This window comes from Arthrobacter sp. ISL-85 (assembly GCF_018613675.1).
GTDB lineage: Bacteria > Actinomycetota > Actinomycetes > Actinomycetales > Micrococcaceae > Arthrobacter.
This window is the reverse complement of record NZ_JAGGPQ010000005.1, coordinates 230,687-288,357: the sequence shown is the minus strand read 5'-3', so window position 1 is coordinate 288,357 and position 57,671 is coordinate 230,687. Positions and strand designations below refer to the sequence as shown.

The window sequence follows — 57,671 nt, the reverse complement described above, 5'->3', positions numbered from 1 at the left end:
CAGCTCTGGATGCCCAACTGGTCTGCCAGCCGGGCTTCCGCCGCGGTGCTGTCGCGCAGCGTGACCAGGGGAAAGCGTGAGCCCCAGGGGCGGCCGTCCGGGGCCGGCGATGAAGGGCCGGTGGACCCGTAACAGCCGCCCACGATGTTGATGGACACCACGAAGAAACGGTCCGTGTCCACGGGAGCGCCGGGGCCGGCCAGCTGTTCCCACCAGCCTTCTTCATCCGTGTCGCCCCGGGTCACGTGGGTGCTGCCGGTCAGTGCGTGCTCGATCAGGATGGCATTGCTGGCGTCCGCGTTGAGCGTCCCCCAGGTTTCGTAGGCCAGGGTGACGTCCGGCAGGTATCCCCCGGCCTCGAGTTCGAGCCCACCGATTGAGGCGTAGCGGACTATTCCGTGTTCAGGGATGGTGGTTCGGGCGACGGCGACCGTCATGGCAAGACCTCTTCTACGCGCTTGCCTGCCGTCATTTGACCGGCAGGCCAGGTCCTCACCCGGGGCACCCCACCGCGGATGGAGGGTTGCCGGCCAGCAAGCCGGGGCTGTCACTGGCACTCATGACCTGGTTCGAGTGTACGAAACACCCCCCACTCCGGGCCAAGAGTATGACTGGTTGTGACTTCCCGGCTTGCTGCGCTCCCCGCCGTTCCCGCTCAAGGGGCGGCCCGGCGTCGTACCTTCCGCTACAAAGCGCCCTTTGCTGCACGGAAGCCTGCTTCCAAGTCGGCCAGGATGTCGTCGATGTGCTCGAGGCCCACCGAAAGCCGGACCAATCCCGGGTTGACGCCGGCCACCGTCTGCTGCTCCGGCGAGAGCTGGCTGTGCGTGGTCGACGCCGGGTGGATGACCAGCGAGCGGACGTCACCGATGTTGGCCACATGGGAGTGCAGCTCCAGTGCATCGACAAAGCGCTTGCCCGCCTCCGCCCCGCCGGCCAGGTTGAAAGCAATGACGGCGCCCGTTCCCTTGGGCCCGTACTTGCGGCCACGTTCGTACCAGGGGCTGGACGGCAGCCCGGCGTAGGCGACCGATTCGACGTCGTCCCTTGCCTCCAGCCAGCGCGCCACTTCAGTGGCGTTCGCGACGTGGCGCTCCACCCGCAGGCTCAACGTTTCCAGGCCCTGCGAAATCAGGAAGGCGTTGAAGGGCGACACCGCCGAACCCAGGTCGCGGAGCAACTGCACGCGGGCCTTGAGGATGTAGGAGAGGTTGGCCCCGAGTGCGCCACCCTCGCCAAGGTCCCGTGCGTAGACCAGGCCGTTATAAGTGGGATCCGGGGTGTTGAAGCCGGGGAAGCGTTCGGGGTCCTTGCTGAAATCGAACTTGCCGGAATCGACGATGACGCCGGCGATCGCGGTACCGTGGCCGCCCAGGTACTTAGTCGCCGAGTGGATCACGATGTCCGCACCCCACTCCAAGGGGCGGATCAAGTAGGGCGTGGACAGGGTGTTGTCCACGATCAGGGGCACGCCGGCCTGGTGCGCCACCTGGGAGATGCCTTCGATGTCCAGGACGTCCTGGCGGGGGTTGGAAACCACTTCACCGAAGAAGAGTTTGGTGTTGGGCCGGACGGCGTCGCGCCACTGGTCCAGATTGTCCGGGTCCGCCACGAAAGTCACGGAGATGCCGAACTTCTTCAGGGTGTGGGCGAACAGGTTGTAGGTTCCGCCGTACAGGCTGGGGCTGGCCACGATGTGGTCGCCTGCCTCCGCGATGTTCAGGACGGCGAAGGTTTCGGCAGCCTGCCCGGAGCTCAGCAGCAGTGCGGCCAGGCCTCCTTCAAGGCTCGCAATCCGCTGTTCGACGGCGTCCTGGGTGGGGTTGCCGATGCGGGTGTAGATGGGCGCAAGTTCAGCCAGCGCAAAACGGTTGGCGGCGCTTTCGGCGCTGGGGAACACGAATGACGTCGTCTGGTAGATGGGCAGGGCGCGGGCCCCCGTGGCACTGTCCACCTCCTGCCCTGCATGGATCTGGCGGGTTTCGAAGGACCATCCGTTGGACATCCAAATCTCCTTTGACATGGGCCCGCCGTGCTCAGAGCAGTACGGGCCGCGCTTGCTCCCGGCTGTTGCCGGAGAGCCAGGTCTTCACCCGGGGCACCCCACCGCGGATGGAGGGTTGCCGGCCAGCGAGCCGGGGCTTGTCGCTGGCGCTCATGACCTGGGCCAAGTCTAGGAACCGGATGGTTGCCGTGGACAGCATTGTGACGAACATGGTCTTCCCGCGGCTGCATGTCGCCGGAACCGGGGCCCCCAGCCACGGGAAATGCCAGTAAGGGTACCCTTAGCTGAGAGCCTGATCACAAAGTGCCAAGATGATCGCATGCGCATGGATCACGTCTCTTACGCCTGTGAACACGATGGCCTCGCGGCCACTACCGAACGTATTGCAACTGCCCTCGGCGTTGAGGCAGTCAGGGGTGGCGTCCACCCCCGGTTCGGAACCCGAAATATGATCATCCCGCTCGCCGGCCACAAGTACCTCGAAGTGGTCGAGGTCCTGGACCACCCTGCATCGGACAAGGCACCGTTCGGACAGGCAGTGCGTGCCCGTTCCGCTGCTGGTGGCGGGTGGATGGGCTGGTGCGTCGAAGTGGACGACCTCGCCCCCTTCGAGGAACGCCTGGGCCGCGCTGCCGTGAACGGCAACCGCAAGTTCCCGGACGGCCGCGAACTGGTCTGGAAGCAGATCGGCATCCTGGGCCTCATCGCCGATCCCCAGGTCCCGTACATGCTCAAGTGGGAGGGTGATCCCTCACTCCACCCGTCCAACGCGTACCAGAGCAACCTCAAGATGAGCTGCCTGACCATCGCCGGCTCCGCCTCACGGGTGACCGAGTGGCTTGGTGAGCCGGTGGAGAAGCCGCTCGAGGACGTTGCAGTGGAATGGGTCGCGCCGCACGGAACGCCGGGCATCCTCTCGGTCACCTTTGAGACCGCCAACGGAGCCGTCACTCTCTGACACTCGGGTCTCCTTCCTTTCGGGCTCTTTCCGGGAAGTTCCTGGGTTGCGCCCGGGCCATCTTCGGCCGCCATGAGGTGGTGACAACGGCGTCACCACCTCATGGCGGCCGAATTCGTTTAAGCAGGAGCCGGCTTCGATCAGCGAGGGACGCTCATTCTTCTGCGCCACATATCCTCCTTTTCGAGCCGGGGATTTGGGGTGCGAAAAGGAACCTCCGCATCGAAAAGGTACGACGGCGGCATCTTGGCTGGGTGCGCTGCCTCACGCAGGCGGCGACTGACCTAGGTGTCCTGGCGGCTGGTTCAGCGGCAGATATGAATGTCAGTGCCTCGTTGGATGATTCTTTTATGGGAATCGGCAGCGGTGTTGGGGTGGTTTTGGAGGGTGTTTCTGCCTCTGTTGCTGCGCTCGATGCGCTGGACCGTGAAGATTCGCACCTAGCTTCCGGGACCCACGTTGATGCCGGGGTGGACGTGTTGCAGCGGCGGTATGAGGTCTGCCTGGAAGGCTTGGAGTTGACTGCCCGGCTGGAGGCGCAACTCGCCGCAGTAAAGTCCCGCCAGGCTGCCCGGGCCGCTGAGTTACAGCAGGCCATGACGCCGCCGGACGCGTCCGTGCAGGACCGCACCTACGCCGGGATGTCCACGGTCGAGGAAATCGCCGGGATCCTCACTGTGAGTTCCGCGGCCGCGGGCGCGTTCCTGGAACAGTCGCGGCGGGTCTGCTCGCTGCCACCCGTCCTCGAGGCCCTGTCCACCGGCGTGATGTCGTGGCAGCACGCCTGGATTGTTGCCGACGAAGCCGAAGGACTTGACCCCGCCGGTGCGGCTGCGTTGGTTGCACATTTCTTCGATCCCGATGCCCCCAACCCCGCCCGCGGCGCAGCCCCCGGCGAACTCATTCCGTCGCGGTTCCGGGCCAAGGTCCGTGGCTGGCGGGAACGGCACCACCCAGAATCCATCGAGAAACGCCACGCCAAAGGTGTGGCCGACAGGCGGATGGAATATACCCCGGACCGCGACGGCATGGCCTGGCTCTCCCTCTACCTGCCCGGCGACACCGCCTGTGCCATCTGGAACCGCACCACCGCGACCGCCCGCGGCCTTCAACGCCCCGACGAGCCCCGCACCCTCACCCAACTCCGCCCCGACATCGCCGCATCCCTGCTCCTCGGCGCAGGGAACACCGCCACAGCCGGTAGCGGAAGCAGCGAAGATATGGGGGCTGGCATCGCCACTGGCATTGGGAAGGTTCCTACGCTCAGAGCCGATGTCCTGGTCACCGTGCCGGTGTTCTCCCTCCTCGGCCTCACGGACGAGCCCGCCATGCTGGACGGTTTGGGACCGATCCCGGCCTCCATGGCACGGAAACTCGTCGCCGACGGGGCCAACTCGTTCCACCGTGTCCTTGTCGATCCCAGGGACGGTGCACCGCTGGAGATCGGCCGCACGAGCTACCGGCTCACGGAGGTCATCAAGCGCTGGATCAGGATGCGCGACCGCAAATGCACCTTCCCCGGCTGCACCAACCGCACCCCCGACAACGAAACAGACCACCTTCAAGCCTGGGAACACGGCGGCACCACCGGGACCAGCAACCTGGCACACGTCTGCCCCAAACACCACCGGCTCAAACACCACAGCCAATGGACACCAACCCTTGCGACCCAAAAAGCCCAGCCCGGCTGGACCTCGCCCACCGGACGGCACTACAAACCCGAACACCCCGACCCCGAACCACCACAGTGGCCACCGGGCATCCTGCTGACCAGTTTCGTTGGTGCGCCCACTGAGGCGACAACCCCGCCAATTACCGCAACAGCTTCAGCCGGCACATCTTCAACGGATACTGCAGCTCGATTGCATGACCCAGTACTGCTGGACGATCCCCCATGGCAACAGCTATATGCCAGGATGCCGACGTGGCCCGATCCGCCGCCGGAAGAACCGCCAGGCGACGCCATTGCGCGTGCCGACGAGCTTCCGCCCTGGGATCAAGGTTGGGACGACTTCTACGCCCTGCCATTCCTCACGCCACCAGACCCGCAGGCGGATAGACAACTGGTGTTGTTGGAAACCTGAAGGCAGCAACACGTGGCTTATAGGACGGCGCGTTCACACGGGCCGGCGCTGGCAGGCCGCAACGCTAGCCCCTACCCCAGCCCCACGGCTTTACCGAAAAGGCTGAAGCCGACGAAGGCCACGATATCCAGCAGCGCGTGGGCGATGACCAGCGGCATCACCCGCTTCGTGCGGGTGTACAGCCATGCGAACACGATCCCCATCACGGCGTTGCCGATGAACGGACCGAAGCCCTGGTACAGGTGGTAGCTGCCCCGCAGCACCGAGCTCACCCCAATGGCCAGCGGCATGCTCCAGCCGAACTTCCCGAACCGGTCCAGGAGGTAGCCCACCACGATGACTTCCTCGAGCACCGCGTGGCGTACGGCGGACAGGATGAGCACAGGCACAGTCCACCAGTAGGCATCCAACGCACTGGGGATGATTGCGGTGGTGATACCGAGGGCCCGGCCGGCAGCATAAAGTCCCAGTGAAGGTATGCCGATCAGTGCGGCAAGCCCCAGGCCCTGCAGCAGGTCCCGGCCAGGCCTGGCGAAGTTGAACCCAAGCTTCCGGAATGCGGAGCCGGAACTGCTGGCCTCACCGGGAGCAGCCTGGCGCTGGTCGGTGAGGAAGTAGAGGACCAGCAGCACCGGCACCAGCGCAAAGATGATGTCCAACAGCTGGTACGTCAGGTCGAAGTACTCCCGCGTGCTCTGCGAGCGGTTCAGGGTGGACGTCCCCTCGGCCAAAGGGGCCCGGGTCATCTTATCGAGCAGCTGCACCACGGAGTAGACAGCCGACTGGCCCAGGGACAGGCCCAGGACAATCCAGACTTCGAGCCGCAGTCGACGGCGGGAGGGAACCAGCATGTTCCCATCTTGCCTTCAGTTTCTGGATCCGGGCTGATGGAGCGGCGGATGTCCCCAGCGCTACGCCCGGACGTGCCCTGTAAAACCCGCAAGAACTGCAGATCAGGCGGGAGCGACAATCACTTCCGTGCCGTTGGCCTCGAAGGCTGCCTTGTCGCGAGGTGAGATGCCGGCATCCGTGATCAGCCGGGTGAAGTCGTAGCCGTCCATGGTCGCAAAAGCCCGCACGCCAACTTTGGAGGAGTCCGCCAGGACATAGGACACCCTGGCCCGGGAAGCCAGCAAGGCGTTGACGGAGGCTTCCCCCTCCCCCGTGTTGGTGGGCCCCACCTCGGGGTCGATGCCGTTGACGCCGATGAATGCGATGTCCAGCACCACCTTTTGCATAATGATGTCCGTATACGGTCCCACGAGCTCATACGAGCGCGGGTTGAGTATGCCCCCGGTCACCATGACCTTGATGTTGGGCCGGACCGCCAACTGCCCGGCGATGTTGATGGCGTTCGTCACCACGGTCAGGGTCGGCTGGTTGGAGGGTGCATTCAGGTCCTCCCGGGTGGCCAGGATCTGCGCCAGCGCGGTGCTGGTGGTGCCCCCACAGAGGCCGATGACCGCACCCGGCCTAATCAAGGCAGAGGCGCACTGCGCAATCTGTTCCTTGGCTGCGGCATGGTCGTCACGGTTGTATCGCCCGGGCAGGTCGTACGCCAGCGCACCGGTAGTGGCGCCGCCGCGGGTGCGCGTCAGCAGGCGGCGTTTGGCAAGGCTGTCCAGGTCGCGGCGGGCAGTGGCAGGGGAAACGCTGAGGGTGCTGACAATCTCGTCGACCTCTACCTGGCCGGTCTTGGCCAGCAGGTCAAGAATGGCCGTCAAACGGTCGGTGCGGGTCATGCAAGCGGGCCTTTCGATACAACGGCCACCGCATTGGATGACGTTTCCTGATTATAACCAGAAGGAAACGATCAGGAACAATCACCCGGGAGGGTCGGGGTCACCGCGCCCGTACTCCCGCCCGCCACACAGCGTACGTCAACGGCATCCCCGGCCGGTAGGCGAGATGCGTGGCGGACGGCGCGTTCAGTAGGTGCAGGTCGGCCCGGTGTCCGACGGCGATGGACCCGACGGCGCGTTCGCCGTCGGCATCCTGCCCGGTTTCTTTGTGCAACGCCAGCGCGCCGCCGTAGGTGGCGGCACGGACGGCCTCGTGCACGCTGAGCCGCATCTGCAGGACCGCAGTCGCCACGCAGAATGCCATGGAACTGGTGTACGACGTGCCGGGGTTGCAGTTGGAGGCCAGCGCCACCTGTACTCCCGCGTCCAGCAGCGCACGGGCGGGTGCCAACGGCTGGCGGGTGGAGAGGTCGCAGGCAGGAAGGCATGTGGCAACGGTGCCCCGGTGACCGGTTCCCGTGGCGGGATCCCAGCCGGACCAGGAGGCAGCCAAGGCCTTGACGTCCTGCGGGGCGAGGTAGTTGACGTGGTCAACGCTGGCAGCGCCCAGCTCCACGGCAAGCTGCACGCCCGGGCCCTCGCCCAATTGGTTGCCGTGCACGCGCAGGCCCAGGCCGGCGTCGCGGCATGCCATCAGCACGCGGCGGGACTGCTCGGCGTTGAACGCGCCCTCCTCGCAAAAGACGTCAGCCCACTGGACGTAGGGGCGGACGGCGGCGAGCATCGGCCCGCAGACCAGGTCCGTGTACGTTTCCGGGTCCTGGCCGGCGGGCACCAGATGGGCGCCAAGGTAGGTCACCTGGTCCGCGATGGTGGAGGCAATGCGGGCGCTCCGGGCCTCGTGTTCCACGTCCAGGCCATAGCCGGTCTTGGTTTCGAGGTAAGTGGTTCCCTGCGAGACGGCCTCGGCCACCCGGCCCATCGCCAACCGGGTGAGGTCGAAATCGGACGTGGCGCGCGTGGCGTTCATGGTGACGGCGATGCCCCCGGCGGCGTAGGCCTCCCCCGCCATCCGGGCCTCGAATTCGGCGGTCCGGTCCCCAGCGAACAGGAGATGGCTGTGGGAGTCCACCCACCCCGGCAGCATGGCGCGGCCGCCGGCGTCCACTGCGCCATCGGCTGCCGGGGCATCTGCGGCGGCGCCGATCCAGGCAATCCGCTCCCCTTCGATCACCATGGCGGCATCCTTCAGGACCCGGTGCTCCAGGTCCTGCGTCATCAGCTCGGCGATGTTGGTGATCAGGGTGCTCATGGAACCATTCTTCAGCGTCGGATGGACCAGCGCGTCGCTGCCAGCGCCTGCGCTGTCCGGGATTCCGGACCGTCCGCACCGGCCCCACTGGCCGCCGCCGGGCCGGCGAGAATCTGGTCGGCTGCCAGCTCCGCCATGGCGGCAGAGGTCTGGAAGCCGTAGCCACCCTGCCCCGCCAGCCAGTAGAACCCGGCTGCCTCGGCGTCAAACCCGGCTACCGGAACGCCATCCGCCGCCTCGGTGCGCAGGCCCGTCCAGGCCCGGCGGATTCCGGTAATCCCCAAGCTGGTGAACGAGTTCAGCTTCTCCACCAGGCGTTCCACATCTCCGGGACGGGGACGCGCGTCCTCGGGCCCGCTGGGCACCGTCTCCGAGGGGGAAATCAGGACATCCTGCCCGTCAGGACGGAAATAGAACGTGTTGTCCGCGGCAGCCACCATGGGAGTGGCGGCAGGAAGGGGACGTTCGACGGCGGCAATCGCCGCAGTGCGCCGGTACGGCTGCAGGCCCAGCTTCTCCACGCCGCTGAGCACCGCCAGCTCGTCCGCCCACGCCCCTGCAGCGTTGACCAGCACCGCAGCCTCAAAACCCTCAGCACCGGCACCTACCTGCCATCCGGAACCCTGCCTCTGCGCGGAGTGGACGCGGGCGCCAGTGATGATGTCGGCACCGGCGGCGAGCGCACGCTTTCGGTGCTCAGCAAGGAGCAGGGGTGCGTTGCAGCCGAAGGAGCCGGTATCCAGCCCGGCGGCGGCAAAGGTTCCCGGGACCAGCGCAGGGCAAAGCTCAAGGGCACGGTCCACCGTAATGGGCTGCATGTACCCGCTGGCTTCCGCGGCGACATCCTCCGCAGAGCCCACCAGCATGAAACTGCGCGGCGTCAGGACCGGTTCCGGCAGTTCCCTGTCACGGGCCGCGAGCAGCTCAAGGGTGCGGACGGTGAGCTCCTGCACTACGGGAGGCCCGTAGCTGGGGATCAGCTGGCGGGCGGAGCGGGAGGACGTGTGGTACGCCAGCTCCTGTTCCGCCTCCACCAGCGCAACGCTGCAGCGGCCGGCGAGCGCGGAGGCCAGGGACAGGCCGGCGATGCCGCCGCCTACAATCAGGACATCGTAGTGTGCTGCCATTGGTTTGCTCCTGTCAGGGTCTGGTCATGACAAAGCCTATTCTCGGCCGGCCCTGCCTGCTGGAACCCCTGCCCCCGGAACTCCCGTCAGGCCGCTGCCTCGGCGCGGCTGGCGACGAACGCACCCACGCACGCTTCGACGTCGTCCGCTGAATGCGCAGCCGAAAGCTGCACCCGGATCCTGGCGGCACCGCGCGGGACCACGGGGAAGCTGAAGGCGGTGACAAAGACGCCGTGCTGCAGCATCCGGTCCGCTACTTTGGCCGCCATGACGGCGTCGCCGAACATGACCGGCACGATGGCATGTTCGCCGGGAAGCAGGTCGAAGCCTTCCTCGGTCATGCGGCGGCGGAACAGTGCAGCGTTCTCGAACAGGCGGCGCCGAAGGTCAGCCGAGTTCTGCACCAGGTCCAGCGCCTTGAGCGTGGCGGCCACAATGGCCGGCGCCAGGGAGTTGGAGAACAGGTATGGCCGCGCTTTTTGGCGCAGCATGGCCACGATCTCACCGCGGCCCGAAACGTAGCCGCCGGATGCCCCGCCCAGGGCCTTGCCGAACGTGCCCGTGTAGATGTCCACCCGGTCCGAAACGCCTGCGTGTTCCGGCGTGCCCGCACCGGTGGCGCCCATGAAACCCACCGCGTGCGAATCATCCACCATCACCAGGGCTCCGTACTTTTCGGCGAGGTCGCAGATGGCCTCAAGCGGGGCCAGGAACCCGTCCATGGAGAACACGCCATCGGTAACGATCAATTTCCGACGCGCGTCCTGTGCCTCCTGCAGGCGGGCTTCGAGTTCGGCCATGTCCTGGTTGGCGTAGCGGTAGCGGCGGGCCTTGCAGAGGCGGATGCCGTCGATGATGGACGCGTGGTTCAGGGCATCCGAAATGACGGCGTCGTCCGGGCCGAGCAAAGACTCGAACACGCCGCCGTTGGCGTCGAAGCAGCTGGAGAACAGGATGGTGTCCTCGGTGCCCAGGAACGCGGAGACTTTGGCCTCCAGTTCCAGGTGCAGGTCCTGGGTGCCGCAGATGAAGCGGACGCTGGCCATGCCGAAGCCCCGCTCATCCATGGCGGCCTTTGCGGTGCTGATGATGTCCGGGTGGTCGGCCAGGCCCAGGTAGTTGTTGGCGCAGAAGTTGAGCACGTCGGCTCCGGCGCCGCCGATCTGCCCGGCGGTGATGTGGCTGGACTGCGGCGAGCTGATGCTGCGTTCGGTCTTGTACAGTCCGGCGGTGCGGATCCCGTCCAGTTCTTCGCGCAGCTGGTCCTTGATGGAGGTATACATGGGATTCCTTACAGTCGGGTCCAGTCGAGGACAACTTTTCCGCCCACACCGCTGCGGGCAATGTCGAAGCCTTTTTCCCAGTCCGTGGCCGGCAGCGTGTCCGTCACCACGGCGGAGATTCCGGCGTGCAGCACCGGGTTGGAGGAGAGCATGGCGCTCATGGCGTACCAGGTTTCGTACATTTCGCGGCCGTAGATCCCCTTGAGCGTGAGCATGTGGGTGACCACCTTGCCCCAGTCGATGGTGATCTCCTGGCTGGGCAGGCCCAGCATGGCGATGCGGCCGCCGTGGTTCATGTTGTCGATCATCTCAGGCAGGGCGGAAGGGTGGCCGGACATTTCCATTCCGACGTCGAAACCTTCGCGCATGCCCAGCTCACGCTGGGCGTCGCGCACCCGGGTGGTGGAGACGTCGATGGCAAGGTCGGCTCCGAGCTGCCGGGCCAGGTCGAGCCGCGGCCGCGAGACATCCGTGATGACCACCTTGCGGGCGCCGGCATGCCGGGCCACGGCGATGGCCATGAGTCCGATGGGGCCCGCGCCGGTGATGAGCACGTCCTCGCCCACCAGCGGGAAGCTCAGCGCGGTGTGGACGGCGTTTCCGAAGGGGTCGAAGATCGCACCGAGTTCGGGCGTGACGGAAGGGTCGTGGTGGACCCAGACGTTGGTTTCGGGAATGACGACGTACTCGGCGAAGGCGCCGTCGCGCTGGACCCCCACGCTGACCGTGTGGATGCACATCTGGCGGCGTCCTGCCCGGCAGTTCCGGCAGATGCCACACACCACGTGGCCCTCGCCGGAAACCCTGTCCCCCACCTTGACCTCGCGGACGTCCTCGCCCACTTCCACCACTTCGCCGTAGAACTCGTGGCCGGCGATCAAGGGGGCTTCGATGATCCCCTGCGCCCACGCATCCCAGGACTGGATATGCAGGTCCGTGCCGCAGATCCCGGTGGTCATGACCCGGATCTTCACGTCCGCCGGGCCGGCCACGGGTTCGGGCCGGTCGACGAGCTCGAAACCGGCGTGCGGGCCGGGCTTATACAGGGCCTTCATTGGCGTCCTTACTGCTTGGCGTTCAATCTGCGGGGTACGTCTTCACCAATTGAAGCCTTGCGGATGCTTTAGCACAACAGGAATCTTCTCAATCGACGATGTAGCAGAAGCTAACGAATAGACTGGAGCGCATGGAGGTTCATCAGCTTGAGATCCTGCGGGAACTGGGCGCCCTGGGCAGTGTGAAAGCAGTGGCCGATACGCTCATGGTCACCCCGTCGGCCGTGTCGCAGCAACTGGCGCACCTGCAGCGCACGGTGGAGGTTCCACTTACGCGCAAGGAGGGCCGGAACCTGGTGCTGACGGAGGCGGGCCAGGTCCTCGCTGACGCGGGCGCCGCCGTCGTCAGCGCCATGGCCGACGCCCGGGGAGCCCTCGGCACCTATCACGGCTCGCCCACCGGAAGGGTGACCCTCAGCGGATTCCACAGCGCGGGGCAGGCCTTGTTCGCGCCGCTGGCCCGCATCTGGACCGGCCGGAGCACCCGCGGATCGAACTGTCTGACGAGGACGTTGCCCAGCAGGACTTCCCGGCACTTACCGCCCGGTACGACCTGGTCCTGGCACACCGCATGGACCATAGTCCGCGCTGGCCGGCGGAACGGGTGGCCGTGATCCCACTGGCGCATGAGCCCCTGGACGTTGCGCTGCCCGTGGGCCACCCTTTGGCCAAAAAAGAGACGGTCACCGCGGACGACGTCGGCGGCGAGGCCTGGGTGACCAGCCACCCCGGCTACTCCCCCGCCGATGTCCTGTCCGCCGTCGCTGCCGTTTCCAGCCGGGAGCCGAACATCATCCACCGGATCAACGACTACTCCACGGTGGCCGCGCTCGTGGCTGCCGGCGGCGTGGTGGGGCTGCTGCCCAGGTACACGGCGGGCCCCGTCATGAACCCGGACATCGTGCTGCGGCCGCTGGAGGGCATCAGTACGCGCCGCAGGATCGACCTGCTGGCCAGGCCGGAAAACCTGAAGCGGCGGGCCGTGGTGATGGTCTGCGAGGCGCTGGAGGACATTATGGCAGGGCTGGTGCAGCAGGGCTGAGTAGGACAACTCCTTCAGGGCTTGCGCAGCAGGGCTGAGTTACGCGCCCTCGTCGTCGGCGCCCAGGCGGTCCTGGCGGTTGCCGTTGCCGTTGCCGTTCATGTGCCCAAGTCCGTGGCTACGTCCCTGCCCGCGTCCCAGCCCCAGTCCGGGTCCGTCGCCGAAGCCCTTCACGATCAGGGTGGCAGAAGCCTTGTCCCCGTCCTTGACGCCTGCAATACGGACGGTATCTCCCGCGGCGACGTCCGCGATGGTTCCGTGTGTCGGCCTAAGGCGTTTGCCGTCGTCGCCCGTTGCGCCGGGGCTTGCCGTCGCGCCGGGGCTTGCAGTTCCGGAGCCGCCCGCCGCCGGAGCCGGAAACGTGGTGATTTTCGTGTCGCCGTTGACGGCATACGTCTGGGAGAAGCCGTCCTCACTCTTGACGGTGATGGCCGAGTCGCTGACCGATTCCACGGCCCCGCGCTGCTCCAGGACAGTCTGGAAGGTCCCGTCGGCCTTCTTGACCACGCCTTCGCCATGCAGTGCCTGCCCGCGCTGGGCCTTCTTGTCCTGCTTGTTGCGCTGGCCCGGCGCGGAGTCCTTCCCGGGGGCTCCCTGTTGACCGGGGGAAGATTGGGAAGGCGAAGGTGACGGCGCCGGCGTCCCGGTTGCCGACCACGCCAGGGCAGCTCCCGTCCCGGTCAGCGCCAGGGCCACCGCCCCGGCGAGCATGGCCTTACGCATCCTCATAGGTTCCCGGACCACCATGGTTCTTCCTCCCGCACGCTGCCAGGGCGGGGGCGCCCTGTGCGCTCCAGTGTAAGTCCGGCATGCACGCCCGGCCACGGGTACTTTCGCATTCCGTCGCCTGAGTACCCGGCACGTAGTTAAAGCGAAACCGGGCCGCAGTTGGCGTTGTCATGAGGGTTCACAACCACGCCAACCGCAGCCCGGCTGCGAGAAAAAGCCGGGAGAAGCCTTAGACGCTGACGCCCAGCTTCTCCAGGATCAGCTCCTTGACGCGGCCGGCGTCCGCCTGCCCGCGGGTGGCCTTCATGACCCCGCCCACGATCGCGCCGATGGCCTGCATCTTGCCGCCGCGGATCTTCTCCGCGACGTCGGGCTGCGCGGCGAGGGCAGCGTCGATGGCTTCCAGGAGGGGTCCGTCGTCGGACACGACGGCAAGGCCGCGCTTCTCGACGATCTCCTCCGGGGTGCCTTCACCGGCCAGCACGCCGTCCAGCACCTGTGAGGCCATTTTGTTGTTGATCTTGCCCGCTTCAACCATGCGGCTCAGCTCCACAACCGTGGCAGCCTCCACGCCCAGCTGGCCGGGATCCACGTCGGCAGCCTTGGCACGGCCCACGATCTCACCCATCCACCACTTGCGGGCCACCGAAGCGGTGGCACCGGCGGCGATGGTTTCCTCAATCTCGTCCAGGACCCCGGCGTTCACCACGTCGCGGAATTCGAGGTCGGAGTATCCCCAGTCAGCTTTCAGGCGCTTGCGGCGCTCGGCCGGCGGCTCGGGGAGGGTGGCGCGGATTTGCTCCACCCATTCGCGGGAGGCCACCACGGGAACCAGGTCCGGCTCCGGGAAGTAGCGGTAGTCATCGGCGTCGGACTTGGCCCGGCCTGAGGTGGTGGTGCGGGTGTCCTCGTGCCAGTGGCGGGTCTCCTGGATGACCGGCTCACCCGAGTCCAGGACGGCGGCGTGCCGCTGGATCTCGTAGCGGACCGCGTGTTCCACGGCCCGCAGCGAGTTCACGTTCTTGGTCTCGGAACGGATGCCGAACCGTTCGCGGCCGTGCGGCCGGAGCGAGACGTTGGCGTCGCAGCGGACGTTGCCGCGTTCCATCTTTGCGTCGGACACGCCCAGGTTCTTGACGATCTCGCGGACGGCCGCGACGTACGCCTTGGCCAGTTCCGGCGCGCGGGATCCGGCGCCCTCGATGGGCTTGGTCACGATTTCCACCAGCGGAACACCGGCCCGGTTATAGTCCACCAGCGAGAAGTCGGCACCCTGGATCCGGCCGGTGGCGCCGCCCATGTGGGTCAGCTTGCCGGCGTCCTCCTCCATGTGGGCGCGCTCGATCTCCACGCGGAACACAGTGCCGTCCTCGAGTTCGACGTCCAGGTAGCCGTCGTACGCGATGGGCTCGTCGTACTGGGACGTCTGGAAGTTCTTGGGGGTGTCCGGGTAGAAGTACTGCTTCCGGGCGAAGCGGCAGGATTCGGCGATCTTGCAATTCAGCGCCAGCCCGATCTTGATGGAGGACTCGATGGCCGTCCGGTTCACCACGGGCAGGACGCCGGGCATGCCCAGGTCCACCTCGTTGACGTTGGTGTTGGGCTCGTCGCCGAAGACGTTGGGGGCGGAGGAGAACATCTTGGTCTTGGTGTTCAGCTCCACGTGGACCTCGAACCCCAGGACGGGATCGTACTTCTCCATGGCCTCGTCGAAGCTCAGGACTGCGTCCGTGTTCATTATTTTGCCTCCTGGGTTTCGAGGGTTTCGGCGGCCGCAGCAGCAAGGTCAGGCGCCTGGGCCAGCAGCGGGCCGCCCCACTTCGCCTCGAGCAGGGACTCCAGGACCGCACCCACCCGGTACAGGCGGGCGTCCTCGCGGGCCGGGGCCAGCAGCTGGATGCCGACGGGCAGCCCGTCCTCGTCCGCGAGGCCACCGGGCAGGGAGAGTCCCGGCACGCCGGCAAGGTTGGCGGGGATGGTGGCGACGTCGTTGAGGTACATGGCCAGCGGATCGTCCAGCTTCTCGCCGAGCGGGAAAGCCGTGGTGGGGGCGGTGGGCGAAATCAGGACGTCAGCCTGTGCGAAAGCTGCCTCGAAGTCCCGCTGGACCAGCGTGCGGACTTTTTGCGCCGAACCGTAGTAGGCGTCGTAGTAGCCGGCGGAGAGTGCGTAGGTGCCCAGGATGATGCGGCGCTTGACCTCGTCGCCGAAACCGGCGGCGCGGGTGGCACCCATGACGCGTTCGATGGTCATGGGGCCGTCTTCGGGGAGCACGCGCAGGCCGTACCGGACGCCGTCGAACTTGGCCAGGTTGGAAGAGGCCTCGGACGGCATGATCAGGTAGTAGGCCCCCAGGGCGTACTGGAAGTTGGGGCAGGAAACCTCCACGATTTCCGCGCCCGCTTCCTTGAGCAGCTCAAGGGCGTCGTTGAAGCGGTTTTCGACGCCGGCCTGGTAGCCCTCGCCGTGCAGTTCCTTGATGATGCCGATCCGGAGGCCCTCGACGTTGCCGGTCTTCGCGGCGGCGACCAGGTCTTCCAGCGGCTCCGGCAGGGAGGTGGAGTCGCGCGGATCGTGGCCGCCGATGACCTGGTGCAGGAGGGCGGAGTCCAGCACGGTCCGGGTGACGGGGCCGATCTGGTCCAGGGAGGACGCCATGGCGATGGCGCCATAGCGGGAGACGCTGCCGTAGGTGGGCTTCACGCCCACCGTTCCGGTGACGGCGCCGGGCTGGCGGATGGAGCCGCCGGTGTCCGTGCCCAGGGCCAGTGGCGCCTCGAAGGCAGCGACGGCCGCGGCGGAGCCACCGCCGGACCCGCCGGGGATCCGGTCCAGGTCCCAGGGGTTGCGGGTGGGCCCGTAGGCCGAGTGCTCGGTGGAGGAGCCCATGGCGAACTCGTCCAGGTTGGTCTTGCCCAGGATCGGCATTTTGGCGGCGCGCAGGCGTTCCACCACGGTGGCGTCGTACGGGCTGTGCCAGCCCTCGAGGATCTTCGATCCGGCCGTGGTGGGCTGGCCGATGGTGACGATGAGGTCCTTGACAGCGATGGGAACGCCGGCCAGCTGGTGCAGTGCCTCGGCTTCGGCTCCGCCGGCGGCGCGGATGGCGTCCACCTCTGCGGCGACGGCGAGCGCTTCCCCGGCGTTGACGTGCAGGAATGCGTTAACCTGGCCGTCGACGGCGGCGATGCGGTCCAGGTAGGCCTGGGTGACTTCGACGGCGGTGACCTCGCCGGCGCGGAGTTTCTCCGAAAGCTGCGCGGCGGACAGGCGGATCAGGGTGTCAGCGCTGGTGTTCTGTTCAGTCATGGTTATGCCTCATCCAGGATCGCCGGGACCTTGAAACGGTTCTCATCGGAGTCCGGGGCGCCGGAGAGTGCCTGTTTCGCCGTGAAGGTGTGTCCCACCACGTCGTCGCGGAACACGTTCGTGAGCGGAATGGGGTGTGAGGTGGCCGGGACGTCGTCTCCCGCGGCCTCGCTGACGGACTTGACCGAATCCACGATGACGGCGAGTTCGCCGGCCATCCTGTCCAGCTCTTCGGCACTCATCTCGATGTGAGCGAGCCGCGCGAGATGCGCGACGTCGTCACGGTTGATCGCAGCCATGGATCTCCCCTGCAAAGTTCGAATTGTTTTCCGATCCAGTCTAGTGCGGAAACGCAGATGCCCGTCTGACATCCCCCAGCGGGCGTCAGACGGGCACCTTCGATACCCGGTCCGGTCACGGGGACAGGAGCGCGGGCAGCTTCAGACTAGCCGATTCCAATGGCTCCGGTCAGCATGCCGGCGCCGAGCATCACCAGGGAGATGACGGCGGTGCGCCAGAGGACCTTTTTGTGGTGGTCGCCCAGGTCCACCTTGGCCAGCGAGACCAGCAGCAGGATGGCCGGAACCAGCGGGCTCTGCAGGTGGAAGGGCTGGCCGGTGATCGAGGCACGGGCCATGTCAGCGGCGCCAACCCCGTAGTGGGCTGCGGTTTCGCTCAGGACCGGCAGGACGCCGAAGTAGAAGGCGTCGTTGCTCATGAAGAACGTCATGGGGATGCTGAGTACGCCGGTGATGACGGCCATGAACGGGCCCATGGAGGTGGGGATGATCTGGACCAGCCACGCGGACATTGCTTCCACCATGCCGGTGCCCTTGAGGACGCCGGTGAGGACGGCGGCGGCCATGACCATGCTGACCACGGCAACGATGGATGGTGCGTGTGCAATCAGCTGGGCGCCCTGGTCCTTTACCTTGGGGAAGTTGACCAGCAGGGCGATGGCGGCGCCCACCATGAATACGAACGGCAGCGGGACCACGTTGGCTACGAGTACCACCATGACGGCGACGGTCAGGGCCAGGTTGAACCAGAACAGCTTGGGACGGAGGGTGCTGCGGTTCGGATCCAGGGCCGTGTCGGTGAGTCCGGCGCCGCTGTCTTCAATGAAGGTGCCGGCGCGGTCCAGCACGGCCACGGAGCCTGCCGGGGAGCCCCCGACGGCGGGGGCTGCTCCGCCGGGGTTGCCGCCCTTGCGGCCGCGGCCCGTTGCAGAGGCACCGATTCCTGAGGCATCGGTTCCTGAGGCACCCGCGGAGGTGCCGGCGTCGAACTCTTCTGCAGTGTCCGGCACGGCCCAGATCTCGGGGGCGGTGGCACGGAGGCGGTTGCGCTCCTGCAGGCCCAGCAGCCAGGAGAAGGCGAGCACCACGACCAGGCCGGCCACGAGGGACGGGATCATGGGGACGAAGACGTCGTTGACGTCGATCTTCAGGGCGGTGGCGGCGCGGGCCGTGGGGCCGCCCCAGGGGAGAATGTTCATGGTGCCGTTGGCCAGGCCGGCCACGCAGGTGAGGACCACAGGGCTCATCTTGAGGCGCAGGTAGACCGGCAGCATGGCGGCAGTGGTGAGGATGAACGTAGTGGATCCGTCGCCGTCCAGGGACACGGCGGCGGCCAGGATGGCGGTGCCCAGGACAACCTTGGCGGGGTCGTTGCCCAGCTTGCGGAGGATGAACTTCACCAGTGGGTCAAAGAGCCCGACGTCGATCATCAGGCCGAAGTAGATGATGGCGAACATCAGCAGGGCCGCGGTGGAGGTCATGGACTTCATGGAGTCCATCACCATGTCGCCGATGCCCAGGCCGGCACCGGCGAACAGGCCAAAAACAGTAGGGACGATGATCAACGCCAGCACCGGCGTCAACTTCTTCGTCATGATCAGCACCATGAATACCGCGATCATGGCGAATCCAAGTATTACCAGCACAGCCGGCTCCTTCTTGTGAACAGCGGCACAGCGGTGTGACGCGTGCTACAGACTGTAGGGTGGCGGCCGTCACGGCAGTGCCTTTGGCTCAATTGATTGGCATACTGCTTATTGGGAGCATTTTGCTCATTGTGCTCACAGGGCTTTTCGCGCTGAACCCGTGCCCACGAAGCGCACCGCACGTACCCGTCAAGGAGGATGAATGCAGCGATCCGTGCCCCGGCAGCCGCTGCGGTTCTCCACCCAGACGCTGCTGCTGCAGCTGGCCGTGGTGTTGCTGGTGGTGCTGCTGAGCGCCGCAGTGCATGCCTGGCTGACGTACGACCGGGTGGGAAGCGATGCGGAGAATCAGGCCCTGACGCTGGCGCGGACCGTTGCCTCCGATCCGGAAGTCCGCGCCGATGTGCTGGCCATCAGCGACCAGCCCGGCGCTCCCCCGGCCTCCGAACTCCTGGCCGGCCCCCTGCAGGCATCGGCGGAGGCAGCGCGGACCCGGACGGGGGCGCTGTTCGTGGTCATCACAGACGAAACGGGGATCAGGCTGGCCCACCCGGACCCGCAGCGGCTGGGCGAGAAGGTAAGCACGGACCCGTCCGAGGCGCTGTCCGGGCAGGAGATCACCACCCGGAACACCGGGACGCTGGGCCCCTCCGCCGGCGCGAAGGTTCCGGTGTACGCGCCCGGTACCGGCACGGTGGTGGGCGAAGTGAGCGTGGGCTACTCCATGGAAACAGTGGCGCAGAGCGTGGCCCGCGACATCGGCCCCGTGGCGTTGACGGCCGCCGGGGCCCTGCTGGCCGGGGTCCTGGGGTCCTTCCTGCTGCGGCGCCGCCTCCAGCGCCTCACCCTGGGCCTGGAGCCGGAGGAAATCAGCACGCTGGTGCACGACCAGGTGGCAGTGCTGCAGGGCGTGGACGACGGCGTTATCGGCGTAAGTGCCGACGGCCGGGTCAGCGTCTTCAACACCGCCGCACAGCGGCTGCTGGATCTGCCGGATTTGTCCGGCTCCCGCTGGGAGGACGCCCCGGTACCCGGGCAGCTCAAGTCGCTGACCCGGCCAGGCCCCGGCCCTGTTGTTGCAGGAGCTGCGGGTCCGCCGATGAACGCCCTGGAACTGGTGGCCGCCGGCCGGGTCCTGGTGGTGAATGCGCGGAAGGCACTGCACCGCCGGGAGGACCTGGGCTGGGTCATCATGCTGCGCGACCGCACGGAACTGCAGGAGCTCACCCGGCAACTCGACGCCGTCGGCACCATGTCCACCGCCCTGCGGGCCCAGCGGCACGAGTTCGCCAACCAGTTGCATACCCTTGCCGGCTTCCTTGGCATCGGGCAGCACCAGGAGGCGCGCCGTTACCTTGCCGGGCTGGCGGCCACGGGCCCGCTGAAGTTCCCGGTGGACCAGGCCGAGCTGCTCCAGGACCCGTACCTGCAGGCATTCGTGGGCGCCAAGGGCGTGGAGGCTGACGAGCGGGGCGTCGCGCTGCGCATCGGGCCGGAGACTCTGGTCCGCGGGCAGGTTACGGAGGCCCAGGACGTGACAACGGTGCTGGGGAACCTGATCGACAACGCCGTCAACGCCGCCGTGGCTGGTTCGTCGGCGGACCGCTGGGTTGAGCTTGAGGTGCTGGATGAGCCGGGCGACGACGGCGGCACGCTGCATGTGGTGGTGGCGGACTCGGGCGACGGGCTGGCAGAAGGTGCGGACGCTGAGGGCGTGTTTGCCGAAGGTTTCACCACCGCCTCCGGCCCGGTCCGCGCAGGCGGCGGGCAGGGCTTCGGGCTGGCGCTGGCACGCCAGCTGGCGCGGCGCCGCGGCGGCGACGTGAAGGTGCTGGACCGCGGAGGCAGGGGTGGGCCGGGTGCCGTGTTCATGGCCACGCTTCCGCGCACGACGGCGGGGAACCCTGCCGCCAATGATCTGGGGGCAGCCGGAAAGGATGGAAATGGCTGACGATTTTCGGGTCCTGATCGTGGACGATGACTTCCACGTGGCCAAGCTGCACGCGGCCTATGTTGACTCGGTGGCCGGGTTCCTGGCGCTGGCTCCGGTTGGGACGACGTCGCTGGCGCTGCAGGCCATCCACAGCCTGCGGCCGGACGTGGTGCTGCTGGACGTGTACCTTCCGGACGCGTCCGGCCTGGACCTGCTGCAGCAGCTGGATGTGGACGCCATCATCCTCAGCGCCGCGTCCGATCCCGCATCGGTCAGGGTGGCGTTCCGCCGCGGCGCGCTGGGCTACCTGCTCAAGCCCTTCACCTCGGAGTCACTGTCCCAGCAGCTGCGCTCCTATGCCCGGTACCGGCGCCTGCTGGGCCAGCCGGGAGCGCTGGACCAGGAGGCGGTGGAACGCGCCAAACGGGCGCTGATCCCCGGGGACGTCGCGGCGTCGTCGAAACCCCGCTCGGCTACCGAAGCTGCGGTGCTGGAGTCCCTGGCCCCCGGCGAGCAGTACTCCGCCGCCGAGGTGGCCGCCCGCGTGGGGGTCTCCCGCGCCACCGCCCAGCGGTACCTGTCCTCGCTGGCCGACGACGGGGCGGTGGACATCCAGCTCCGCTACGGCACCACCGGCAGGCCCGAGCACCGCTACGGCCTGCCGGTACGGTAACACCAGAGACGTCAGGCGCTCTTCTGGGCGACCAGTTCGATCTCGACGAGCATCTTCGGGTCCAGGAACGGCAGCACATGGACCAGGGAGAGCGTGGGGCGGATCTCGCCGAACACTTCGCCGTGGGCCCGGCCCGCCTCTTCCCATTTGCTGATGTCCGTCAGGTACAGCTTGGACTGCACCACGTCCTCGTAGGCGAAGCCGGCCTCGGCCAGGACCTTGCCGAGCTTCTGCAGGATGTACTGGGTCTGGCTGTAGAAGTCATCTCCTACGATTCCGTCGTCACCGCTGGCCGCGGTGGCAGAGATGTAGAGGGTGTTGTCCACCTGGACGGCACGGGAGTAGCCGAGGGTCTGTTCCCAGACGGATCCGCTGCCGAAGGTTTTGCGCATGGGTGGGCCTTTCAAAGCTGGAATGGGTCGCCACCACTGTAGGGCTGCTACAGGTCGCGCCGATAAACCAGCAGTTTTATGTCGGTTCCGGGCACCAGCCAGTCCCGTTCGGGCACGCGCTGGAAGCCGGTTTTACGGTACAGCCCATGGGCGCTTTCCCAGGTTTGGCCGGTGGTGAGGGACACTCCCTTGATGTTGGGCAGGGACTTCGCGTGGCTAATGATGGCGTCCACCATGGCCTTGCCGGCGCCGCTGCGCTGCACGGCCGGGTCCACCACCAGCATGCGGAATTCCAACTCGTCCTGCAGCGCGATGTCTGCATACGGTTCCCCGGCCAGTGCCAGTGTGACCGAGCCGATGACCGTTCCTTCCCGTTCGGCCACCCAGATGGTGGGCTGCTCGGCGCGCGCTGCTACGTCCATGATCTTGACCATGTACGGGTGCGCGGCGTCGTCGAAATAGCCTGCGGACAGGTAGGAGTCGCCCGTGATGCGGGCAACGGCTGGGAAGTCGGCCTTGACGGCGGGACGGATGGTTAACTGCGGGTGCACCGGTTAATGGTAGTGGCGGCCCGGCCCGGAAAATGGGTAGAAGGCGCTTTCCGTGACCGAACTATCAGAACAGGTGGCACTACCGGAACGGAGGGTCCCGCGCGTGGGTCAGTCGGCCGGCACCCGGACCCCTACAGCGGAAACTTGCCGGACAGCTCCAGGCTGGCGGCACACGTCCAGGCGTCCAGGCGCTCAGCATCGGTGGGTCCGCCGTCGAGCGGGCTGGTGAGGCGCGGCCTGCGCACCCAACAGCCGGCTTCCTCCGCAATCAGGGCACCGGCCGAAAAATCGTGCTCATTCAGCCCGCGTTCACCGTACGCGTCATGGGTTCCGTCGGCCACCATGCACAGGTCAAGGGCAGCGGAACCAAGCCGGCGGACATCGGCGAACCCGTCCATCAGCGTGCCGAACGCCGCAGCCTGCTGGGACCGGATTTCGGGCTCGTAGCTGAACCCGGTGGCCAGGATCTGGCCGGCGCGGCCGGAGATCGGTCCTTCCAGCCTGGTGACCCTGCCGCGCTCCTCCAGCCACGCTCCCTGGCCGCGGGCAGCGTAGTACACCCGGCCCAGGGCAGGGGCGTTGACGACGCCGGCCAGCCAACCGCCGTCGTCATCGGCCACAGCCACGGAGGTGGCGTAGTAGACGATGTTGCGGATGAAGTTGGTGGTGCCGTCCAGGGGGTCGATGGACCAGCGGTAACCCCTTGGGGTTGGCGGGGCGGGTGGTTCCTTGTTCCTCGCCGGTGATGCTGTCGCCCGGGCGGGCCGCGCTGATGACGTCGCGCACCGCATTCTCGGCCGCCAGGTCGAAGGCCGTGACCCAGTCCCCTGCCGCCCCCTTGTTGCTGGCGTCCAGGGCGTTGCCGTCCCGGCCGGAAAGGACGTTGGCGCCTGCCGCGGCGGCCAGTTTGGCCAGCTCCAGTAGTTCCGTAGCGGAAGTCATGCGTTCTCCTCAACCGTGTTTTCCTCGACAGTGGCCGGTACGGACGCTTCCTCTGCACCGTCCTGGGCCGGTTCGCTTGCCGCGCCATCCCCCAAAGCTGCCGGGCCGCCGTCGAGCAGTTGCCGGAACCCGTCCTCGTCCAGGACGCGGACACCCAGCTGCTCTGCCTTGTCCAGCTTGCTGCCGGCGCTTTCGCCCGCCACCACGTAACTGGTGTTCTTGGAAACGGAGCCGGCTGCCTTGCCGCCCCGGAGCAGGATGGCTTCCTTGGCCTCGTCCCGGCTGAAGTTGGGCAGGGAGCCCGTGACCACCACCGTCAGGCCCTCAAGGGTGCGCGGCATGGACTCGTCGCGCTCGTCCTCCATCCGGACCCCTGCGGCGGCCCAGCGGTCGATGATCTCCACGTGCCAGTCTTCGGCGAACCATTCCTTCAGTGCAGCGGCGATGGTGGGGCCAACCCCGTCCACGTGGGCAAGTTCCTCCTCAGACGCCGCCCGGATGCGGTCCATGCTGCCAAACGCCTGCGCCAGGGCGCGTGATGCGCGTGGGCCTACGTGGCGGATGGACAGGGCAACCAGGACGCGCCACAAGGGCTGGGCCTTGGCCTTCTCAAGTTCCTTGAACAGTTTCTGCGTGGTGGCGGTGGGTTTGGACGGCGATTTGGCCGTGCCCTTGCTGAAGAAGTACGGCACCAGCTCGTACTCGCCGGTGGGGACGCCCTTGGCCCTCTTCTCGCGCCGGATCCGGACGCCTGCCAGATCCTCCGGAGTGAGGTCGAACAGCCGGGCTTCGGAGGCCAGCGGAGGCGTGTCCGGTTCGGCGGGCTGGGTCAGCGCGATGGCCGCCTCCCACCCCAGGGCCTCGATGTCGAAGGCACCACGGCCGGCAACGTGGAACACCCGCTCCCGCAGCTGGGATGGGCAGGACCTGGCGTTGGGGCAGCGCACGTCAACGTCCCCCTCCTTCGCAGGCGCCAGCGGGGTGCCGCAGGAAGGGCACTCGGTGGGCATCACGAAGTCGCGCACGGGCGGGTCCTGCTGGTCCCGCAGGTTCAGGACCGGTCCCACGATCTCGGGGATGACGTCCCCTGCCTTCCGCAGGATGACGATGTCGCCGATCTTGACGCCCTTGGCCTTGACCACGTCCTGGTTGTGCAGGGTGGCCATTTCCACGGTGGACCCAGCCACCTTGACCGGCTCCATGACGCCGTAAGGCGTGACGCGGCCGGTGCGGCCAACGTTGACCTGGATGTCCAGCAGCTTGGTGTGGACTTCCTCCGGCGGGTACTTGTACGCCACCGCCCAGCGGGGAACGCGGGTGGTGTTGCCCAGGGCCCGCTGGGTGGCGAAATCGTCCACCTTGATCACGATGCCGTCGATTTCGTGAAGCAGCTTGTGGCGCTGGTCCCCGTACCGCTTGATGAACCCCAGGACGTCGTCCCGCGTCTCCAGCACCTCGAAGTACGGGCTCACCGGCAGGCCCCACTCCTTCAGCAGCCCGTAAGTTTCCGACTGGCTGCCGGCCGCAAGCCCCTCCCGGGCGCCGATGCCGTGGACAAACATCTTCAGCGGCCGCTTGGCCGTCTCGGCCGGGTCCTTCTGCCGCAGCGAGCCGGCCGCGGCGTTGCGGGGGTTGGCCAGCGGCGCCTTGCCGGCTTCGATCAGGGCCTCATTGAACTCGGCGAAGGCCTTGGACGGGATGAAAACTTCGCCGCGCACTTCCATTTCGGCCGGGAAGCCGCTGCCGCGCAGTTCCTGCGGGATTTCCTTGATCGTGAGCAGGTTGTGGGTGATGTCCTCGCCGGTGGTCCCGTCGCCCCGGGTTGCAGCGCGGACCAGCTTGCCGTCGCGGTACAGGAGGTTCACCGCCAGGCCGTCGATCTTCAGTTCGGTCAGCCAAGCCGCTTTTGCGCCGCCGTCGCCGATTTTCTCGATGCTGGCCTCGGCCCGGTTAAGCCATGCCTCAAGCTCCTCCAGGGAGAACACGTCCTCCAGGCTGTACATCCGCTGCAGGTGTTCCACCGGGGCAAATGCTGCCGAGACCTCGCCGCCCACTTCCTGCGTTGGCGAATCGTTGGCCACCAGTTCGGGGTGCAGCGCCTCAATCTCCTCGAGGCGCCGGAAAAGTGAATCGAACTCGGCGTCCGACACCAGCGGCGCGTCTTCCTGGTAGTACGCGAACCGGTATTTCCGGACCAGGTCCGCGAGGTTGTCGTATTCCTCGCGGATGGCTTCGGTGGGGATCGCTTCGGGCTCGTGCGGTGCCGTGGTCCGGGTGGCGGTCTGTTCTGCGGGTCCTGGTCCTGTGCTCACAGACCTATCTTGCCTTACGCCCCGGACAGTCAATGGGCGGGACGGCCGGGCAGGAACCCAAGCTCAGTGCGACCGGAGCCGGTTCCGGTTGCGGTTCCACCAGGCGAAGGCACCGCCGGACACAGCAAGCAGCACCGTTCCGAGGGTGATCGGCAGGAGGGCGGGTCCGCCGGAGTCCTGGCCGCCGGCGGGGGCAACAGCAGCCAATTGAGCTGGCGCTGCGGACCGGGTGACGGGGCTGTTCCAGTCCTGTCCGCTGGAGGGGCCCGTGGGCGGCAGGTAACCGGCAGCGGCCGAGGATCTCCCAGGGGCAGGTTCATCCGGGACTGCTGCCTCGGGGACAGGGACCGCGGCCGGGTCGGGTGCCTGTGTGTCGGACGGCGGCTGGAGACCTGCCTGCGGTGGTTGTACCGGCTGAACCTGTTGGGCCGGAGGTTGCGCAGTGGGTGCCGGCTGGGCGGGCGGCGGCGCGGGGTCCTTGGACTTCCGGGGCCTCCCGTTTTGGCCGGCGTCCGGGCTGCTGGCGAGGATGGGGAGGCAGAGCAGCCCGCAGTCTGGTGCTGCCTGGGTAGCCGACGCCGGAGCGGGCGACGGTTCTGCCGTGGCAGCGAGTGCCGGGCCAGCCGGAAAGAAGCCGAAGGCGAGGGCCAGGACGGCGGTAGGTGCCGCCGTCGAAACAGCGTGGCGAACCGGTGCGGACGGGGTCATTGCTACCTTTCGATGCGCGCAGCCCCCCACCGCGGCTTTCTGGTGTCCCCGGTAGTCTTCTACAGCGCCCGGCGGGGCCGCAAATCCGCCGCGGCAGCGGCCCCGCCGTCATCGGGCCTGTTCAGTCCCGGTTTTCAGGTGGAAGGGCCACCTGGATTTTCCGCGCCTTACCGCGTCCCACCACGTATCCACGGCCCGGAATGAAGTCGGGGCTCACCCGGCCAAGGGAGGTGTTGAGCAGGCTGTCCCCTTCGACGTCCCCCGGGTTGAGCAGCAGGCCCCGGCGCCCCGATTTGAAGGGCTGGGCAAGTTGCCAGGCGCTGGACCAGGTGGAGGACTCGGACTCGCCCACCACCCATTGATCGGCCTTGAGCGACGCCGTGACCAGCTGCGCCATTCCGGATTCGGCGATGGTGTCGGTGAACTCCGTGAGGCCCTCGATGAAGAAGGCCACGGTTCCCGGGTTGCCGGTGGAGTGCTCCACCAGGTCCTCCACCACGTCGGCGAGATCGTCCGGCCCCACCACGGCGCGGTTCCAGATGGGGAGGGAGGCGACGGCGGACCGGCGCGATCCGAGGTAGATCAGCTCGGTGGCGGGGTTGGACCGGCGCAGTGCGTAGGCAAGGGTCACCAGGGCCACGGTGCGTCCGGAACCAGGCGGGCCGGCCAGCAGCAGCGGACCCCGCGCCATGATCTCCGCGGGCTGCAGGGACTCGTCGTCCACCCCGACCACCGGCAGGTCCGGGCTGCCGGCGGGCAGGACATCCAGGTCCACCTGCTCGGGCAGCCGTTCGATGCCGGGCGCGGTATCCAGGCCCTGGCGCAGCATGGCTTCGCTGAGCTTGTGGACTTCGCGGGCCTGAAGGGCCAGGTTGGAGTTGCCGCCCAGGACTGCCAGCTGCACTTCCAGTCCGTCGAGCAGGCCGCGGCCCGGGGGCGACGTGGCGGTGAGGACATCCCTGGGCACGTCCATCGAGATGTAGTCGTCCTCGTTGGAGAGCCTCAGCACCAGCCGGCGCTGGATGGATGCGAGCAGCGACGCGGGGACGGCGTTGGGCCGGTCCCCCGTCACCACCAGGTGGATGCCCAGGGTGCGGCCGTCGGTGGCGAGCTGCAGGAAGATGTCCCAGAGCCCGGAGAGCTTACTGTGCTCGTACGCCTCCCGGAATGCGGACATGCCGTCGACCAGCACGAAGATCCGCTTTTCGTCCGGCCGGTTGGCCAGCTTCCGGTACTCCACGATCGTGGACGCCCGCACCTCTGCGAACTGTGCCGACCGCAGCTCGGCGATGTCCCGCAGGAGGCGCAGCAGCCGTCCGACGCGTTCCACGTCGTCGCCGTTGATGACCTCCCCCACGTGCGGAAGCTCTTCCAGCATCCGCAGCCCGGCGGAGCCGCAGTCGATGCCGTACACGTGGACCGGCCCGCCGCGTGGCGTGACCGCAGCAGCGATCGCGATGCCGCGCAGGGCTGCGGACTTGCCGGATCCGCCCGTTCCATAGATGGCCATGTTGCCGTCGCGGTCCGGTTCATAGAACACGGTGGGCTGGTCCTGGTGCACGGGGTCGTCGGCGACGCCCAGCAGCAGCTGTTCGTCGGTGCGGGGGTTGGGCAGCTTGGAGAAGTCGTAGGTCGTGGCCAGTTCGTCCAGCCATGGCTTGCGTGGCGGCGAGATGGCCAGGGTGTCCGCGGCGTGCACGATGGTGGAGGTCATCCGGGCGATGTCGTTGGGTCCGGCCGGTTCCTGGGCAACTGGCTTGTCGGGCGCCGGCGGTTCCCAGCTGGGTCCGGAGCCGAAGGCCATTTCCACGATGTCGATCTGGGGCCGCTGTGGCTTGTCCGTGGTCCAGCCGCCGGCGTAGCCGGTCTGGAACCCCTGGATGCGGCCCGGTCCGGTCTTGGCGGCGCCGCGCCCCGGAATTGCGGGGTCGAAGTAGGCGGCGTCCGGGACGCCCAGGATGTCGGTGGCGTCGTCCTCGTCCGCCATGCGGAGGGCAACGCGAAGGTTGGTGTTGGCGCGGAGGTTGTCCTTGATGACGCCGGCCGGCCGCTGGGTGGCCAGGATGAGGTGCAGGCCCAGGGAGCGCCCACGCGCGGCCACGTCCACCACGCCGTCCACGAACTCGGGAACATCGTTGGCCAGGGCGGCGAACTCGTCCACGATGATGACCAGGTACGGCGGGGCCTCGGGGTCTGCCTCGCGCTGCAGGGCCAGCAGGTCCTTGGCCTTCTTCCGGTTCAGCAGCTGCTCGCGGTAGTGCAGCTCCGCGCGCAGGGACGTCAGGGCGCGGCGAACCAGGTGTGGGGAAAGGTCGGTGACAAGGCCCACGGTGTGCGGAAGGTTGATGCAGTCGGCGAACGCGGCGCCGCCCTTGTAGTCCACGAACAGGAAGCTGACACGGTCCGGGCTGTAGGCCGCGGCCATGCCCATGACCCAGGACTGCAGGAACTCGGACTTGCCGGCGCCGGTGGTGCCGCCCACCAGGGCGTGGGGCCCCTCGTTCTTCAGGTCCAGGTACAGCGGCTCGATGCCCTTGGACCCTACCAGGGCCCGAAGCGTGCCGTTGTCCTTGCGGTTGGCCACGGCGGTTGCGCGGACAGAGTTGTTTTCGGTCCAGCGCTCGGCCACTGCCTGGGGGTTGTCCAGGAAGTCCTTGCCGATCAAGGTTGCGTAGGATACCGCGCGCGGCAGGTCGGAATCGTCGCTGACGGGCTTGCCCACGTCCACCAGGGGTGCCAGCATCCGGGCGAGCTGGGCCGCCAGTTCCGCGTCCACGCTCTCGCAGCTGACCGGGTAGGTGTGGCGGCCCAGGCGCACCTGGCCCGTGGTGGTGCCGTGCTCGCCGTCCACCACCATGAAGTCGCGGCAGGCGGCCGGCAGCGCCTGGATGTCCGTAGCCACCCAGAGGACGTGGATGCCGCAGTCGGGACCCCGTTCGGCCAGCCGGGTCAGGCGGCCGCGGTCCACGGGGGCGTCGTCCTCCACGATGACCAGCACGGACGGGAGGACCGGCGCTTCCAGCTCATGTTTGGCGGCGTCGATGCCGGGGCGCAGGTCCGGGCCGGACCGCTTGGCAGCTGCCTCGCGTGCATCCACCAGGTCCTCAAGCCTTGCCAACAGGGAGGAGCCGCCGGCGGAACCGGCGGCAAGGTGGTCTCCGCCCAGCGGGCTGTGGCCCGAGCCCACGTGCGGCAGCCACTGCAGCCAGTTCCACCGTTCCCGGGACTGGGCGGACGTGATGGCGGTGAGGACAACCTCGGCCGGGGAATGCAGGCCGGCCAGCTGCAGCACCATGCCGCGGGCAACGTCGTCCACCAGGCCGCGGGGACCGGCAATGCCCAATGCGCCGGAGGTGCGCAGCTGGGAGACCACGGGGACGCCTTCGATTTCACTGAACTGCTTGATGCAGTCCTGGATTTCGCGGGCGTACTGGACCTCGGTGTCGTTGTTGGAAGGTTCCTCCAGCGGGATGCGGGACGGACCCGTTCCCAAGCCGAACCGCAGGCCAAGGAAGGACGAGTGCTCCGGCCGGTGCGTCCACAGCAGTGGTCCGAGCTTGTAGATGGCGTCCACCGTATCGCTGACGGAGGGCGCTTCCTGGAGCCGGACCGCCCGCTCCACTTGCTGCAGTTCGGTGAGGTCCTGCCGGAAGGCGGCCATGGAGGCGCGGAACTGCTTGAGCTGTTCCTTCTGCTGCTTCCGGGTCCGCATCTTCTGGTCCACGTAATGGCCCACGATGAACAGTGGCATCATCAGCATGAACACCATGGAGAGCACGTTCTGCGTGACCGCGAAAATGACGGCCCCCATCATCAGGGGTGCCACCAGCATGATGTAGGGGAAGGGCTGGTCTTCGGGACGCTTGGGCCCGGCGGGCAGGATCCGCTTGGGCACGTCGAACCGGGGCACCACGCGCGGGGAGCGGTTGAAGTCCACCAGGGGCGACGACGGCGCTGCCGCATGGTTGTGCCCCAGCGGCACCACCGTGACCGTGGTGTCCCCCAGGGTGACCGTGTCGGAGGAATTCAGGGTGGCGCGCGTGACGGGCAGGCCATCCATCAGGAGGCCGTTGGCAGAGTTGGTGTCAACGATCTCGATGCCGTCGCCCACGGTGATCCGGGCGTGCCGTTTGGAGGTCAGCGGGTCCGTCAGCCGGATGTCCACGTTGCGGTCCCGGCCGATATAGCTGGTGCCGGTGGGCAGCGAAAATTCGCGCCCGACGTCGGGCCCGGACAGAACGCGCAGGGTAGCCGCTGCCGGCCCCCGGTTCGCCCCGGGTTCGTGGAACTGTTCGCTTACCTGTGCCAGCGACACCACCGAACCCGGGCGCAGGCCCGATTCGAGGAGGTTGTCCTCCCTGGCCAGGATGTTTCCGCTGATGCTGGCGCCCACGAAGGCTTCATCGATCCGCAGGGACAGGTTGTCCGGGGCAGGGGTGCCTTTCCGGTCCGGGTCCGCTGCCCAGAGCACGGTGGCGATATCGGCCACCGTGGCCATGCCGTCCACCGTGACGGCCAGGTCCTTGGCGCCGGCAGGTTCGCGGCGGAGTGTCAGGCGGATCCTCATCCCTCGTCCACGCCCCTCATCTTTTCGAGCAGGTACAGGTCATCGGGCGTCACCAGGTGGGTGGTGACGGCGTGTTCCACCAACCGGGCGCGGCGGTTGGTGGCGAGCTTCCCGCCGCCTCCGCGCAGCCCCGCCACCCCAACGCGGTCCAGCTTGTCGCAGACGTTGTCCAGTTTGCGGTTGAACCGGGTCAGCGCCCAGCCCAGGGTCTTGGCGGCAGCCGCCGAGGACGGGATGGTGCTGAAGCCGGTCCCCTCGCGCCGGAGCACCGGCTCGGCGAGGGCCACTATCAGCGCCTTCTGCGCGTCCGTGAAGACCACGGGACCGATGGTGGTGTCACCGCTGCTGGCGCCTTCCCGGGCCTCCTGCCGGAAGGACGGCGTCTTCAGGTGCACGGCGAACTCGTAGGTGGTGGGCCCGGCCGTAAAGATCACATTGGTGTGGCTGAACACCAGCGGAATCCGGGCGCCGGGCGACAGCCACGCCTGCACGCCGCCGGAGGCGTCGGCCACGGTGGCGGAGAGCATGCTGCCCACATTGCTGAGCCACCAGATGCTGTCATAGCGGGCCACCTGCAGGAACTGCCGGTGCAGGTACGGATTGTCGTCCACCTCGAGGTCGCCTTCGCGGCCGATATTGAAGATGTCCTCATCCGATGGCTCATACCATTCGCCACAGAAATCGATTGCTAGATCCCCCATGATCCGTGCCTCCTCAAGGCAGAAGTGTTCCGGTGACCGGAGTGTTGATGCTGTGCTGTTGCGGGACTTGCCGGCAAGGATGTCACTGGCCCACGCATGCGATGGAGCCTGGTTCCATGGGTGAGAAGGCGCCGTCGGTGCGCACGATCATCACCTGGATGCAGGTCTGCCCGGTGGGATTGGGCCGGACCCGGACGGGCGGCTGCGCGATGGCCTGGAATCCGCCGTCGCCGCCGCCAATCGTGTACACCTTCCACTTGTAGGTGTCGCCGTCCTTGGGCTGCGGGTTGGTCCAGGTGAAGGTGGCTTCCCCGTCGCCGGCGATGGCGCCCTTGAGGCCTGCCACATCGGGGACGGTGCCGTTGTCCAGGGCGTCCGCGGGCGGCTTGCTGACCTGCTGGGTGGTCACTGGCTTCGGCGTCCCGGGGGCAGCGTTGGCCACCACGATGCCCACCACCGCTGCCAGCGCCAGCAGGGTGCCGCCGGAGATCGCCAGCCACAGGTTGCGTTTGCCATGGTCCGCTGCCGGCGCCCCTTCGGGCTGGTCCACCATGGCGGCCCGCTGCACGGTTGCGTCGGCGGTGTACGCGTCCTGTCCGGCGTCCGTTACCGGCGCGCCGTAGTTCGCCGCACCTGTGCTGCCCCGCAGGACGGTGGACTGGGCCCACTCCCCCTGCCCGCCGCCGTCGGCCGCGTCTGCTGCGATGGCGCCCGCTCCGGCGGGGCTTGCCGGGATGGAGGGCACTGCCGGGCCCGCCCGCCACTGGCTGGGGCCGGCAGGGGCAAAGGCCGACGGCGGTACGGCGCCACCCCGGGGTCCCGTGGCGCCTGTCCCGGCGCCGGGTGAGCTGGGGCGGGTCCTGGCCGGGAAGGTGGGCGCGCTCCCGGTTCGTTCCGGATCGATGGCGGCGATGCTGCGGACGCGCGTTTCCTCGGCGCCGTCGTCCGGGTCGCTTTCCTCCTGCTGGGGTTCCTCCAGGACCTCGAAAGGCGTGACCGAAAGGTTGAGTTCGGCCTGGATGCGCTGGAGCGCCAGGGCGAAGGCGTGCGCGGAGGAGTACCGGGACTGCGGCGATTTCGCCATGGCCGTCGCCAGCGCCAACTCCAGCGACTCCGGCACATCCGCACGGCCCAGCCGCGGCAGCGGCGTGTTGCTGATCCGGTTGATCAGCTCGCGCTGGGAGTTGTCCGCCCCGGGCAGGACAAAGGGCGATCGGCCCGCCAGCAAGGTGTACAGCGTAGCGCCGAGGGCCCACACGTCCACCATGACGCCGTCAACACTGCCGTCCCGGAACTGCTCGGGCGGGGACCACGGAATGGACATGCCCGAGTCGTCGTCAGAGTCCCCGGCAAGGGTGCCGGAAATCCCGAAGTCGGTCAGGGCTGGCCGGTTGTAGTCGGTCACCAGGATGTTGGCGGGCTTGATGTCGCGGTGGGCGATGCCGGCGCGGTGGGCGGTTTCGACGGCGGAGGCCACCTGGATGCCGACGGCCAGGACCTCATCGACGCTGAAGCGCTGCCGCCGGTACCGCACGTCCAGGCTGGGCCGGGAGCAGTACTCCATGGCCAGGTAGGAGTGCCCGTCATCCGTCACTTCAGCTTCGAAAATGGTGACGATGTACGGGTGCGAGGACAGCTGGGCCATGAGGTTGGCCTCGGACTCGAACCGCCGCCGGGCGCCTTCGGTCTTCAGGTCCGAGAGCAGGACCTTGACGGCCACCTTCCGGCGGGGCCTGTCCTGTTCGTACAGGTACACGTCCGAAAACCCGCCCGAGCCGAGCAGGCTGACGTAGGTGAACCCTGAAATGCGGGGCGGCGGCGCAACCGGCCGTTTGGAACTCAAGGAATCTCCTCAAAACGCAATGAGATGTTGTCGCCCAGCTCCGCGATGTCGCCGTCGAGCAGGATAGCCATTTCGTTCTGGGCGAGGCGGCGCGGCGGTTGGCCTTCGCGGACCAGGACAGTGCCGTTGGTGGCCTTGAGGTCGCAGAGCATGACGTGCCAGCCCTCGAGGCGCACCTCCACATGGGACCTGGAGATGTCGCCGCCGGGGCTTGCCACCTGGACCAGCCGCGGCATGATGCCGCCCTGGACCCGGGACACCGACGGCTGCCGGCCAATGACCATTGATTGGTCGAGGTCCAGCAGCTCTCCGGTGGACAGCCGCATTCGGCCGAGCCGGGGGCGCGCCACCTGCACGGCATCCGGTAACAAGGCGGCTCCGCAGATGTTGCACTGGCCACGTGTGGGCGGGTTGGCGTGGCCCTGGGCGCAGACGCGGGCCAGCACCAAGGGGCCGCCGGCGGCGTCCTGCTGTACGGCAGGTGTTGTAGCTGCCGTTCCCGCGAGGCTGCTCTTCATGACCGTCTGGCCGTCGTGGTCGGGATCGAAACCCGGTTCGGGTTCTTGCGCCGGGGCAGGCGCCGGACCGTGGGACGGGGCCAGCTGTTGCGCGGCGGCGTGCTGTTGGGCGGGGGCGTGCTGTTGGGCGGGGGCGTGGTTGCCGATGCCGGGTGCCGGCGAGCCGCTGCCTGATGCCGGGCTGGTTGCCGCTGCCCCGGTGCGCCACGGCACGGAATCGATGAGGACTCCAGGGGACGCAGGACGGGGCGGGGCGGCAGCCGCGTCATTCGACCCGGAACCAAGTCCGCCCGGGCCGGCTGCTCCGGCATCCGCCGCCGCCCCCGAACCGGCAGCCGGGCTTCCCGCAGCCGCGTCCTCCGCGGTACCAAGCGCAGGCAGTGGTTCGGCTGCAGGGAGTGCCGGCTGTTGCTGCGGCATCACGTGTCCGGAATCGGCGTCGGGGTCCTCGCGCATGGCCGCGTCTTCGATGTTCCGCATCACAGTCCGGTCCCACAAGTGGTCGTAGGACGTGGTCATCTCCACGCCGGGAGCTTCATGGCTTTGGTTCACGGCAGCGGCGGTCGCTTCCACGCCCGCTGCCTCCGGTCCCCGTGCGCCTGCGTCCAGAGGTTCTGTGCCTGGTGCCTCCGGACCGGGCGCTTCCACGCCGGTTTCCTCAGCCAGCTCTCCGTCAGCGTCGATGATCGCTCCGGGGGCGATAGTGGCTTCCGGGTCAAGGTCATGAACGGCGGGGAGCAGTTCCGGCCCGCTGTGGTCCAGGGGTTCATCATCCGGGTGGTGCTCAGACTTCCCGTGAGAGGCGCCGCCAATGACTCCTGCCGCTGCCCCGGCATCCACCCGCGCCCTTCCGGCGGCAATGGCCTGATCGGTGTCGGCGGCCCCGTCCACCTCACCGGAAGAATTCACGGTAAACGGGCCGTCGGCGGCCACAGGAGCACCGCTGGATACTGAGCGGTCCGCTGCGGCCGGACCAGCGACTGCGGCAGGATCAGCGACGGCGGCAGGACCAGCGACGGCGGCCGGGCCGGCCGGTGCGCCGAGCGTCAGGGACTGCAGCAGCACCACGCCCTCCCCCAGCGGCAGTTCAACCAGCGGCAGTTCCATCAGCGGCACACCGGGTCGTCCCGCAGCCTGCCCTGCCGTGCCCGTGCCACCGCCGGCGATCCCCAGCCGGCACCTCCCGGGCACCACGAACCTGCGCTCGTTCCAGGTGGTCACGTCGCGGCCGTCGAGATCCACCGGGCCGCCGGGCTGCTCCACCGTAAGGTCGAGCTCGCCGCGCAGGAAGACCCGCAGGGACCCATTGAAGTCCAGGATCCCGAACGACGGTATGCGTGCCAGTGATCCGCCGGAGCTGCTGGTAACTGCCGCCAGGACCTCGTGCGGTTCGGGTTGTGTGCCCAGGAGCTCCCAGATGGCGCCCGCGAGTCCGGCGGGCGTCTCCGGGCCCAGGATGACAGCGGTCCCCGAACGGACAATGCCCAACCAGGTGCCGGGAATGTAGCTGGCGCCGGTCACCGTCCGGGTTCCCCGTCCTGGTCGGCGCTGTCTTCAACCGGTGCCGGCAGGGGCTGCGTTACGGCTTCGGACGCAGGTGGCCGCGGCAGCGTCACTTCGTCCCCGTCCGCCGGGGCAGGCCGAGGCGCGGTGGTGCCCGCGCCGTCGTCGTTCGCTACGTTCCGCGCATCCACCACGATGGCCGTCACGTTGTCCCGGCCACCACTGCGCAGGGCAGCCTGGATCAGGGCGTCCACTGCGTCCTGCGGCTCTGCCACGGTGCTGAGGATCCGGAGAATGTCGTCGTCCGACAGTTCCCCCGTGAGGCCGTCGGAACAGACAAGCACGCGGTCGCCTTCCTCGACGGGGAGGAGCCAGTAGTCAGCCTCCGTTTCGTCACCCGTGCCAAGGGCCCGGGTGACCACATGCCTGCGTGGGTGCACGGTGGCTTCCTGGGCAGTGATCTCGCCCGCGTCCACGAGCTCCTGGACCTCGGAGTGGTCCACGCTGATCTGCTCGAACCGGCCCTGGCTGAGCCGGTAGGTGCGCGAATCGCCGATGTTGAGGACCAGCCAGTACGGCGTGCCCATCTGCTCCACCACCACGGCGCCGGTGAGGGTGGTGCCGGCACGGGCGCCCGTGGCTTCGCGGATGGAGTTGTCTGCACGCACCAGGTACTGCTGGAGGACGGACGCGGTGATGGTCCGCTCCCCGGTGGTGACCTGGGGCATTTCGGCCAGGGCACGCACGCACAGGCCGCTGGCAATCTCCCCGGCCTCGTGCCCGCCCATGCCGTCTGCCACAGCGAAGACGGGATCGGCGGCGATGTAGGAATCCTCGTTCAGCTCCCGCCGGAGTCCCCGGTCCGTCCCATAGCCGTAGGTGAGGCTGAGGCCGGGCCCCGGCTGGATGGTGGAGGAAACGCTGGCGGGGTGCTGGTTCATGCCTGTCCTAGGTAAAAGGTACGGTCTCCAAAGTGCACGCTGGATCCCGGGGTAACAAACGTGGGGACGCCCGGCACCAGGGGGGTGCGCAGGCCGTCCGGGGTGGTGACGGCGCTTCCGTTGGTGGACTGCCGGTCCGTCACCCAGATGCCTGCGCCGTCAGTGAGCAGGTGCAGGTGTGTCTTGGAGATGGAGCGGCCGGGGTCGTCCACGGCCAGCAACTGGGCATGCTGTTCCCCGGTTTGTCCCACGGGATTGCGGCCCACCAGGACGTTGCGGTCCAGTTGGAAGTCGCGGCCGTCGTCCAGGCGGATGCGGAGGACGGCTACCTGGGCGGGGCCGCCGGTGCCCGGCCGCACCTGGGTTCGTTCCACGTCGTCATCCGCATGCGGCGCAGGCACCCGGTGTCCGGGCGCGGCAGCAGCCGGCGGCGCGAAGGACGCCGGCGAGGTGTAGGGCCTGGTCTGAGACGGCATGGCGGCCGACGGCGACGGTACCTGGGGTGCCGGGACGTAGGGCGCCGGAGTTTGGGAAGCTGCAGCCTGTGGGGCGGGGGCCTGCGCCAACTGGACCTGTGGTGCCTGGGCCGGAGGCAGTGGACTTTGGGGGCCCGCAGGGCGCGGTGCTTTGGCGCCGGCCACCGGGGAAAGCACCTGCTGGACGGGTGGAAGGTCCAGGGGCGCGAAGCTGTAGGGTCCCTGGATGCCGCCGGTGGTGAGGGGGTCCCTGCCGGCCTTGATGTCGAACACCAGGGTCTTGGCAGCGGTGTCGTTCCAGGCCCGCAGCCCGCCGTTCTTGTCCCACCGGTTGGAAACCACCACCAGCACAGCCCAGGCTGCACCGATCAAGAGCAGCGGGCCAAGAATGAACAGGGCGGCGTCAAACCACTTGAACACCACGACCAGCACCGCCGCCAGCAAAGCCAGCAGGATGCCGGCCCCGGTGATGAGGCCGCGCAGGAAGACCGCGCCCGCGCCCGGAGCGTAGCCGTCCTGGTCCGCGCTGCGGATCCCCATGGCCAGGCTGCCGGGCGTTTTGCCGGTACGGGCTTCGAGGCCGAGCACCACGAACAGGTAGGCCAGGGTGAGGCCAAGTCCAATGCCCCCGAACAGCACCAGGGAGGACGTGTCGTAGACGATGAAGCCGCCGCTTCTGGTCCGGGTGATTCCCGCGAAACCCATGGCAAACGTCACCACCAGCACCGCCACACCGGGCAGCCAGTCGATCACGGCAGCGCCAAGCCGCTTGCCCGCTGCAGCCGGAGCAAGCTGAAGGATCACTGCCATTCCCGTTCCTCCCCCTGGAGCGGTCTCCACCCAGGTGGAACCGCCGGTCACGCCCGGCCCGGTGCCCGCGTGCATGGTGCTCCTGCGCGCGGTGCCCGTTGATGCTGTGCCCGCCGGCTGACCTGCCGCGGGCCTTCCTACTACCGGGATAGTACCGGGAATCCCCGGCGCATGCGCGGGGCGCGCTTGCTGGGCATCGCCCCTGCCGAGGTCCGCCAGCGGGTCCGGGGTGGGGGTGCGGCGCGCCGCCCGGTTGGGCAGCGGCGCGCCGCAGGCAGTGCAGAAAGTGGCTCCCGCGCGGATCTGCTGTTGGCAGCGCGGGCAGCGTTCGGCGTCGGGCATCACTGCTGGTTGGGTCCTTGCTGGTGTGACTCGTGCGGGTCGCGCGGCGGGGATTCCGGTGGGGACGCTGCGGGTGTGCCGGGCGTTCCGGGCCGGTCCCCTGGAACGGTGCCGTTGGCAGCACGACGGCGGCGGGCGGCGAGGATCCCGCCCACCACCGGCAGGGTCCCCCGGCCGCCGCGGGGCTTGAGCCCGTTGCCGGAGTTCATCGCGGTCCGGGCGTCGGCAAGCAGCGACCGGGGCGAGAACCGTGCCTGCTGCCGCCGCCAGAATCCCATGGAGGAGGTCATCTCCTTAAGCGACCCATCGACGATGGTCCAGTACTCGCGGACTTCCTCCTCGGTGGGCTGCCCTGCTCCGAAAATAGAGGCGTCCGCACGCCGCGCCAGCATAGTGGTGGTTCCCTGGCTGGCAGGGAATGCTTCGGCCAGCACGGCTGCGCTTTCCCGCCGCGTCGAGCGGGTGTCGACGGCGGCGCCCAGGTCTGTCGCCAGGCTCACCACCTCGTTCCATCCTCCGCCCACACGCTGGGCGGGGTGCCCGTCGCGGAACCGCGACTTCCGCCGTCGTGTCTTCAACAGGGCGATGAGCAACAGCGGCACGGCCAGGACCACCAGTGGGATCGCGACGACGCCCAAAGCGCCAAGGAGGGCACCCCAGAACAGCCAGGGGTTGTCCTTCTTCTGGTCCGCGTCCAGCGCGTCCGGTGAGGAATCCGGCGGCAGGTCTGCCGGCTCCTGCGGCGGGGGCGGCGGCTGCAGCACCTGCGGCTTGGGCTTGGACTTGTTCTCGGGGTCCGGCGGAATGGGAATGTTGTCCTTGGGCGGGGTGGGATCAAAGCTGACCCAGCCCACCCGATCAAACGCCACCTCCACCCAGGCGTGGACGTCCTTTCCGGTGATCTTCACCTCCCCTGCGCCGTTCTCCGGGCTGGTCGGCTCAGGATAGAAACCCATCACCACGCGGGACGGGATGCCCAGGTGCCGGAGCATCAGGGACATGGCCACCGCGTACTGCTCGTCGTCGCCGAGCATCTGCTTGGCCGTGAGCAGACTGCGGATCCGGGCTGAACCGTGGCCCGAGACGCTGGGCAGCTGGCCCTCGCTGACCAGGCCGTTGCTGAACGCCCCCGTCTTTTGGAAATGGGCTTCGATCTGGCGCACCCGGTCGATGGCGGTGGGCGCATCGGCGGACAGGTCGTTGGCCTGCGATCCCACCACCGGCGGGACCTCCAGGGCGTCCGGGAGCGAAACCTTGGCGAAGTCGTACTGCGTCAGCTGCCCGTGCTCGAGCTTGACGGGGTCGGAGACCTGGACGCTGTAGGAGTCTCCGCGGGACAGCCCGCTGGTGGTCACTGCGGTGTCGGATCCCGGGTTGAAGTAGAGGCCCGCAGCGGCGGCGGAGCCGGATTGGTCAAAGCTGATGCCGGTGGTTTTACGGCCCCCCGGGACAAAGTAGCCCTGGTAGTCCTCAATGTTGATGCTGATCGAGTAGTCGTTGGTGGGCACTACCCCGGAAGAATCGGCGAGGGTGTTGATGGACTTCGCATCGCCCACCTTGCTGAAGTTGCCTGAGCCGTTGGGATCCATGTTGTAGTTGGTGCCGTTGAACGCATCCAGGGCGCCGAGCCGGACCCTGCCGTCCCACGGGAGGCCTTTGACCACGAACAGGGTGTCGTCCTTCTTGTCCTTGACGTACGTCCGGAAGCTCGCCAGGGGCGTGATGTAGTCCTTGGGGTCGAACGGCGGCACCACCACGTTACGGAGCACTTTCCGGTCTTCCCCTGCGCTGACCAGCGGGGCGGCCACCGCGGTGACCCCCACGCTGATGGCGATGACTCCCGCCGCCATTCCCAGCCTTCGGATCCTCGCACGCCGTGCGGCGGCGGTGTCCGTCTGCGGGTTGTTGACGGACACGCGGCGGGTGTTGCTCCGCCGCAGGGCGTCGCGGCGGAAGGTTGCCCAGGCGATGCCGAGCACGGTCAGGCCAATGCCGCGTTCCAGGGTCAGGAACGCGGCATTGGTGCTGAAGGCGATGCCCGTGACGAACAGGATCAGTACCGGCAGGAGGGGCAGGTAGGGGCTCTTGGCGCGCCATGTCAGCACTGCGGCGACGAGCGCCGTGATCAGTGAGCTCAGGAAGGGCACAATGAGCACGCCGCCGGCAGTTCCCACGGGCACGCCCACCGTGAGCATGTCCTTCCAGGCGAAGACGACGCCAAGGAGCAGGGTCCGCAGCGAGTCCAGGGAGGGGACCACGCCGGCGATGGCGGAATCCGGCACCGCGAGCCAGGTGCCCAGGACCAGGTATGCGGCAAGGGCCAGGGCGGTGGTGATCAGCAGGCCCAGGCGCAGGTGCGCGTTTGCCGCGCCGATGGCCAGGCCCAGGATGATGCCGCCAAACCCGGACAACAGGTAGTAGGGGTCCCCGCCGAAGCTCAGGCCGAAGCCGAGCAGGCCCAGGCCCAGCAGGACCACCAGGGCTCCGGCGTCGAGCAGGAAGTGCCGCAGCGGCTGGCCGTCCGCGAACGCCGACTCCTGGTTGGCGGCTTTGCGGGGGGTACGCATCTGCGGGATACGGGTTTGCGGTAGACGGGTTTGCGGGGAACGGCCCGGTGCGGTGCTCATGCGGCCGCCTTTCTCAGCACGATGGCAAGGTCGGCCAGGTCGCCGAGCGTCAGGACAGTGAGGTCTGCGATGTTGGCCCGGGTGGGGGCCGCGCCGGCTTCCACCCTGACCGCCAGGCTGCGCACGCCGGGCGGCACGGAGGCGGAGGCGGTACGGAGCTGGGTCGCCGTCACGTTGCTGCCCACCACGAAGAAGACCACGGAGGCGTTGGGGACGGTGTCCGCCAGGGTCCGGGCGAGGTCGACGGCGGTGCGGCGCATGGGAGCCCCGACGATCCGGGTCATGTCATCGAGCATGTCGCGGCCGGTTTCGCAGCGCAGGGGGCCCTTTTGAGTCAGGACATCCAGTTCACGCTGTTCGCGGATGGCCTGCCGGCCGATGGAGGCGGCCACCGAGATGGCCATCTCGAACTCGGTTTCAGAGGCGTATTCCTCGGTGTTAATGGACAGCGAAATGGCGAGGTGGGCGCGGCGGGTTTCCTCGAACTGGCGGACCATGAGTTTGTTGGTGCGGGCCGTGGTCTTCCAGTGGATGTGCCTGCGGTCATCGCCCGGCACGTAGTCGCGCAGGGCGTGGAAGGAGACGTCGGCGCTGGAGAGGTCCGTGGTGGGCATGCCCTCAAGGTCGCGGATGAAACCTGCGGCGGAGCCGGCCAGGGCCACGGTGCGGGGGTGGACGAAGAGGTCCTCCGGCTCGGTCCAGAGGACCTGGCGGCGCAGCAGGTGCAGCGGGTCTGCCCGGACGGAGCGGACCGGTCCCACCACGATGACGGCGCGCCGGGCGGTGGGGATGGTGAACAGGTCTTCGTGGACCTGCCCGGGTTTCATCCGCGGCAGGTGGAAGACGGCGGTGGTGCTGCCCACCGGCAGTTCCAGCGCGGCCGGCAGCAGGGGCCGGGCCGAGGTGTTGGAGACGGCAATGCTTCCGACGGCGCTGTCCCCCACCGCCACCCGGGTGCGGGCCAGGTCCAGGACCACTCCGTACGAGGACCGGCCCAGGATGAAGGCAATAGCGATCACGAACATTGCGAACGCGGCAATGGACGCTGCCGTGGCCTCCTGCCAGCCGAATGCCTGCCCCGTGATCCAGAGCAGGACGGCGGCGGCCAGGACGGACCAGCCCAGGACGCTGACCACGGAAAGCACCGGCCACACGTATTTCAGCCAGTTGTCCCGGACGGCCCGCCAGGCCGGTGTCAGGGCCTGGAGGGCGGTGCTGCTGGCTTCGGACCATACCGCTGCAGGATGCAGCCGGGTGGGGCGGCCGTTCCGGTGGAAGAGCTGCTGGAATCGCTCCGCGAACCGGGTCAACAGGGTGCCGCTGGACGTGCCGTCGGACATAGGGGGGTGCCTTCGTTGTTGCGCTGGAATGGAGGGGTGGTGCTGCGGCTTTCGATTGCAGCCGGGCGGCTCAGGCGTTGGTGCGCTGTTGCGGGGCGGCGACGTCCGCCAGGATCCTGGTCAGCACAGCCTCCGGGGTGGCGCCGGAGAACTCTGCTTCGGGGTCCATCACGAACCGGTGCGTCCACACCACGGGGGCCAGTTCCTTGATGTCATCCGGCAGGACGAAGTTCCGGCCCTGCGAGGCAGCCCAGACCTTGGCCGCCCGCACCATGGCCAGCGCACCACGCACCGAAACGCCCAGCCGGGTCTCCGGGGCGTTGCGGGTCTCCTCGCACAGCCTGGAGATGTATTCCAGTACGGCGGTGTCCACGTGGGCTGTTGCCGCGAGGTCAGCCATGTCCGCCACCGCCTGGGTGGTAATGACGGCGGACAGTTCCTGGGAGCGGTCCTTCAAATTGCTGCCACCGAGGAGCCGGACCGTGGACGCGTGGTCCGGATACCCGATGGAGGTCTTGATCAGGAAGCGGTCCAGCTGCGCCTCAGGCAGGCGGTAGGTGCCTGCCTGCTCAATCGGGTTCTGCGTGGCCATCACCATGAACGGCCGGCCCGCGGAGTAAGTGACGCCGTCCACAGTCACGCGGGATTCCTCCATGACCTCCAGCAGCGCTGACTGGGTTTTGGGCGAGGCGCGGTTTATTTCGTCGGCCAGGACGATGTTGTTGAAGATCGGGCCCTTGTGGAACTCGAACTTCTGCGTCTTCTGGTCGTAGATGGTCACACCGGTCACGTCGGAGGGCAGCAGGTCCGGGGTGAACTGGATGCGGTTGTTGGAGCCCTGCACGGTGGCGGCAAGCGCCCGGGCCAGGGAGGTCTTGCCCGTGCCGGGGGCGTCCTCGAACAGGACGTGCCCCTCGGCCAGCATGGCGGTGAAGGTCAGCCGGATGACGTGTTCCTTGCCCAGCACCGCCTGCCCCACATTGGCAACCAGCTTTTCGAACGTACCGGCAAACCATTCGGCCTGCTCAATGGTCATGGTCATGAAAGTGTCCTTTTCGAGGTAGTGGAGCATGTCCGGACGGTGCCCGGGTTATCTAGTGCTTGGGCATCCCGGCGGGCGGGTTCCCGGAATGGTTCGTCGTGTCGCTGCGAACGTAGTTCCCGGCCGCAGCACCACTGGTGAGGTGGTACCAAATGCCTGACGGGTTCTCGTTCGTCTTGTACCAGACCACGTAGAAGTCCGAATTGGCGGGCTGGTTGGCCGGCATCCATTTGCCACCGCCCACACAGTCAGACGGGTTGCCGGCGCGGAAACTGTCCGTGCCGTAGCCGGGCTCCGTGCAGCTTCGAACCGGGGTCGCGGTAATGCTCCAGGACGTGGGCACCGGAGGCGGCGGTTCCGCCCCGCTGCGGGACGTGTCGCTGCCAATCCGCCCAGGCTGCCCCGCGCTGATGGCACGTACCTCAAGCTTGTGGGTCTCGCTATAGCCCACACTCTTGGAGAAGCTCCGCTGCTGGGTGTCCTGCCAGGGGCCGTTGTCCAGGCTGTACTGGTAACCCGTCACTGCCCGGCCGTTGCCGCTGGGCTGGTTCCACGTCCACGACACCGTCTTGTCGCCAACACCGCTGCTGCTGCTGCCGTTGACGGTCGGGGCAAAAGCAACGCCGTAAGGGTTCACGGCGTTGGACGGTGCGCTTGCGTCGCCGGCCGTTGTACTGCGGGACGACACTGCCCACACCACCACCGCTGTCTGGGTTCCGTTGGGCGCGGCAACCGCGCCTCCCCCGGCGGCAATGCTGCCCGAGCCGTCGCCTGAGGTGAGGCTGTACCGGTAGGTGATTTCGCTGGGCGCTGAGCCGTTCCGTTGGGCGTCCGTCAAGACCGGGAACCGCACGTCGATCTTGCCGCCGTTGGCGTTGGTGTCTACCAGGGCGGCCGTTGGCGCTCCCACTGTTCCGGGCTTACCCACGGCACGCGTGGCTGATGACGGCGCGCTGGTGGCGCTGGTCCCAGCCTTGTTCGTGGCCGACACTGTGAACGTATAGCTGGACTCGGAGTTGTCCACCGTAACGTTCTGCGACGTCCCCGCTACCTGCTGGGTGGAAACGGCAGCACCGCCGCGGAGGGTGGTCAGCGTGTAGGACGAAACAGCGTCACCGTTGTTGTTGGGTGCCGTCCACACAACGCGCAGCTGGCTCTGCGAACCCACCGGCGTTGCTTGCGACACGCTCGGCGCGGCAGGTGTGGCGGGAACCCCGGCCGGCACCTCGGCGGCCGAATAAGGACTCCACTCGGAGGGGTCTTGGGCGTCATTACGGGCCAGGACGCGGACCTTGTAGGAGACGCCGTTCTGCAGGCCCTTCCACACATAGTTGACGGATGTCAGGCCCTGGATCTGGGCGTTCTGGCCGGCGGGTGCCGGTGAGATTTCCAGGTCATAGGACTTGACCGGGGAGCCTTTGCTGGCCGGAGCGGTCCAGTTCACCGCCAGTTGCCTGTCGCCGAATTTCAGCGACGGCGCCAGCGGAGTATCCGGCTTGACGTCCGGGCGGACATCGGCGGACGCCGGTGACCGCTCGGACTCACCGAATTCGTTGGTGGCCGTCACCTGGAAGTGGTACGTGGTGTTGTTGGTCAGCCCGTTCAGGGTGCAGGTGTTGGCCGGGCAGTCCTGCCGGAAACCGCCCTCCCCATAGACGGTGTACTTGGTGATGGCTGAGCCTTTGTCGGCTGGCGCAGACCAGCTAAGCAACGCCGTTTGGTCGCCCACGCTCTGCGCCTGCGGCGTAGTCGGGGACGCAGGCTTGTCCTTGACGGTGAGCCGGACCCGCGCGGTGGCATGCCTGGAGTTGTCCTGCGTCTTGTCCTCCACGGTGTAGGCCACCACCACGGTTCCGGTGAAACCAGGTGCCGGTGTGACGGTCACCGAGTCACCATTGACGCCCACATTGCCGCTGCCCGTTTCCGTGTTGGCGGCGATGATCTTCAGCGGTGTTTCCGGGAACGGGTTGGCGTCGTTGGCCAGGACGTTCACGGTGACCGGCTTACCGGCAGCGGCGTTGGGTTCAACGTCGTCATTGGCAACCGGCTTGGGCCGGTTGGAGGCGGTCACGGACAGCTGGTAGGTGGCCGTGGCTTCAAGTCCGCGCGGATCAGTTGCCTTGACCTGCACCGCCGCACGGGTTCCGGTGGCAGTGGAATCTGCCGCCGAAACCTTCAGCGTCCTGCCTTCGATGCGTGCATTGAAACCGCCGGGAGAATCGCCCACCATCTCGTACTTCATCTTCTCGACGTCGTCCTGGTCGGGATCGGACGTGAGCTTGCCAAGGTCGGTGCCGGCGGAGTCGCCCTTGGGAACATCCACGTTGGCACCGAGCAGTTCGGGCGGGTTGTTCTTGTTGGGGTCCGGGAGGACCTTGGTGCGGATGCTGAGGGTTGACTTCAGGCCGGCAGGATCGTCCGGTCCGGTGCCGTCGGTCACCTCGAAGGTCAGCGATCCGGGGCCTACGTAGTCGGCGCCAGCCGTGTACTTCAGGCCGGTCCCGTCGTTGGTGACAGGGTTCGCTCCGCCGGCACCGATGAGCTTGATCCGGTCCGCCTGGGTCAGCCGGGGCGACCGGCCTTCCCGTACCTTGACCCACTCCTTCAGGTTGACGTCCACAGACTGCCCCGCGTTCACCTCAAGGACCTCGTCCTTTGCGAGCGTGGGAACCTGCTGGCCCAGCCCCGGTACCCAGATGATGGCGGTGGACTGCTGGCCGTCCACGTCCTCCACGGTGTACGGGATGAGCTGAGGCTGCGCGGTGAGGTCCACCAGCACGTTGCCGTTGCTGCCGGGGCGGGCCGTGGTGGATTCCGTGCTGATCTTCAGGTTCTCGCCCACACCGTCGGGGTCCTCGTCGTTCTTGAGGACGGGAACGTCCACGGCGGTCTTGCCCATGGCCTGGGCGGACGTCACCCTGTCGTCGCGTGCGATCGGCGCCTTCAGCGGCACGTCGTTGTCAACCACCAGGCGGATGGTGGCCTGGGCCGTCGCGTCCCGGTCGTCGGCGATGGTGTAGCGGACGTTGACGGTTCCGGCCTCGTTCGGGGCCAGCAGGATGATGCGGCCGCTGTTCTTGCTGACGGTGGCCTGCAGCGCGGGGTCTGCCTCGATTCCGTCGGTCAGGATCCGGATGCGGTCCCCGTCGGGATCGGTGTCGTTAGCGGTCGCGTCGACGGCGATCTGCCGGCCCGGACGCACGCGGACCTCGTCGTCCACCGGGGTGGGCTTCTGGTTCGTCTCACCACGGGGCGCGATGCCCACCGTCACGGTGCCCGTGTTGACGGCGCCTTGGCGGTCCACCACTTTGTAGCGGAAGGTGTCGGTACCGGCGCCGTCCCCGGCCGCGGTGAAGTCGATGAAGTTGCTGCCCACCGTGGCGGTTCCCATGGCAGGTGTGCTGTCGATGCCGGTCAGCTGCACGGAGTCACCGTCGGGATCGATGCCGTCCAAGGGCACCGGGATCCGGACGGTGCCCGCCGCCACGACGCGCGCGGTCAGGTTGCGCGGCTGCGGCCGGGAGTTCTCGGCGCCCTCCAGCGGAAGGATGTGGATGGTCACGGCGGCGGCGCTCTTCTGGCCTTGCGGATCGACGGCGTTGTAGATGGCGCGGACGGTCTTGGGCTGGCTTCCGGCGATGAATCGAAGTGTGTTCTCGGAGACGAAGCTCTTGCCGTCGGCGGGATCAACGGACTGCGGCAGGACGGGGTCCACGGTCAGCTCCTGCCCCTGCGGGTGGGTGTCGTTGTCCAGGACGGGAATGGTGACCACGTCATTGACGCGGACATTCACTTCGTCCGGTTTGGGCTGCGGGGCTTCCACGACGGCAGGCGCCGGGACGGGCACCACGGAAACGCTGCCGGTGGCCGACTTCTTTCCGTTGGACATGGTGTATTCGAACAGGATGGGATCCTTGGTCCCCAGGATGTCCGTGATCCGCAGGACGCTGTGGTTGATGACGCTGACGGATACCGTGGCGTTGTCCGGAAGTTTCACGGACTGCAGCACCAGGACACCGCCGGAGGGGTCGGAGTCGTTGGCCAGTGGGTCCAGCAGCACGCTTCCGCCGGTGGGCATCAGGGCGACGTCATGGACTGCCACGGGATCACCGCCGTCGTTGCCGGATTCCACGTCCACCCGGATGAGGCCCTGGCTGCTTTGCGGTCCGTTGCTGGCGATGTAGGTGAGGTAGACCGGGCCGGGGGTGCTGCTGCGGAAGGTGAAGGTGCCGCCGTCGGTGACGGGCCCAAGTTCGGCGGGACCGTTGGCCTCCACCTGTGCCAGCCGGAGGGCACCACCGTTGGGGTCGACGTCGTTCTTCAATGGGGAGATGACCAGGTCCTGGCCCACCACAGCCGTAACGTGGTCGGCATTGACCACGGGCGCCAGTGCACCGGGCGGCTTGACGTTGACCACAACCTTGCCCGTGACGGTGGCACGGCCGTCCCAGATGGTCACCTGGACATTCTTCTTCCCGGCGGTGGCGCCGGAATCCTGGAAGGTCAGCAGCCCGTCGCGCCGGACCTTGACCTGGTCCTGGTCGTTGTCAGCCTTCGCGTCCAGCAGGACCAGGTCGTCGCCGTCGGGATCGAGCCAGTCGGTGAGGATGTTCTGGCTGACGGTCTTGCCCTGTTCCACCAGCATGGTGGTGTCCTCGCCGCGCTTGAACTTGGGCGGCTTGTTTTCGTCCGGTCCCACCACGCTGAGCGTGACCTGGCCAGTTGCGGACAGGCCGCGGCCGTCCGAGGCGCTGTAGTTGAACGTCTCCGTGCCCGGCTTGGCGTCTGCGGGGACGGTGATCTGGAAGGCGGTGCCGCCGTAGATGCTTTCCAGCGTTCCCGCTTTGGGCCCGGCGTCCCCCACGGCTGCCGTGAGCACGTCGCCGTCGGGGTCGGAGTCGTTATCCAGCACGCTGAGGACGGTGGTACGGCCCGGGCGGACGCCGACGGCGTCGGGCTTGGTTTCCGGCGGACGGTTCGGTTTGGTGCGGTCCGGCAGGACGTTGACGGTGTTATTGTCCGCGGACTCCTGGTCCTGGTCATCGGATTGGTTCTTGGGTGGGATGACGTCGTCCCAGTTGTTGACCAGTTGCATGTTCTGGTTCACCAACCACACGTTGCCCGAGTTCACATCGTTGAGGACCACCAGGTCCCGGTTCACCCGGAAAACATACGACGGCGACGCACTCGCCTTGGGCACGTCCGCCTTCTTATCGTCCCCATCATTGACACAATCGCGGACATACTTATTCGCACCCGACCACGCCGCATGCACACACCCACCCAACTGCACCGGAGCAGCAGGCACACCCTCACCATCAAACGCCACCGTCCTGGCCGTCCCACCATCCAGCGGCTGCTCCACCAACGCCTTCCGCGTCGCCACCGCAACAACATCACCGCCCGGCCCGGCCTGCTGCAACTTCGCATCCCGCGCGTTCTCCAACGCCAACCGCTTACCACCAGGCAAAAACAGGTTCCCCGCCGCAGCATCCAACACCACCGGCCGGTCCCCCACCACCGTCAACTGCAAATCCCCGGCACCCTTAAGCCCATCCCAAATGCTGGATTCCGACGACGTCTTCTCCCCATTGGCATCAACCCCCGTCACCGTCACCGCCCCGGTCTTCGGATCCGCCGAATAAATCCGGTCATCAGAACCCACCACAGAGACAATGCCCGCCGAACCCACCAACACCGGCTCCGAGGCTTCCTTGTCGAAGCCATTGACCGTGGACGGCGACACCGCCCACACCTTCCCCGAAGCAGCATCCGTCACCGAAATCGTCCGGGCCCCGAAACTCACATCAGCCGCCCCCGGCAACTGCTTATCCCCGCCAAGGCGCATATTCGCCGGCGACACCTGGTTCAACGTCGAACCAGTCTCATCATCAACAAACACCTCACCGGCATGCTGCAACACATCAAACGTCGCCGACGCCGGCGTCACCGCCCCATCCAACACCCGCGACGGATAATTCAACCGCCCCACAGCATTCTTCGACTTCGACACCACCCAGACACCGCCGTCATTCAACTCCACCTCGGTGGTCTTAAACCCCGGATACAACACAGCACCCGTCACCACCACCGCCACCACAGCACCAAACGCCGTACCCGAGGCGAGTTTCCTATGTCGCTTCTTCAGCCCAAGCTTCCCCAGCAGAGTTGTCACAGCGTTACTTTTCCCCCAGATTGTGTAGCCAGATGGCGGCCATATCGCAGGACAGGCAGCAGGCTTTCTTTCCCCGGGGCAAGCGTACCGAACCGCTGCAACCCCCGCGATGGGGACAACTTCCCCCATGCCGGGCCCGTTCGCGTCAGCAATGTGGTGCTCCGGTGCGCGCCAGGCGGCGCCACCGGGGCGCGCCGGGAGCAGTGCTTTGGGCGCGTGTATGTCCGCGACGTTTCATGAATGGAAATCCCCCGGGTAGTTCTAGGCTTTCTGCCTGCATCCGGCGTCACAGGACCCCGGGCACCACAACGATACCGCTATACGCCAACAAATGGACAAATTCTTTGAGACCGGCTTCGGTAACAGCGGCAGGAGCCGGGTTCCTAGTCCAGGACCAATCCCTTACCCCGGCCGCGGGTGAGGCGGACGGGGTGGATCTCGCCGAAACCGCGCACGTTTTCCGGGTCCTGCGGAAGCATGACGAACCGCTCGTCATGCTCCAGGGCGGAGGCGGTCATGGAGTCAACCAGCACGGTGCCCGGATCTGCCAGGGTGGTCAGGCGCGCCGCGAGATTGACCGTAGGACCGTAGATATCGCCAAGGCGGGACAGGATCCGGCCCCACACCATGGCCACCCGGGCTTCGGGGAGGATCTCGTCTTCGGTGAACGCCTCGGCAAGTGCCAGCGAGATCTCAGCGCCCGCGGCCGGGGTTTCCGCGATGTAGAGGACTTCATCGCCAACCGTCTTGACCAGCCTGCCGCCGCCCACGGAGATGATCTCGGCACACTTGTTTTCGAAGCGCTGGACCAGCCGGGCGAGCGTTTTTTCGTTCATCCGGCGGGACAGGCTGGTGTAGGAGACCAGGTCCGCGAACCCAACCGCGCGCGCCAGGGGAAGCGGAGCGTCATCCTCGTCGCCTTCACGCCCTTCTTCGCTGGCCTGCAGCCCTGCCTCGGCCCGGACGGCGAGCCGCTGGACGCCGGCGTTGAGCTGGCGGCGCCAGGAGTACACCAGCACTTCCTCGAGTGCGTCCACCAGCGCGGGAAGTTCGTTGACCAGGCGCTTGCGGGCCACAGCATCCGTGACGCCCTGCTCATGGACCATGTCCTCCACCAGCGCCTCGATCTGCCAGACCACCATACGGTCCGTCATTTGACCGATGGAGCGCGTCACGGAGATCGCTGCTTCCTCCGTGAGCTTGCCCGTGCGGACCAGATCCACCACGGTGGACAGGGCTGCCTGGTCGCGTTCGGTGAATGCGACGTCCTCGTCGCCGAAGTTGGGGAACCCCAGGGCGCGCCACAGTTTGCGGGCCGAAAGCAGTGAGAGGCCGGCCCCGGCGGCAACTTCGCGACGGCGAAGCTTGCGTTCCCCGCCCAGGAGGCGGGCTTCGAGCGCCTTCATGGCCAGGCGTTCGGCGGACATGGTGGCTGTTGGCGGATGGCGGTCCACGGCGGGCATGTCCGCAGCGCGTGCGGGTCCAGACCCGGACGAGTCGCTGGAGGAGCCGGCGGGATCAAAGACGGCGAAGCCGGGTGCGATGCTCTCGACGCGTTCCTGCTGGTCCTCATCGGTCATCCCGTCCACCTTCTCTCATTTCCTCCGGAAAAGCACCGGTGGGGTAATACGTCGCTTCGCCCGGTTGGGCCCCGCTGTCATCCGGCAGTTCCCCGATGGCGTCGAGGATAAAGTCGCGGAACCTGGCAACCTCCGGCACGTCGCGAAAGGTCACCACGCCCTGGTACCCGGTTTCCAAGGATATATTCCCCGAGCGCACCAGTCGCTGCAGCAGCGATTCATGGACTGTCAGGTTACGCACGGACCCCAGGTTCACCTGCTGGTCCCGCCGGTTCACCAGGCCATACCGGGCCACCATCCGCTGGCTCGTCAAGGTGTAGCGGGTGCCCTGCCAGCGCAGCAGGCGCGGCAGGCAGTAGCCCAGCCACACCGCTGCCGCCGCGGCGACGCAGGCTGTCACGAGCCAGGGCGTCCACTGGCGGCCGAAGGCAGGCGCCACGCGGACTGCTCCGCCGCGGATGATCCATGCGCTGGCGAAGGCGGCAAGCGCCGGCGCCAGGACAAAGGCCACGGCGGCCCCGGCGAGCTTCCGCGGCTGCGGACGGGTAGTGACGATGACCTGCTCCCCTGGTAGGAGGGTTTTACGCATAACCGCCCTGGTCCGGTGCGTCCGGCGATGACCATGGCCGCAGGTGCACAACATCCCCGGCCGTCACCACATGCTCGTGCGAGTCGCGGTCAACCACCAGCAGGGAGCCGTAGTCATCCAACCGGGATGCGTGTCCGATGATTTCGTGGTCGCCGGGCAGTTGCGCGCGCACCTGCTTTCCCAAGGTGACCATCACGGCCTCCACCCTTTTGTGCAGCGACGGGCCGCCGGCCATCCCTGCCGTGGGGTCGCCGTCGGCATTGCAGAAACTGCGGTACAGGACTGCGAAACGGGACAGGTAGCTTTTCAGCAGGGCGGTGCGGTCCGTGGTAGTGGCACGTTCGATGGCCACGGAGGTGGCAGTGGGGACCGGAAGTTCGCTTTCCTGCAGCGTGACGTTGAGGCCGGTCCCCAGGATGATGGGGGGCACGTTGCCGTCCACCATGGGGCCCAGCTGGGCGAGGATGCCGGCAATCTTCCTGCCGCGCACCAGGACGTCGTTGGGCCATTTGAGCTCGGCCGGAAGGCCTGCCGTTTCCAGGAGGGTTTCACGCAGCGCCAGGGCTGCGATGAGGGAGAGCCAGGAGTAGCTCTGGGTAGGAAGGGGCCTGCCGTCCGCGTTGACCGGACGCAGTACCACGGAGACGGACACCGAGCTCAGCGGCGGCGCCTCCCAGCGCCTGTCCAGCCTTCCCCTTGCAGCAGTCTGGTACTCCGCGGTCAGGACGGAGAGGTCCGGCCATGCGGCAGGTTCCACGGTGACACCGCGCAGGAGGTCGGCATTGGTGGAGCCGGTGGAGTCCACGACGTCGATCCGGGGTATCCCCGCGGCGGAGAGGAACCGCTGGTCGGCCAGGTCCCCTCGGTTCAGGGGCGTTCCCGGTGCGTGTGCGTCATCCATAGGTAGATCCTACCGAGCCGGGCCGGGTCCCACCCAGACAACTGCCGTCCCGGAAGGGACCGTCCAGGGACGGCAGGAAGGCAGGCTAAAGGAAGATGTCCGGGACCAGCCGGTCTTCCGGTGCGCCCAGGCTGTAGGGGCGGAAGTCCGTCACGCCGGCGGCTGCGAGGACCTGCTCATCCGTGTAGAAGTTGCCCGACGGCGGCCCACCGGCACCAAGGTTGCTTCCGGTCAGGACGGCGTGGGCGGCATCGGCCATGATCTGGGGGCCGCGCGCGGCCAGGACCATGGTTTCGCCGTGGGGCATGTTGCGGATGGCCGCGGTGTCGATCAGGGTGCAGGGCCACAGGGAGTTGACCCTGATCCCGTCCGCCTTCAGTTCCTCCGCCAGGCCCAGGGTGGTCAGGCTCATCCCGTATTTGGCCATGGTGTAGGCCAGGTGCTTTCCCGCCCAGGAGGGGTGGAGGTTCAGCGGCGGCGAGAGAGTGAGGATCTGTCCCTGTCCGGAGGCGCGGAGTGCCGGGAGCGCCAACTTGGACAGCAGGAAGGTGCCGCGGACGTTGATGTCCTGCATGAGGTCGTACTTCTTCATGTCCACCGCGTCCGTCGTGGAGAGGTCGATGGCGGAGGCGTTGTTGATGACGACGTCGATGCCGCCGAACCGGTCCACGGCTGCGGCCACGGCGCCGGCCACGTCCCCGTCCCTGCGCACGTCGCCCACCAGGGGCAGCGCCTGGCCGCCGGCCGCCACCAACTCCTCCGCTGCCGTGTAGACCGTGCCGGCCAGCTTGGCGTGCGGCTCCCCCGTCTTGGCAAGGAGCACGATGTTGGCGCCGTCCCGGGCCGCCCTCCGCGCAATGGCCAGGCCGATCCCCCGGCTGCCGCCGGACAGCAGGATGGTGCGTCCCGCCAGGGAACCTGCCGCCTGGTATGGGCTTTCGGGGGCATGCAAAGCCTTGTCGCTTGAAGTCATGGGAACACTGTAGCCCAACTAAGTTACCGGCGAGTAACATTGTGGAGAGGTTGCTGGAGCGGCAGAAAATTGTAGGTTCCCTACAGCTGTTGAGGCCCAAACCGTCACTAGACTTGCCAGCAGGGTTGGTCTTTTGTGTGGAAGCTACTTAATGCTCCGGACAGAATGGGCCGCCAGCCAACAGAACTGACCTGCTACAGAGCCGGAGACACTTGATGAGCCACGATCTGACAACGACAGCGGGAAAGATTGCCGATTTCCGCGACCGCCAGGCGCGCGCCGAACAGCCCTCCGGCCCTGAAGCCATCGAAAAGCAGCATGCCCGCGGCAAGAACACTGCCCGCGAGCGCATTGGCCTGCTGCTGGACGAGGACTCCTTTGTGGAGTTCGATGCCCTGGCCGTGCACCGCTCCACCGCCTTTGGCATGGAAAACAAGAAGCCGCTGGGCGACGGGCTGGTCTCCGGCTACGGAACGGTGGACGGCCGGCTGGTGGCGGTCTACAGCCAGGACTTCACCGTCTACGGCGGATCGCTGAGCCAGGTCAATGGCGAAAAAATTGTCAAGGTCCAGGAGTTCGCGCTCCGCAACGGCTGCCCCGTCGTCGGAATCCTTGACGGCGGCGGCGCCCGCATCCAGGAAGGCGTGGCCTCCCTGGCCATGTTCGCGGATATCTTCCGGAACAATGTCCACGCCAGCGGCGTGGTGCCCCAGATCTCGCTCATCATGGGCCCGTCCGCAGGCGGTGCGGCCTACTCCCCCGCACTCACCGACTACGTGGTGATGGTGGACAAGACCTCCCACATGTTCATCACCGGCCCGGACGTCATCAAGACCGTCACCGGCGAGGATGTGGACATGGAAACCCTGGGCGGTGCCCGGCAGCACAACGCCACCACCGGGACGTCCACCTACCTGGCATCGGATGAAGGCGACGCCATCGAATTCGTGCGTGAACTGCTGGACTTCCTGCCGTCCAACAACCTGTCCGAGGCTCCCGTCCTGGGTCACCAGCAGGAGTTGGAGATCGACGACGACGATCTCGCCCTGGACACGCTGGTTCCGGATTCGGCCAACCAGCCCTACGACATGCGCACCGTAGTGGAGCAGATCGTGGACGACGGGCACTTCCTGGAGATGCAGGCCCTGTACGCTCCCAACGTCATGATCGGGTACGGCCGGGTGGAGGGCCACACTGTAGGCATCGTGGCCAACCAGCCGCTGCAGTTCGCCGGCACCCTGGACATCGCGGCTTCCGAGAAGGCCGCCCGGTTCGTGCGCCACTGCGACGCCTTCAACATCCCCATCATCACCCTGGTGGATGTACCCGGCTTCCTGCCCGGCAAGGACCAGGAGTTCCAGGGCATCATCCGCCGCGGCGCCAAGCTCCTCTACGCCTACGCCGAAGCCACCGTCCCCAAGCTCACCGTCATCACCCGCAAGGCCTACGGCGGCGCCTACATCGTCATGGGCTCCAAGAAGCTCGGCGCCGATTTGAACCTGGCGTGGCCCACAGCCCAGATCGGCGTGATGGGCGCGCAGGGGGCGGTGAACATCCTCTACCGCCGCGACCTCGCAGCCGTCGCCGAGGACGGCGGCGACGTCGAGGCCCGCCGCGCCCAAGTGATCCAGCAATACGAGGAAGAACTCCTCAACCCCTACCAGGCCGCCCAGCTGGGCTACGTGGACGCCGTCATCGCCCCCTCGGACACCCGCCTCCAGATCATCAAGGGACTGCGGGCCCTGCGGGACAAGCGCGCCAGCCTCCCCGCCAAGAAGCATGGGAACATCCCGCTGTGATCAGCACCCCAGGGGCGCCTGAGCCCGCCGAACCCCCGGACGCGGCAGCCGCCGCACCCCTGCTCTCTGTGGTCAAGGGGCAGCCGAGCGCCGAGGAGCTGGCCGCACTGACCGCCGTCGTCCTGTCCCTCAGCGGGGAGAGCCCGGCGCCGGCCAGGACCGCCAGCGTGCGGCACTGGGTGCGGAGGCAGCAGCTGCGGCTTGCTCCCACGCCCGGGCCGGGAGCCTGGAAGCGCAGCCAGGGCTGACGGCTTCCACATCCTGCCCGCGTGGCCGGGTAGTCTCGGGGTGTGACTACCGACACTGCACCCGCCGCGCGCCCGCACACCCGGATCGACACCGTCGCGGACAACTACACCGACACCCTGATCAGGCTCAACCCGACCTTCGCCACCACCCTTGGCCTGCCGGGACATGAGACGGAGTACCAGGACTTCTCCCCCGCCGGCATCGCCGGATTCGCAGAGGCAGCACGGGAAGCCCTCGTGGCCCTCGAGGCCCTCGAGCCGGAGGACGACGTGGACGCCGTCACCCTGGACGCCATGCGGGAGCGGCTGGGCCTGCAACTGCTGATCCACGCCTCCGGCTGGGAGTACGCGGACCTGAACAACATCGCCTCCCCGGCCCAGGACATCCGCGCCATCTTCGACCTCATGCCCACCGGAACCGAACAGGACTGGGAGCACATCGCGGGGCGTGCGCACAACGTGCCGGCTGCCATCAGCGGCTACACCGAGTCCCTGCGCCTGGCCAGGGACGCCGGCAAGGTGGCGGCCGCCCGCCAGGTGCGCATCGTCATAGACCAGGTGACCAAGTACGCCGCCGGGGACGGCTTCTTCGCGAAGCTGGCCGCGGGTGCCGCCACGGACGCGGGCCCCCTGCCTGCAGCCATGCAGGAGAAGCTCGACGCCGGTGCTGACGCTGCCCGCGGCGCCTACACCGGGCTGGCAGAATTCCTGCGCACCGAACTGCTCCCCGCCGCGCCCGAGAAGGACGCCGTGGGCAGGGCACGCTATGCCCTGGCTTCCCGTTCCTTCCTGGGCGCTGAGGTGGACCTGGAGGAAACGTACGCGTGGGGCGTGGAGGAACTTGACCGCCTCATCGCCGAGCAGGAAAAGGTTGCAGCCACCATCAAGACAGGCGCCACCATTGCCGAAGCGAAGGAAGTCCTCAACAACGACCCCGCCCGTCAGCTGAAAGGCACGGCGGCCCTGCGGGAGTGGATGCAGGACCTCTCCGACAAGGCCGTGGCCGAACTCGCCGGCGTGCACTTCGACATCCCCGACGTGATGAAGAAGCTCGAGTGCCGGATCGCCCCCACGGACGAAGGCGGCATCTATTACACCGGCCCCTCGGACGACTTCAGCCGCCCCGGCCGCATGTGGTGGTCAGTGCCCGCCGGCGAGGACACGTTCACCACTTGGGCCGAGACCACCACCGTCTACCATGAGGGCGTTCCCGGCCACCACCTCCAGGTGGCCACCGCAACCTACCGGCGCGAGCTGCTCAACAAGTGGCGCCGGAACGTCTGCTGGACCTCCGGCCACGGCGAAGGCTGGGCCCTTTACGCCGAGAAACTCATGCAGGAACTGGGCTATCTGAACGATCCCGGCGACCACATGGGCATGCTGGACATGCAGCGCATGCGGGCGGCCCGTGTGGTTTTCGATATCGGCGTGCACCTGGAACTCGAGATGCCCGAACGCTGGGGGTCCGGCACCTGGACCGCCGACAAGGGCTACGGATTCCTCAAGGAGAACCTCCCCATCAGCGAAGGCCAGCTCAACTTCGAGTTCACCCGCTACCTCGGCTGGCCCGGCCAGGCCCCCTCCTACAAGGTGGGCCAGCGCCTCTGGGAACAGATCCGGGCGGAACTTGAAGCACGGCCCGGGTTCGACCTCAAGGAGTTCCACATCAAGGCGCTCAACATCGGCTCTGTTGGACTGGACACCCTCCGCCGGGCGCTGCTCACCTAGGGCGCCCACTTTCCGGCCGGGGTCCTGGCCGCATGCGGTGGACAGTGCGCCCAGCAATCAATAAGCTTGCTTACTATTGCGAATGTGCTGCGCATTGCCAAACAGACAGGGAGACCGCATTGACTGACCTCCAAGGGACGCCGGCCGGAACGGGAGTGCGGGGTGAACTGCGCCAGGACACTACTGTAGGGGGCAAGGACCTCACCCGATGGGACAGTCGAACAGGCCGGAGCCTGGTAGGGGTGGTCCACCGCATCAGCCAGGTGCTGGGCCCGCACGGCGCACTGCTCCTGACCCTGCTGGTGGGAGCGCTCATTTCCGCTGCCTTGACCGCCGCCTTCAGCGAGGTCTACGAATCGGTGGTGGCGGCCGACGGGGTGGCGGGACTGGACCACCCGGTACTGGCGGCCAGCAAGGACCTCCGCACCCCCACGCTGGACGTGGTCGTCACGGCGTTCACGGATGTTGGCGGAACCATCGGCATGCCGGTCCTGGCCATGATCATCATGGTGGTCCTCGCTTTGCGCCGCCGCTCCTGGACGCCTGTCATCCTGATCGCCACCGCAGGCGCGGGGTCCCTGCTGATGACCATCGCCGGCAAGCGCCTCGTGGGACGCGCCCGTCCGGACCTCAGCGACGCCGTCCCACCCTACGAACATTCACCATCCTTCCCCAGCGGACACTCGCTGAACGCGGTGGTGATTGCCGGCATCGTTGCCTACCTGATCATCCTGCGGCTTCATTCCAAACGGGCCCGGATCCTTACGGCCGCAGCCGCTGCCCTGTTCGCTGTTGCCATCGGCCTGAGCAGGGTCTTCCTGGGACATCACTGGCTCACCGACGTCCTGGCTGCATGGGCGCTGGGT

Annotated in this window: 39 protein-coding genes, 2 pseudogenes and 2 riboswitches (2 of these 43 running past the window's edge); of the genes and pseudogenes, 9 read left to right on the top strand and 32 right to left on the bottom strand. The window is 67.5% G+C overall.

Features of this window, described 5'->3' with window-relative positions; genetic code table 11:
* Together J7I84_RS04105 and J7I84_RS04100 are read right to left on the bottom strand one after the other, a co-directional pair.
* Positions 1–437: the 5' portion of a homoserine O-acetyltransferase gene (locus J7I84_RS04105; protein ID WP_214940922.1), read on the bottom strand. It extends 679 nt beyond the left edge of the window; only the first 437 of its 1,116 coding nucleotides appear in the window; it begins with the start codon at positions 435–437; its stop codon lies off the left edge, out of view.
* A gap of 12 nt (positions 438–449) precedes the next feature.
* Positions 450–565, bottom strand: a riboswitch (SAM riboswitch).
* A gap of 120 nt (positions 566–685) precedes the next feature.
* Positions 686–2,005, bottom strand: a complete 1,320-nt coding sequence (locus tag J7I84_RS04100; RefSeq protein ID WP_214940919.1) for a bifunctional o-acetylhomoserine/o-acetylserine sulfhydrylase — start codon at positions 2,003–2,005, stop codon at positions 686–688.
* A 43-nt stretch (positions 2,006–2,048) separates the two neighbouring features.
* Positions 2,049–2,163: riboswitch (SAM riboswitch) on the bottom strand.
* Between the two features lie 161 nt (positions 2,164–2,324).
* On the opposite strand from J7I84_RS04100, the gene J7I84_RS04095 reads away from it, so the two are divergent.
* Both J7I84_RS04095 and J7I84_RS04090 read left to right on the top strand, forming a co-directional pair.
* Complete coding sequence (locus tag J7I84_RS04095; RefSeq protein WP_214940916.1) at positions 2,325–2,963, top strand: VOC family protein; 639 nt, start codon at positions 2,325–2,327, stop codon at positions 2,961–2,963.
* 350 nt (positions 2,964–3,313) lie between these two features.
* Entirely contained in the window at positions 3,314–5,047 is a 1,734-nt protein-coding gene (locus tag J7I84_RS04090) for an HNH endonuclease signature motif containing protein (protein ID WP_214940914.1), read from the top strand.
* 71 nt (positions 5,048–5,118) lie between these two features.
* Here the strand turns inward: J7I84_RS04090 and J7I84_RS04085 are convergent, their stop codons facing one another.
* The 6 genes from J7I84_RS04085 to tdh form a co-directional block, all read right to left on the bottom strand.
* Entirely contained in the window at positions 5,119–5,898 is a 780-nt protein-coding gene (locus J7I84_RS04085; RefSeq protein ID WP_214940912.1) for a CPBP family intramembrane glutamic endopeptidase, read from the bottom strand.
* Positions 5,899–6,000: 102 nt separating this feature from the next.
* The gene (locus tag J7I84_RS04080; RefSeq protein ID WP_214940909.1) at positions 6,001–6,789 is read right to left on the bottom strand and encodes a DeoR/GlpR family DNA-binding transcription regulator; all 789 of its coding nucleotides are present in this window, start codon (positions 6,787–6,789) and stop codon (positions 6,001–6,003) included.
* A gap of 100 nt (positions 6,790–6,889) precedes the next feature.
* Positions 6,890–8,101 carry an imidazolonepropionase gene (hutI, locus tag J7I84_RS04075; RefSeq protein ID WP_214940908.1) on the bottom strand — a complete coding sequence of 404 codons (1,212 nt, stop codon included), beginning with the start codon at positions 8,099–8,101 and terminating at the stop codon, positions 6,890–6,892.
* A gap of 11 nt (positions 8,102–8,112) precedes the next feature.
* A complete protein-coding gene (locus J7I84_RS04070; RefSeq protein ID WP_214940905.1) occupies positions 8,113–9,228 on the bottom strand; it encodes an FAD-binding oxidoreductase in 1,116 nt (371 codons plus the stop codon).
* An 86-nt stretch (positions 9,229–9,314) separates the two neighbouring features.
* The gene (locus J7I84_RS04065) at positions 9,315–10,511 is read right to left on the bottom strand and encodes a glycine C-acetyltransferase (RefSeq protein ID WP_214940902.1); all 1,197 of its coding nucleotides are present in this window, start codon (positions 10,509–10,511) and stop codon (positions 9,315–9,317) included.
* An 8-nt stretch (positions 10,512–10,519) separates the two neighbouring features.
* The gene (gene tdh, locus J7I84_RS04060; protein WP_214940900.1) at positions 10,520–11,566 is read right to left on the bottom strand and encodes an L-threonine 3-dehydrogenase; all 1,047 of its coding nucleotides are present in this window, start codon (positions 11,564–11,566) and stop codon (positions 10,520–10,522) included.
* Positions 11,567–11,697: 131 nt separating this feature from the next.
* Here tdh and J7I84_RS04055 point away from each other — a divergent pair.
* Positions 11,698–12,608, top strand: a pseudogene (locus J7I84_RS04055) (LysR family transcriptional regulator).
* Between the two features lie 39 nt (positions 12,609–12,647).
* On the opposite strand, the gene J7I84_RS04050 reads toward J7I84_RS04055, so the two are convergent.
* From J7I84_RS04050 to J7I84_RS04030, 5 genes are all read right to left on the bottom strand, one after another.
* Positions 12,648–13,355, bottom strand: coding sequence for a hypothetical protein (locus J7I84_RS04050; RefSeq protein ID WP_214940898.1), 708 nt, complete (start codon positions 13,353–13,355; stop codon positions 12,648–12,650).
* Positions 13,356–13,566: 211 nt separating this feature from the next.
* Entirely contained in the window at positions 13,567–15,075 is a 1,509-nt protein-coding gene (gene gatB, locus J7I84_RS04045) for an Asp-tRNA(Asn)/Glu-tRNA(Gln) amidotransferase subunit GatB (protein WP_214940896.1), read from the bottom strand.
* A complete protein-coding gene (gatA, locus tag J7I84_RS04040) occupies positions 15,075–16,646 on the bottom strand; it encodes an Asp-tRNA(Asn)/Glu-tRNA(Gln) amidotransferase subunit GatA (RefSeq protein ID WP_214940894.1) in 1,572 nt (523 codons plus the stop codon). The genes gatB and gatA overlap by 1 nt, the downstream gene beginning before the upstream one ends.
* A 2-nt stretch (positions 16,647–16,648) precedes the next feature.
* Complete coding sequence (gatC, locus tag J7I84_RS04035) at positions 16,649–16,945, bottom strand: Asp-tRNA(Asn)/Glu-tRNA(Gln) amidotransferase subunit GatC (RefSeq protein ID WP_214940892.1); 297 nt, start codon at positions 16,943–16,945, stop codon at positions 16,649–16,651.
* A gap of 146 nt (positions 16,946–17,091) precedes the next feature.
* A complete protein-coding gene (locus tag J7I84_RS04030) occupies positions 17,092–18,591 on the bottom strand; it encodes an SLC13 family permease (RefSeq protein ID WP_214940890.1) in 1,500 nt (499 codons plus the stop codon).
* A gap of 202 nt (positions 18,592–18,793) precedes the next feature.
* On the opposite strand from J7I84_RS04030, the gene J7I84_RS04025 reads away from it, so the two are divergent.
* Positions 18,794–20,542, top strand: a complete 1,749-nt coding sequence (locus J7I84_RS04025; RefSeq protein ID WP_214940888.1) for an ATP-binding protein — start codon at positions 18,794–18,796, stop codon at positions 20,540–20,542.
* Positions 20,535–21,197: a response regulator gene (locus tag J7I84_RS04020; protein ID WP_214940885.1), complete on the top strand. Its 663-nt coding sequence runs from the start codon at positions 20,535–20,537 to the stop codon at positions 21,195–21,197. Before J7I84_RS04025 ends, J7I84_RS04020 begins: the two co-directional genes overlap by 8 nt.
* Positions 21,198–21,208: 11 nt before the next feature.
* Here J7I84_RS04020 and J7I84_RS04015 read toward each other — a convergent pair whose 3' ends face one another.
* The 19 genes and pseudogenes from J7I84_RS04015 to J7I84_RS03925 form a co-directional block, all read right to left on the bottom strand.
* A complete protein-coding gene (locus J7I84_RS04015) occupies positions 21,209–21,589 on the bottom strand; it encodes a RidA family protein (RefSeq protein WP_214940882.1) in 381 nt (126 codons plus the stop codon).
* Between the two features lie 47 nt (positions 21,590–21,636).
* On the bottom strand, positions 21,637–22,140 hold the full coding sequence (locus J7I84_RS04010; protein ID WP_214940880.1) for a GNAT family N-acetyltransferase: 504 nt from the start codon (positions 22,138–22,140) through the stop codon (positions 21,637–21,639).
* A gap of 131 nt (positions 22,141–22,271) precedes the next feature.
* Positions 22,272–23,082, bottom strand: a pseudogene (locus J7I84_RS04005) (inositol monophosphatase family protein).
* Positions 23,079–25,325: an NAD-dependent DNA ligase LigA gene (gene ligA / locus J7I84_RS04000; protein WP_396020031.1), complete on the bottom strand. Its 2,247-nt coding sequence runs from the start codon at positions 25,323–25,325 to the stop codon at positions 23,079–23,081. Before ligA ends, J7I84_RS04005 begins: the two are co-directional and overlap by 4 nt.
* A 132-nt stretch (positions 25,326–25,457) precedes the next feature.
* Complete coding sequence (locus tag J7I84_RS03995; RefSeq protein ID WP_214940876.1) at positions 25,458–26,102, bottom strand: hypothetical protein; 645 nt, start codon at positions 26,100–26,102, stop codon at positions 25,458–25,460.
* Between the two features lie 121 nt (positions 26,103–26,223).
* A complete protein-coding gene (locus J7I84_RS03990) occupies positions 26,224–30,669 on the bottom strand; it encodes an FtsK/SpoIIIE domain-containing protein (protein WP_214940874.1) in 4,446 nt (1,481 codons plus the stop codon).
* On the bottom strand, positions 30,666–31,370 hold the full coding sequence (locus J7I84_RS03985) for a hypothetical protein (protein ID WP_214940872.1): 705 nt from the start codon (positions 31,368–31,370) through the stop codon (positions 30,666–30,668). The genes J7I84_RS03990 and J7I84_RS03985 overlap by 4 nt, the downstream gene beginning before the upstream one ends.
* A gap of 82 nt (positions 31,371–31,452) precedes the next feature.
* Positions 31,453–33,213, bottom strand: coding sequence for a serine/threonine-protein kinase (locus J7I84_RS03980; RefSeq protein WP_214940870.1), 1,761 nt, complete (start codon positions 33,211–33,213; stop codon positions 31,453–31,455).
* Positions 33,210–35,252 carry an FHA domain-containing protein gene (locus tag J7I84_RS03975; RefSeq protein ID WP_214940867.1) on the bottom strand — a complete coding sequence of 681 codons (2,043 nt, stop codon included), beginning with the start codon at positions 35,250–35,252 and terminating at the stop codon, positions 33,210–33,212. Before J7I84_RS03975 ends, J7I84_RS03980 begins: the two co-directional genes overlap by 4 nt.
* Complete coding sequence (locus tag J7I84_RS03970) at positions 35,249–36,175, bottom strand: PP2C family serine/threonine-protein phosphatase (RefSeq protein WP_214940864.1); 927 nt, start codon at positions 36,173–36,175, stop codon at positions 35,249–35,251. Before J7I84_RS03970 ends, J7I84_RS03975 begins: the two co-directional genes overlap by 4 nt.
* Positions 36,172–37,803: an RDD family protein gene (locus J7I84_RS03965; RefSeq protein WP_251046019.1), complete on the bottom strand. Its 1,632-nt coding sequence runs from the start codon at positions 37,801–37,803 to the stop codon at positions 36,172–36,174. The genes J7I84_RS03970 and J7I84_RS03965 overlap by 4 nt, the downstream gene beginning before the upstream one ends.
* Positions 37,803–40,430 carry a transglutaminase family protein gene (locus tag J7I84_RS03960; RefSeq protein ID WP_214940860.1) on the bottom strand — a complete coding sequence of 876 codons (2,628 nt, stop codon included), beginning with the start codon at positions 40,428–40,430 and terminating at the stop codon, positions 37,803–37,805. Before J7I84_RS03960 ends, J7I84_RS03965 begins: the two co-directional genes overlap by 1 nt.
* On the bottom strand, positions 40,427–41,770 hold the full coding sequence (locus J7I84_RS03955; RefSeq protein WP_214940858.1) for a DUF58 domain-containing protein: 1,344 nt from the start codon (positions 41,768–41,770) through the stop codon (positions 40,427–40,429). Before J7I84_RS03955 ends, J7I84_RS03960 begins: the two co-directional genes overlap by 4 nt.
* 70 nt (positions 41,771–41,840) lie before the next feature.
* Positions 41,841–42,812: a MoxR family ATPase gene (locus tag J7I84_RS03950; RefSeq protein ID WP_214940856.1), complete on the bottom strand. Its 972-nt coding sequence runs from the start codon at positions 42,810–42,812 to the stop codon at positions 41,841–41,843.
* 52 nt (positions 42,813–42,864) lie between these two features.
* Entirely contained in the window at positions 42,865–48,987 is a 6,123-nt protein-coding gene (locus J7I84_RS03945; protein WP_214940854.1) for an Ig-like domain-containing protein, read from the bottom strand.
* Between the two features lie 383 nt (positions 48,988–49,370).
* Positions 49,371–50,450: an adenylate/guanylate cyclase domain-containing protein gene (locus tag J7I84_RS03940; protein ID WP_396020030.1), complete on the bottom strand. Its 1,080-nt coding sequence runs from the start codon at positions 50,448–50,450 to the stop codon at positions 49,371–49,373.
* Between the two features lie 106 nt (positions 50,451–50,556).
* A complete protein-coding gene (locus J7I84_RS03935; protein WP_214940850.1) occupies positions 50,557–51,156 on the bottom strand; it encodes a PH domain-containing protein in 600 nt (199 codons plus the stop codon).
* The gene (locus J7I84_RS03930; protein ID WP_214940847.1) at positions 51,149–52,057 is read right to left on the bottom strand and encodes a biotin--[acetyl-CoA-carboxylase] ligase; all 909 of its coding nucleotides are present in this window, start codon (positions 52,055–52,057) and stop codon (positions 51,149–51,151) included. Before J7I84_RS03930 ends, J7I84_RS03935 begins: the two co-directional genes overlap by 8 nt.
* A gap of 85 nt (positions 52,058–52,142) precedes the next feature.
* A complete protein-coding gene (locus J7I84_RS03925; RefSeq protein WP_214940845.1) occupies positions 52,143–53,030 on the bottom strand; it encodes an NAD(P)-dependent oxidoreductase in 888 nt (295 codons plus the stop codon).
* A 215-nt stretch (positions 53,031–53,245) separates the two neighbouring features.
* Here J7I84_RS03925 and J7I84_RS03920 point away from each other — a divergent pair, with 215 nt between their 5' ends.
* The 4 genes from J7I84_RS03920 to J7I84_RS03905 all read left to right on the top strand — a co-directional run.
* A complete protein-coding gene (locus J7I84_RS03920) occupies positions 53,246–54,829 on the top strand; it encodes an acyl-CoA carboxylase subunit beta (protein ID WP_214940843.1) in 1,584 nt (527 codons plus the stop codon).
* Positions 54,829–55,077 carry an acyl-CoA carboxylase subunit epsilon gene (locus tag J7I84_RS03915; RefSeq protein WP_214941357.1) on the top strand — a complete coding sequence of 83 codons (249 nt, stop codon included), beginning with the start codon at positions 54,829–54,831 and terminating at the stop codon, positions 55,075–55,077. The genes J7I84_RS03920 and J7I84_RS03915 overlap by 1 nt, the downstream gene beginning before the upstream one ends.
* Before the next feature lie 42 nt (positions 55,078–55,119).
* Positions 55,120–56,805 (top strand): DUF885 domain-containing protein, encoded by a 1,686-nt coding sequence (locus tag J7I84_RS03910; RefSeq protein WP_214940841.1) that lies wholly within the window; start codon positions 55,120–55,122, stop codon positions 56,803–56,805.
* A 119-nt stretch (positions 56,806–56,924) separates the two neighbouring features.
* Positions 56,925–57,671: the 5' portion of a phosphatase PAP2 family protein gene (locus J7I84_RS03905; protein WP_251046017.1), read on the top strand. Its footprint extends 105 nt past the window's final position; the window shows 747 of its 852 coding nt (coding positions 1–747); it begins with the start codon at positions 56,925–56,927; the stop codon falls past the right edge of the window.

Bases quoted from the DNA above. Each gene is read 5' to 3' on its own strand.
- J7I84_RS03935 (WP_214940850.1), bottom strand. From the start codon at position 51,156: ATGCGTAAAACCCTCCTACCAGGGGAGCAGGTCATCGTCACTACCCGT.
- J7I84_RS03940 (WP_396020030.1), bottom strand. From the start codon at position 50,450: ATGCCCGCCGTGGACCGCCATCCGCCAACAGCCACCATGTCCGCCGAA.
- J7I84_RS04070 (WP_214940905.1), bottom strand. From the start codon at position 9,228: ATGGCAGCACACTACGATGTCCTGATTGTAGGCGGCGGCATCGCCGGC.
- J7I84_RS04100 (WP_214940919.1), bottom strand. From the start codon at position 2,005: ATGTCCAACGGATGGTCCTTCGAAACCCGCCAGATCCATGCAGGGCAG.
- tdh (WP_214940900.1), bottom strand. From the start codon at position 11,566: ATGAAGGCCCTGTATAAGCCCGGCCCGCACGCCGGTTTCGAGCTCGTC.
- J7I84_RS03965 (WP_251046019.1), bottom strand. From the start codon at position 37,803: ATGCCCGACGCCGAACGCTGCCCGCGCTGCCAACAGCAGATCCGCGCG.
- gatB (WP_214940896.1), bottom strand. From the start codon at position 15,075: ATGAACACGGACGCAGTCCTGAGCTTCGACGAGGCCATGGAGAAGTAC.
- J7I84_RS03955 (WP_214940858.1), bottom strand. From the start codon at position 41,770: ATGTCCGACGGCACGTCCAGCGGCACCCTGTTGACCCGGTTCGCGGAG.
- J7I84_RS04085 (WP_214940912.1), bottom strand. From the start codon at position 5,898: ATGCTGGTTCCCTCCCGCCGTCGACTGCGGCTCGAAGTCTGGATTGTC.
- J7I84_RS03960 (WP_214940860.1), bottom strand. From the start codon at position 40,430: ATGAGCACCGCACCGGGCCGTTCCCCGCAAACCCGTCTACCGCAAACC.
- J7I84_RS03950 (WP_214940856.1), bottom strand. From the start codon at position 42,812: ATGACCATGACCATTGAGCAGGCCGAATGGTTTGCCGGTACGTTCGAA.
- hutI (WP_214940908.1), bottom strand. From the start codon at position 8,101: ATGAGCACCCTGATCACCAACATCGCCGAGCTGATGACGCAGGACCTG.
- J7I84_RS03925 (WP_214940845.1), bottom strand. From the start codon at position 53,030: ATGACTTCAAGCGACAAGGCTTTGCATGCCCCCGAAAGCCCATACCAG.
- J7I84_RS03990 (WP_214940874.1), bottom strand. From the start codon at position 30,669: ATGAGGATCCGCCTGACACTCCGCCGCGAACCTGCCGGCGCCAAGGAC.
- J7I84_RS03995 (WP_214940876.1), bottom strand. From the start codon at position 26,102: ATGACCCCGTCCGCACCGGTTCGCCACGCTGTTTCGACGGCGGCACCT.
- J7I84_RS04050 (WP_214940898.1), bottom strand. From the start codon at position 13,355: ATGGTGGTCCGGGAACCTATGAGGATGCGTAAGGCCATGCTCGCCGGG.
- gatC (WP_214940892.1), bottom strand. From the start codon at position 16,945: ATGGCTGCGATCAACCGTGACGACGTCGCGCATCTCGCGCGGCTCGCT.
- J7I84_RS03985 (WP_214940872.1), bottom strand. From the start codon at position 31,370: ATGGGGGATCTAGCAATCGATTTCTGTGGCGAATGGTATGAGCCATCG.
- J7I84_RS03920 (WP_214940843.1), top strand. From the start codon at position 53,246: ATGAGCCACGATCTGACAACGACAGCGGGAAAGATTGCCGATTTCCGC.
- J7I84_RS04090 (WP_214940914.1), top strand. From the start codon at position 3,314: ATGGGAATCGGCAGCGGTGTTGGGGTGGTTTTGGAGGGTGTTTCTGCC.
- J7I84_RS04025 (WP_214940888.1), top strand. From the start codon at position 18,794: ATGCAGCGATCCGTGCCCCGGCAGCCGCTGCGGTTCTCCACCCAGACG.
- J7I84_RS04095 (WP_214940916.1), top strand. From the start codon at position 2,325: ATGCGCATGGATCACGTCTCTTACGCCTGTGAACACGATGGCCTCGCG.
- J7I84_RS03930 (WP_214940847.1), bottom strand. From the start codon at position 52,057: ATGGATGACGCACACGCACCGGGAACGCCCCTGAACCGAGGGGACCTG.
- J7I84_RS03970 (WP_214940864.1), bottom strand. From the start codon at position 36,175: ATGAACCAGCACCCCGCCAGCGTTTCCTCCACCATCCAGCCGGGGCCC.
- gatA (WP_214940894.1), bottom strand. From the start codon at position 16,646: ATGACTGAACAGAACACCAGCGCTGACACCCTGATCCGCCTGTCCGCC.
- J7I84_RS04080 (WP_214940909.1), bottom strand. From the start codon at position 6,789: ATGACCCGCACCGACCGTTTGACGGCCATTCTTGACCTGCTGGCCAAG.
- J7I84_RS04015 (WP_214940882.1), bottom strand. From the start codon at position 21,589: ATGCGCAAAACCTTCGGCAGCGGATCCGTCTGGGAACAGACCCTCGGC.
- J7I84_RS04020 (WP_214940885.1), top strand. From the start codon at position 20,535: ATGGCTGACGATTTTCGGGTCCTGATCGTGGACGATGACTTCCACGTG.
- J7I84_RS04065 (WP_214940902.1), bottom strand. From the start codon at position 10,511: ATGTATACCTCCATCAAGGACCAGCTGCGCGAAGAACTGGACGGGATC.